Genomic DNA, 56,181 nt, shown 5'->3' with positions numbered 1-56,181 from the left:
TCTGGCAGATCGAGCGCCGCGCCTGGAAGCTGGCGCTGATCGACCGCGTCGAGCAGCGCGTCCATGCCCCGGCCCAGCCGATCCCCGCGCCGGCGGCTTGGCCCACAATCACCGCCGCAAGCGACGAATACAGGCACGTCAGTGTCCGTGGCCGCTTCCTGCATGACCGCGAGACGCTGGTTCAGGCCGTGACCGAGGAAGGCCCCGGCTATTGGGTGCTGACGCCGCTTCAGCGCGCCGATGGCATGCTGGTTCTGGTCAACCGCGGCTTCGTGCCGACCGAGCGGCGCGACGCATCCACGCGCCAGGCCGGTAATCCCGAGGGCCCGGTCGAAATCACCGGCCTGTTGCGCATCACGGAGCCGAAGGGCGGCTTTCTGCGCAACAACGTTCCCCAGCACAACCGCTGGTACTCGCGGGACGTCGCCGCGATCGCGGCGGCACGCGGCCTCCAAGAGGTCGCACCGTTTTTTGTCGATGCTGACGTCGGATCACAAAGCGCCGGCGCGCCCATCGGCGGATTGACCGTGATCCGCTTTCCCAATAACCACCTGATCTATGCGCTGACGTGGTTTGCCCTGGCTTTCATGCTGGCCGGTAAACTGTTCGTCACATTCGGCGGCGGGCTGTTCCGCCACGGGCGCTTCGTCCACGAACCGGCCGGCGGCCCTGATACCGCCGCGCGCAGGACGGGATCAGATGCTGGAACGATCGTCGAACAGGCCTGACGACGGAAAAACACAGACGCTCGCCCAAAGCGGGGGACTGGCCGTCACACTGCAATCGCAGGCGGATACGCGCAGCGAGCTGATCGGCGCTGCGCCCACCGACGACGAGACCAACCGCAAGAACATGGCGCTGCTGATCCAGCTGCGCTGGACCGCGGTGGTGGGCCAGATCGTGACCATCGGCGGCGTGCATTTCTGGCTCGGCATCCCGCTGCCGCTGGAGCGAATGGGTGCGGTGATCGGCGCGCTGGTGCTGCTCAACGTCTCGAGCCTGGTCTGGGTGCGCCATCGCGCCGCGATCTCCAGCAACGAGCTGCTGGTCGCCTTGATGCTCGACGTCGCCGCGCTGACCGCGCAGCTCTACCTCAGCGGCGGCGCAACTAACCCCTTCACCTCGCTGTTCCTGCTCCAGGTGACGCTGGCCGCCGTACTGCTCGACGCGCGATCGACCTGGTCGCTGGTGGCGCTGACCTGCGCGTGCTTCGTCTGGTTGACGCTGGCGTATCGACCGCTCGAGCTGCCGCCGAACCCGATCAGCGAGACCTACAGCCTCACCGTCACAGGCATGCTGCTCGGCTTCATGCTCAATGCCGTGCTGCTCGTCGTGTTCGTGACCCGCATCAACAGGAACCTGCGCGAGCGCGACGCGCATCTGGCGGCGCTGCGCCAGCATGCCGCCGAGCAAGATCACATCGTCCGCATGGGTCTCTTGGCCTCCGGCGCGGCCCACGAGCTCGGCACGCCGCTGGCCTCGCTCTCGGTCATCCTGAGCGACTGGCGCCGCATGCCAGATCTTGCCGCCAAGCAGGAGCTCGCCGAGGACCTCGCGGAGATGGAGACCTCGCTGCAGCGCTGCAAGTCGATCGTGACAGGCATCCTGGTATCGGCGGGCGAGGCCCGCGGCGAAGGCTCCTCGCCGACGACGGTGACGGCGTTCGTCACCGCGCTGGTCGACGAATGGCGCGACGCCCGTTCGGCGCGCACGCTCTATTTCGTCAACACGTTTGGCGAGGACGTCGCCATCGTCTCCGACGTCGCGCTGAAGCAGGTCATCTTCAACGTGCTCGACAACGCATACGAAGTCTCGCGCGACTGGGTCGAGCTTGTGGCCGAGCGCGAGGGCGACAATCTCGTGCTGTCGATCTCCGACCGCGGTCCGGGCTTTGCGCCGGAGATGCTGGCGCAGCTCGGAAAGCCCTACCACTCGAGCAAGGGCCGCGCTGGCGGCGGGCTCGGCCTGTTCCTGGTGGTGAATGTGGTGCGCAAGCTGGGCGGCAGCGTGACCGCCGAGAACCACAGGAAGCGCGGCGCCACGGTGCGCCTGACGCTGCCGCTCGCAACGCTCGCGATCGGAGGCAGCTTTGACGCCTGACCGTTCGCTCATCGTCGTCGAGGACGATTCTGGCTTTGCGCGCACGCTGAAGCGCTCGTTCGAGCGCCGCGGCTACGAGGTCGTGATCGCCGCCTCGATCGACGAGGTGCGCAAGGTGCTGGAGGAGCGCACCTTCGGCCATGCCGTTGTCGACCTCAAGCTCGGCGGTGCCTCGGGGCTCGCCTGCGTCGAGCTGCTGCACACGCATGACGAGGACATGCTGATCGTGGTGCTGACCGGTTTTGCCAGCATCTCCACCGCCGTCGAAGCGATCAAGTTGGGGGCCTGCCACTATCTCGCAAAGCCGTCGAACACCGACGACATCGAGGCCGCCTTCCACAAGGCCGAAGGCAACGCCGAGGTCGCGCTCGATGCGCGGCCGACCTCGATCAAGACCCTGGAATGGGAGCGCATCCACCAGACGCTGATCGAGACGGATTTCAACATTTCTGAAGCGGCGCGACGATTGGGGATGCATCGCAGGACGCTGGCAAGGAAGCTTGAGAAGCGACCGGTGAAGTAGGAGGGGCGAATAGCGCCCCTCCTGCTGCTCGCGTGACGCTTACTTGCCGAACCGCGCAATGACGTCGGCGGGCGCAATATGACCTGCGCAGAATCCTGCTCCCGGATAGGTATCTCCGTTCTCCAGGGCAGTCGCGTAGACGACGGCAGGGTCAGCCTCGAGGCGTTCTCGCAGCGCCGCCAGTTTTGGCCAGCGGCTCCGCTCCGCCACGGCGTGGAAGTCGAGCCAGCGCGCCACGCCTGCCAGCAGCGCATCGGCCAGCGTCGGCCTGTCGCCGAGCAGGAATGCCCCCGCTTCGACCATCCCTTCGAGCTTGTCGTGGCGCTCAATCACCTTCTTTCTGCCAAACTCGCGCAAGGCGGACTTCGTTGCCGGCTCCATCGCTTCCCCTTCCATTGCGGCCCATATCGGAGCGAAGGCGCCGGTAAAGCCGGTATTCACGAACGCCATGAGCTGATGCATTCGATCGGCTTGCGGCAACTGCGGATCGAAGCTGATGCGCCGTTCGACGTCCCTGGCTTCGAGCCAGGCGGCAATCGCCATGGTTTCGGTCAGCACCGCGCCTTCATCCGTAATGAACGCGGGCGTCTCATGTCGCGGATTGATGCGGGCATATGACGGGCTCCGCATTTCACCCAACATATCGACCCGACAGAGCCGATATGGCTTGCCCAGCCATTCGAGAGCCGCAACGAGCCCCATGGAGCTTCCCATCGGGAAGCCGTAGATTAGAATTGGGTCCATCATCCATTCTCCGTGATTTCTGACGATCACGCTGCGCAGCGATGCCGGACCTTTAGTCACTCGCTGCATCAAGTAAATTACGAACTTTTTTGTAACCGGGAGTCGCCGATGAAAGATCTCGTTTCGAGATGTCCCATCGAGGAGGTGATGCAGATTCTGAGCGGTCGCTGGCCAACGCTTTTGATCTACTATTTGAAGCAGGGCACCAAGCGCTTCAGCGACCTGCGCCGAGACAATCCCGCCATCTCGCACAGGATGCTCGCCCTCGAGCTTCGCAAGCTGGAGGATGCCGGTATCGTGACCCGCACCGAATTCGACGGATATCCGCTGCGGGTCGAGTATGACCTGACCGCGGCCGGTCACACGCTCGTGCCGTTGATCGACGCATTAGGTGACTGGTGGTCGACAGTTGAGCCATTGGCCGGCAGAGAAGGCCGGGAGCCCCCTGTCGGTTCGTCACCAAGCCCGCCCCGGATTTGATCCTCGCCGGGACAACATGCCGAACGACGACAGGTATCGCTCGCAAACAAAAAGCCCGGCCGAGCGGCCGGGCTTTTGATCTCTTGCAATCGACGGGGGCGCTTACGCAGCCTCGTCGGCGACGGTGGTGTCGTCGCCATCGGTATCGTCGGCATCGCCCTCGGCATCCGCCTCGCCCTCGGCGGCCTCAGCCTTGGCGTTGCGGCGCGGGCTCTTGGCGAGCTGGGCCTCGATCTCCTTGACCGCTTCGGTCTCGGTCGAGTGCTGCACCACCGCGATCTCGCGGGACAGACGGTCGAGCGCCGCTTCATAGAGCTGGCGTTCGCTGTAGGACTGCTCGGGCTGCGATTCCGAGCGATAGAGGTCGCGCACGACTTCCGCGATCGCGACGATGTCGCCCGAATTGATCTTCGCTTCGTACTCCTGGGCGCGGCGCGACCACATGGTGCGCTTGACGCGGGCGCGGCCCTTCAGCGTCTCCAGCGCCTTCTTGACCAGCGCGGGCTCGGACAGCTTGCGCATGCCGACGTTGGCGACCTTGGCGGTCGGAACGCGCAGCGTCATCTTGTCCTTGATGAAGTTGATGACGAACAGCTCGAGCTTCGCGCCGGCGATCTCCTGCTCCTCGATGGCCAGGATCTGGCCGACGCCGTGAGCGGGATAGACGACGAATTCGTTGGCCTTGAAGCCCTGACGCTGGGTCACGACCTTCTTTTCCTCGACCTTCGGCGCAGCAGCGGGCTTTGCGGCCGGCTTGGCAGCAACGGGAGCCTTGGCAGGAGCAGCAGCAACAGGGGCCTTCGGCGCGGGCTTGGCAGCGGGAGCCTTGGCAGCAACAGGCTTGGAAACGGTCGCTTTCGCGGCCGGCTTGGCAGTCTTGTTAGGCATTGCGCTTCTTTTGTTCTTCGAGGACTTTGCAGCCGGCGCCTTCGTCGCGGTCCGACCTTTGGATGCGCTACGGCTGGCCGCGGCGACTTTTTTGGCCTCCTTATGGGAAGCCCTCGCTGAAGTACTCTTTTTACGCGTTTTCTGTGACACAGCCTGCGCGCGGAAACTGCCACGCCCCTGTTCGACATTTGGTTTCACGGGAACCCGGCGGGGCCAACTGGGCTGACGAGGGTTCGGCTTAATGTGCCCAATATAGCACATTTCCCGCAAAAATCAATGATTTAGGGGTCTTGAGGGCTGGTTTTCGGCCGCAACGAAGGTATTAGGGTTAAGTTTGAGCCTGGATTAGTCTCCGGAGCCGGGGTTCGGAGAAAAATATTTCTCGAACTTGCCTTCCATGCCGTCGAATTCCTTCGCGTCGGCGGGTGATTCTTTCTTCTGGGTGATGTTCGGCCAGCTTTTGGCGTAGTCAGCGTTGACCTGGAGCCACTTTTCCAGGCCCGGTTCCGTGTCCGGCTTGATGGCGTCGGCGGGGCATTCCGGCTCGCACACGCCGCAATCGATACACTCATCGGGATGGATGACGAGCATGTTGTCACCCTCGTAGAAGCAATCGACCGGGCAGACCTCGACGCAGTCGGTGTACTTGCACTTGATGCAGTTTTCAGTGACGACGTAAGTCATCCAACGCTCCGAAAAGCTCTTTTAGAAGTCGCGGCTTGCGTAGCGCGGATGGCCCGGCGCCGCAAGGTCGGGAAAGGCCGATCATGACGGCTTTGTGTGTTTGATCGACCAAGAAATGAATTCGAAGCGCAATTAATTGCGTTTCGCTTCACTCAGCTCCTCGTAGAGCGCGCGCGCCGAGGCAGCATCGCCGCGGCGCTCGTTGAAGTCCGTCACCTTCAGCACGCGCACGGTGCGATCGAGTGCCACCGTGATCACGTCACCGATCTTGATCGCATGGCCGGGCGATTTCTCACGGGTGCCGTTGACGCGGACATGGCCGGACTCGACCAACTCGGCCGCGGAGGTGCGCGCTTTCACCACCCGCGCGTGCCACAGCCATTTGTCGAGGCGCTGCCGCTCGGTGGTCGTGGGCTTACTCCTTCCGACCGGACAGCTGCTCTTTCAGCGCCGCGAGCTTGGCGAAGGGCGAGTTGGGATCGATCGGGCGATCGCGCTCGCGCGGGTTCGCGCTCGAGGCGTAGGGACGCAGCGAGGGACCCGACTCGCGGTCGCGACGATCGCGGCCCTTGTCGCGGTCGCGGCCACGATTGTCGCGGCCCTTGTCGCGATCTCCGCCGAACTTCTTGTTGTCGCGGTTGCGATCGCGATCCTTATCGCGGTCCTTGCCCTGGAAGCTGCGATTGCGATCGTCGCGGCGCTCACCGCCCTCGCCGCCTTCGCGCGGCTTGCGGAAGTCCTTGCCGCCATCGCGACGATGACCGCCGCCGTGACGATGACGCTCGCCGCGCTTCTCGCCATCGGCTGATTGCGCAGCCTCGCCCTCCGCGGGCGCGCTGCCGGCTTCGGCACCGGCCTGCGGACGCGGCTGGTTGTGGTGACGCTGGTGGCGATGGCGCTCGTGGCGCGGTTTGCGATCCTCGTGACGGCCGCCGGGACGCCAGACCTCGATCAGCTCGGGCTCGGCGGGCGTCGCTGCGGCCTCAACCGGCGCGGCGGCATCGGGCGATGCGGCGGCTTCCGTGGCCACAATCTCGGCCGGAGCCGCGTCAACCGGCGCAGCGGCCTCTTCGGCCGGTGGCGCGATGCCGGGGGCATCTTCCGGCGTGACGGGCGCTTCGGGAGACGCTTCGAGCGCCGGCTCCTCATGAGCGGGCTCGTCGTGCTGCTCCATGCCGGGCGCGTCTTCGACGGTGACGGCTTCGGCGGACACAGCCGCCTCTTCCGGCAGGTCTGCAACGGCCTCCGCCGCGGTCTCGGTCGAGGTATCCGCGCTGCCCTCGGCGGGCGGCATCTCGGCGGCGACCGTCTCGGCAGCGGGCGCTGCGGGCTTCACCGGACGCGGCGGACGCTTCTCCATGCGATAGCCGAGCGCGCGCAGCACGGACGCAAAGTCTTCACCCGCGGAGCCTGTGAGCGAGGTCATCGCCTGCGTCACCACAAAGCTGCGGCCGTCGAATGCGCCGGCGGGCTTTTCACCGGCCGAGTTCTCGCGCCAGGCCAGCGCCGGGCGGATCAGGTCGGCAAGACGCTCCAGGATGTCGACGCGCACGGCGCGCTCGCCGGCCTGCTTGTAGCCGAGCACGCGATAGGCATCGCGCGGCAGGGCCTTGTCGACCGGGAACGAGGTGCGGCCCGAGGAGGCCAGATGCTGCGCGCCTGACAGCGACGACAGATCGACATTGTCCTGCTTCAGCGCCCACAGCAGCGCGGCGAGCGCACGCGCGGCGGGCTTGAGCAGGCCGGGGAAATAGATGTGATAGGCGCCGAAGCGGACGCCGTACTTGCGCAGCGTCGCGCGCGAGGGCTGATCGAGATCCTTCAGCTCGTTTGCGATTCTGGGACGCTCGAGCACGCCGAGCGCCTCGACCAGCTGATAGGCGATGCCGCGCGCGATGCCGGTGACATCCTCGGCCTTCGACAGCTCGAACATCGGCCCGAGCAGCTTCTCGATATGCGTCTTGACCCAGAGGTCGAGCCGCGCCTGCACCTTCTCGCGGGGGCCGCCGGTGAGGCGCTCGTCCGAGATGATGCGGATGCGCGGATGCAGCGCGTCCTCTGCGGCAGACAGCCGCGCCACCGCGTCGCCGGTCCAGCGGATGATGCCTTCCGAGGTCAGCACGAACTGGTCGTCCGGCGCGTTGCCCAGTTTTTCGGCGCGCGTGTTGATCTCGCCGGCGAGCACCGCTTGCGCTGCAGCCTGCAAGGCTTTCGCATCGGAGCCGGCCTCCGCCGCATCCGGTGCAAAGGTGAAGCCGTCGAGGCGGCCGATGACATGGCCTTCGACGATGACTTCGCCGGTCTTGCCGATTTCAGTATTCAAGCTCGTGTTCTCCCGCAGGCGGCGCATCAATACACTGGTCCGGCGATCAACGAAACGCTCAGTCAAGCGTTCATGGAGCGCATCCGATAATTTATTTTCGACCTCCCGCGTGACCCCCTGCCAGCGTTCGGGGTCTTTCAGCCAGTCCGGGCGGTTGGCGACGAAGGTCCAGGTGCGGATCTGCGCGATCCGGGCCGACAGCGTGTCGATGTCGCCGTCGATGCGGTCGGCCTGCTCGACCTGGGCGGCGAACCAGGCGTCGGGAATGCATCCCTTCCGCATCAGAAAGCCGTACAGCGTGGTCACCAGCTCGGCATGGGCGGCCGGCGACAGTTTCCGGTAATCGGGGACCTGGCAGGCCTCCCAGAGCCGCTCTACGGCGGCCTTGCCATGCGCGATATCGCGCACCTCGACGTCGCGGGCGGCGTGGTCGAGCACGCGCATGTCCTCGGCGATAGGCGCGCGCGTCAGCGCCTCGTGGCCGGGGGCCAGGTTCAAGGACACCTGGAGCGCGCCGAGCGAGGAGAAATCCAGCTTCGAATTGCGCCATTGCAGCATCTTCACGGCGTCGAAGGTGTGGTTCTGCAGCGCGTTGACGAGCTCGGGCTCGAACGGCGCGCAGCGGCCCGTGGTGCCGAAGGTGCCGTTGCGCGTGGCTCGTCCCGCGCGGCCGGCGATCTGCGCGAATTCGGACGGCGTCAGGCGGCGGAACTGATAGCCGTCGAACTTGCGGTCAGAGGCGAAGGCGACATGGTCGACGTCGAGATTGAGGCCCATGCCGACGGCGTCGGTGGCGACGAGATAATCGACGTCGCCGTTCTGGAACATCGCGACCTGCGCGTTGCGCGTGCGCGGCGAGAGCGAGCCCAGCACGACGGCGGCGCCGCCATGCTGACGGCGGATCAGCTCGGCGATGGCGTAGACTTCATCCGCCGAGAACGCGACAATCGCTGTGCGGCGCGGCTGGCGCGTGATCTTGCGATCGCCGGCGAATTCGAGAGTGGACAGCCGCGGGCGCGTGATCATGGACACGCCGGGCAACAGGCGCTCGATGATCGGGCGCATGGTCGCAGCGCCCAATAGCAGCGTCTCGTCGCGGCCGCGGCGGTTGAGGATGCGGTCGGTGAAGACATGGCCGCGCTCGAGGTCGGAGGCGATCTGGACCTCGTCGACGGCGAGGAAGGAGACATCGAGGTCGCGCGGCATCGCCTCGACGGTGGAGACCCAATAGCGCGGGTTCTTCGGCTTGATCTTCTCCTCGCCCGTCACCAGCGCGACCGCATCGCTGCCGACCCGCGCGGCGATCTTGTTGTAGACCTCGCGCGCGAGCAGGCGCAGCGGCAGCCCGATGACGCCTGAGGGATGCGCCAGCATCCGCTCGATGGCGAGATGGGTCTTGCCGGTGTTGGTCGGCCCGAGCACCGCAGTGACGCCCGCGCCAGGCACTCGATCGTGAAGGGCGCGCTCGGAGGCGAAGGGGGAGGGAGAGAAGGCCATGTCTGGGGGATTAGGTAGTGCCGATTTGGGCGAATGTCAGTGCTGTTTGGGGCGGTGAGGCGACTTGCGAGGTGTCAGCCATCTGTCCGAACGCGGAGCGGCCACCGAGCACTCCGCTGTCATGCCCCGGCTCGACCGGGGCATCCAGTACGCCGCGGCCTTTCCGCTCAACCACAACCGCCGCGGCGTACTGGATCGCCCGGTCAAGCCGGGCGATGACACCGTGGGTGTGGGAGCAGGCTCCCCAAACCTCGCGCAACTGTCTCACTTTGCGACGCTTTTTCCGTTCTTTTTAAGTCTCGGAACGACTCTAGAACGAATCGCGGCCGAATCGCTGACTCCCCGTTGAGTCCTGTTCCGTTCACGCCACATGTCGCGGGACTCGTCTTAGTTGCGCACTAGATGGAGTTTTGCCCTGCCGCACAAGTGACGTTTCGATGGCGGGTTCCTTAAAATTGGGGACGGCGCGGAGTCGAATCAGAATCGGGGCGGAGTCAAATGGATTCCCGAAGCGGGGGCGCCAAAACAAAAGGGCGAAAACAACCCCATGCACAGTAGGCGGAGCATTGAATTCACACGCTTTTCTTACCCTCCCCTGGAGAGGGCCGGGACGAGCGTAGCTCGCCCGTGGGTCGGCAGCCATTGAGCGCAGCGAAATGGATGTCGGGGTGGGGTGATCTCTCCTCACGGGAACTGTTCGTGCGGAGAGATCACCCCATCCCGCTCGCGCTGCGCGCGATCGACCCTCCCCCTCCAGGGGAGGGTAAGATTACTGCGTCTTCGCCACCCTTGGCGGCTGGGGCGACGTGATGAAGCTGGTCGCTTCCAGCATCGCCGGTCCCAGCGGGGTCGGCACTTTCAGCCAGAATGGAACCAGGATGCGCGTGCCTGCCACGGGAGCAAACGCGATCTCGATGCTGCGCTGGGCGGCGAGGTATTTGATCACGGGGCGATCGGGGATGTAGCCGGCGACTGGCACGAAATAGAGCGCGCAGACCACGACCGGGCCACGATATCCCTTCTCCGCCTTCACCGTCTCCATGCGCTTGAAATCGAGTTTCAGGTCGTAGCGCATGCGGCCGTCGAACACGGGCGCGGCGTTGTGGCAGGCTTCCGGCGTAACAGGATCGCCGGTGCCGGGCACGCGCAAGAGCGAGGCCGTCATCGGGTCCCAGACGCCGCGGCGATGCGCGTCGGTGACGACGATGCGGTCAGGATCGACCGGCGGCTCCGGCTCGATGCCGAACTCCTTCACATTGCCCTTGTCGAGGGTGATGTGGATGTTTTCCGTCTTCTTCGAGGTGGTGGTGGAGGCCTGGTAGCCGGTCGCAACCAGCGCGCCGTTGACGACGCGCCCCTGCGAGGCGCCGGTGCCGGACCCGCCCGCGAACGACTTCAGCAGCCCCGTGGTGCCGCCGCTGGCGGCGGCTGCGAACACGTCGTCCTGGATGTCGATGTTCCAGGCGCCCTTGCCGACGGGAATGCCCGCCAGCGTCGCCTCATACTGCGCCTCGAGCTTGCCCTGCGCGGCCACGGGCTCGGCGCCCCACGCCAGCGCCAGGCCGCACAAGGCGGCGAAAGCCAGCCGGCCGGCGCGCGGCCGGGGCAGTCGTCGGGAGGTTTTGAGCACGAAACGGTCCAATCGGGGCGCGAACGGTTGTTACTTAAGCCAAAAACCGCAGCAAACAATGTGTCCGGGCCGGAAGGCAGCGGAACTCCACCGGATATCTCGGTCGCGAATGCGCCCTTTATGTGATGGTAAGGCGCTTCAATCATTGCCGTTTTAGTGATCGGGGTGTGACGCGGGGGCGCACCTCTCCCCGCTACCTCCGCGGTCCCTTCCCCTTCTCCCCGCGTGCGGGGAGAAGGTCGGGATGAGGGGGACTTTCCCCGGGGAGGGGCAACTTGGGGCCTCCAACCGCCCCCACCCCCGCGGAGACTCCCCCTCACCCGGAATTCGCGCTATTCGCGCGCATTCCGGCCTCTCCCCGCACGCGGGGCGAGGCGAAAAGACCGCCCAAATCCTTGACTACCCGCCCCTTCCCCCTATACGTCCGCCCGCTCCCTGCAAGGACAGAGAATTTGCCCCTGTGGCGCCCCGGATGGCGGCCGCAACTCGTTTGGGGCTCGAACTAAAGGATTTGTGACATGTCTCGCCGCTGCGAACTGACGGCCAAGGGCCCCCTCGTCGGCCACAAGGTCAGCCACTCCAACATCAAGACCAAGCGCCGCTTCCTGCCGAACCTCGTCAACGTGACGTTCATCTCGGAAGCCCTGGAGCGCAACGTGCGCCTGCGCGTCTCGACCAACGCGGTCAAGAGCGTCGACCACAATGGCGGTCTCGACGCCTTCCTGCTCAAGGCCAACGCCGACGCCCTGTCGCCGCGCGCCCTCGAGCTGAAGCGCGCCATCCAGAAGAAGGTCGGCACCGCCGCACCGGCGAAGAAGGCCAGCTAAAAAGATTTACCGTTAGGGCGGGGGCTAAGTAGCGTCGCGTGGCGTAGGCTTAGCCAGTAGAGTTTTGCGTTACGGCCGGATCGGAAGATCCGGCCGTTTTTGTTTGTGGGAAGGAGGGTATGCCGAGACGATAGACTTCACTCAGTTTCAGTTTATGGTTGCAAGATTGAGAGTCGGCAGCAAGCTCTAGGATGATTTGGTAGTGGCAACGTTTTCTGTCGTGGCTAGGAGCTTCTTCCCAAATCGGGGCGAAACAGATCACGTTTTTCTAGAACGCGATAATTGGGACGACTACACATTCAAGACATTGTTTCACGCCACTTACTCAACCCAGTCGGGAGAGCTCGTTAAGCTTGGCCAAGTAAAAATTATTAAGCGGGGGATGACCACCGGGCCGGTGGGAATCCCTCAGGCCTTCGACAATCTAAGTCCAGACTACTGCTCCCTCGGACAAGACCAATCTTTTTACGAGACGATCCGCTCGCTACCTTCAGGTGCGGGGTATCGCATACTTGATCAACTTCGAGACGTTGTTTGGTCTCAAGCAATATTCGAGGAATTCTTTTCTGAGGAAGCGTTCCAAACATCCCTTCTGCGCAGCGTTAAGGAATCGACCCTCACGCGCTTTCGTCAATTGCTCCATAATGAGTACGAGCAAACAAGCTTTAATTTTCACTATCGCCTCAATCCGGATAGCGGGAGCACGACGCTCGACTTTCTGGTCGAACCACGAAGCCTTCCCCCAACTAATGTGCACGCAATTATCGGCCGCAATGGCGTAGGGAAAACAACTCTCCTCGGCCGAATGGCCGAAGCCGTATGCTTATCCTCTAATTTAAGGCAAGCTCGTCCAGAGATCGGCAAATTCCTACACGTATCCAGCGAAGATGCCTCGCCAGGCGGCTTCGCTAACGTGGTTAGCGTCAGCTTCAGTGCATTCGATGACTTTCGAATCCCGTCTGGTACAGGTGAAGAACCTCTCGACGTTCGATACGACTACATTGGCCTTCGATCTTTCGACGAGCCGCGCCTTAAGACGCTCGGTGAGCTCGTAAGCGAATTCATTTCAAGCGCTGACTTGTGTATCAGGAGTTCTCGCTTTTCATCCTGGAAACGGGCGATCAAGACCCTATCGAGCGATCCGGGCTTTGATAGCTTAGGACTTGGGGCGCTATCGGAAAATCCGGACGACTCGCTCATTGACGCCTGCAAGGACATCTACTCCAAAGCAAGTGCCGGCCACCGCCTAGTTCTGCTGACAATGGTGCGGCTCGTCGAAACAGTGGGAGAGCGTACTCTAGTCCTGTTTGACGAACCCGAAGCTCATTTGCATCCACCCCTTCTAGGGTCATTTATCCGTGCGCTATCGGAACTACTACTTGCTCGCAACGGAGTCGCCATCCTCGCGACCCATTCGCCGGTGGTTCTCCAAGAATTACCCCGCGAATGCTGTCTTTATTCTTTCGCGGAGTGGTCACTCCCTTTCAGCTTCTCGCCCTTCCATGGAGACGTTTGGCGAGTCAATTGGGCTTCTTACTCATGAGGTCTTTGGACTTGAAGTTGCGCGAAGCGGCCATCACTCGCTCATAAGCGATCTCATCAAATCGATCGGCCCTTCCGCGAGCTACGAAGAAGTCCGCGACAGATTTGGCGAACGCCTAGGCACCGAAGCTCGCTCAATAATCCTAGCTCTAATTCCAAACAACGAAAATTCGAAATGAGGCGTTTAACTCCTGCCGCCCTAGCCCCAAGGGCCGTGTTCGATGCTTGCGCTGAAAGAACGCAAAATGCTCACCTTCGGGCGCAATTGTTGGCATGCGGGCCAACTATCGAGGTTCTTGCGAACGAGTACGAGGAACTTGCGAAGAACTCCGCCCTAAACACCTTTACTGATACAGAGCTCTATCCTTTCCCTGCACCGCACAGAGAGCTCGGCGAACTCTACGCGAGAGTTTTGCGAGATGGCAGGGAACGCCCCACCTACGATTCAATCATGCAGCTGGCGCAGCAAAGCATCTGCCCTCAATGCGGGATTGGCCGAGTACGAACTCTCGACCACTATCTTCCAAAGGGTCGATTTCCTGAGCTTGCGGTTGTCCCGCTTAACCTTGTACCGACCTGCCGCGACTGCAATTTCGACAAGAACGAACATCACAGTCCAGATGAAGGCGACTATGTCTTTCATCCATATTTCGATGATTGGGATCAATACCGCCTGGTCTCAGCAACAATTGCATATCAACCATACGTCTCTATCCGGTACTCTATCGCCTCCCCAAAGAACGCCCCGCCAATAGTGGTCACACGGGCTACGACTCACTTCCGAGTCTTAAACCTCGGTCCCCTCTACTCAATGAACGCGGGCGCATCTCTGGCAGAGATCAAAATCAACTGCCTCCGCGCGAGTGCTCAGGGCGCAGCGCTGGTGAGAGACTATCTTCACGACCAAGAGGGCGCCGCGCTTCGTTCCGCGCCCAATGGATGGAGAGCAGCAATGTATTCAGCGATGGCGAAGGACGATGCGTTCTGGAACGGCGCATATAATCTGATTTGATTTTGAGAACAAAAGATATTGGGAGGGAGTTCGATGACGAAAAACAAAGGTCCCTTGGCGAATGAAGCAGCCAAGTACGCAGAACACTTGGCAGACCAATCGGGACAGGATCTGACGGCGCTGATTTCGGCGCAGGGCAATGTCGGCGACCTCATCAAGATGGACTTCTCCGAATGTGAACTTCTCATTCATGATCATCTTCGACAGAAGGTAGGAGGGTTGGCGTTAGGATGTTTCCTGCTTGCAACCCGCTTATCTCCTGGAGCGGCCGCTGCACCTCTGGACGAAGATTCCAACTTGTTACTTCTAAGAGTAACTGGACAGGCACGATTGCCCAATGCGTCCGAGACGGATCTAAACCGATTCCTGGCTGGACAACGCGTTGCCACGCAAGATGCGATGTGGGATGCGCAAGGCAAGATAGATCAATTCACACTCAATCAGCTGCGATATGCTGGAATTCGATGCCGCTTACTGGGCACATTCCGAATGAAGGAGACGAAACCATCGGAATGGAAGCTCTCTTTTGGAGCGGACGTTTCAAACTTCTACTCTGGCCGTGGACTAAAGGTGTACAAGCCCTTCGGCGCGGCCTTGGCTCAAATCGTCAACTTCCAAAAAACGAAAGGGGACGACTCGCATCCACTGAGCGGCAAGCGAGTCCCAATTGGGCGAGTTCGCTATGCTTCCTCGGAAAGATTGGTTGACCCCGCAGGCGATAGCGTACAAGTCGAACTCGATCCGACGGATCTAATTGCTCGGCGAACCGCATTGTTCGGCATGTCTCGGACGGGAAAGTCGAACACAACGAAGGTGATAGCTAGCAGCGTATTTAGGCTGCGAGAGCAGGACAAGAAGAAAGGCCTAATCGGGCAGCTAGTGTTTGACGTCAACGGCGAGTACGCAAACGAGAATACTCAGGACGGAAGCGAAGAGAACGCTGCCTGTTTGAAGAACATCGTTTTGCACACTGCCAACGCAGCGCACTCCGACGTCGCAACTTACGGACTTGCCCCGCATCCCAATGACCCAGCGCGAACGATTGTGAAGGTGAACTTCTTTGGCGGGTTCGTCTCAAAATCGTCAACCGCTGACGAATTGTCGAAGGCCCTTGAACCGCTTCTCGTAGGCAAGATGCTGATAGACGGGCGAATAGCAAGTGACAGCTCGAAGTACATCGCCAACTTCCGCAACACCTCACTAGATATCCCGGTAGTATTGGATCAGAGCAGCGCAACACGCTTTCAAAGAGCGTTACTGGCTTATCGCGCCGCACTTAGCGCTGCTGGCTTTGCCCCTCCCGACGCAGTGAAAAAGGCCCTCCTCAAAGGACTCTTCTCCAAAGAGCTCGTTCAAGCGCTTGAGCAGTCAAGTTCGTCCGACGCAAGCATGTATGTAAGAGCAGCGACGATCATCAAAAAGGAGACAGTCAGCTGGGATGAAGCGGTTGAGCTCATGAAAAGCTTGCGACGTTTTATTCAAGACACCAAGCACTCTGGCTACGACCACTTCAACTCAGATTATGCGTCCCAGCACGACGGCCGCTCTTGGCACGACGAGCGGCTCACAGGCATCCTCTCCATTTTTGAATACGCTAATGGAGTGAACGCCCTAAGAGCGTCAAAAGACGAACACGATCCGGGAAGCGTCGGTGACTACGCTCAAAGTGTGATGGACGACTTGGTAGCCGGCAAGCTTGTGATCTTCGACCAATCACTCGGTGACCCCGACATGAATCGAGCGGCGGCCGAACGTATAATGTGGGTCATTTTCAACCGGCAGAAACAAGAGTTTGTCGCGGCAAAGAAAGACAAGGATGGGAATCTGATACCACCGCCTGATATCCTTGTTTACGCAGAGGAGGCGCACAACTTGCTACCTCCCAACGCGGCCACAGACGTATCTAATATTTGGTCGCGCGTGGCGAAGGAAGGATCCAAGTACCGAATTGGCCTGGTCTACGCGACTCAGGAACCGTCCTCTATCCAGTCGAACATTATGAAGAACACGGACAACTGGTTCGTTGCGCACCTCAATAACGCCGACGAAACAAAGGAGCTTCGAAAATACTACGATTTTGACGACTTCGTGCCGTCAATCTTGCAGGTCCCCGATGCGGGATTTTTACGCATGCGGACGCTAAGCAATCCATACATCGTGCCAGTTCAAATCAACCGCTTTCTTGTAAAGGCGAAATGACCGTGACTGGGATACAACATGAGACCGGTGAAGGCCTGATTGCTCTACAAAGTAGCAAGGCCATTCACGATTTTGAAGGAACGATTGAAACTAAGGACAACTCAGCAACAAAAGACACACCGCCTGTCGTTGAAGTGGCCCGCAACGGATGGCTCCCTATCCGCGTCGTCGCCATTGATGGATCCACCCTAACGCACAAGGTCAAGAACGGATTCCCTGGGGCAGAAGCTAGCATACTTATGCTATCCGTCGTCTTTATCGACATCACGGAGTTAGCCAGCATTGTTCCTCACGAAATCCCCTCTCCTCGCGTCTTCAACGATATGGATAAGGCGACGACTCTGGATGGGGTACTACCCGGCGCCAACGTCGTTCGCGTTGGAGCTCCTGGAGACGCTCCCGTAACGTTTTTTCGGAGCACTGTTCAGGATATTCTAAGTGGGACGCTCGATCCGGCCCATGAAACGCTTCTGGAAACATTGCGCGCTATTACTGTCGGCAGGCAAGCAGACATCGCTTGCCCGATCGTTGATTGTAAAGAGAAATACAAATCGGGGACGGGAAGCTACAAGTGCGACTGCGAGCGCAAGCAGACGCTCTTCGAAACTGACGCTCTTCGTTTCCATGAAAGATTCAATGAACTTGGATCAAATGGGGAAGTGCATGGTGAAGTTAGACGAGTGACTGAAGTCCTCTCGCTGATTAACATCTTACGGTATTTCGAGAACGAAAAGCGGATCCACTATCTGAAGAACTGCGCATTTGTTCTCGACGGCCCCCTAGCAGTTTTCGGACAGCCCGCATGGATTGCGCCGTACGTACAAAGAGAGATTCAACGGATCAGCGCAAAGTCGCTCAAGCACAACGGTTGCGACTTACTGCTCTTTGGAATTGAGAAGAGTGGACAATACATGACCCACTTCTCCGATATTGACTGGACAGATGAACGAGGACCGCGCTCAAAGTTTGACAGCCAAACAGTAATCATTCCGAACGCCAAGTACATAAATCGAAATATTGTATTCCGCCCCGAGGACGCCAAGCCCTCCGGGATTGATACGTATTTTGGCCGAAAGGTTTTGTACAAGACGGCAAATGGAAGTCACGCCGTACTAAACTCAGCGATTGTGAATAGCGAAGGAACCGACTTTCACAACACGTCTCCAAGCGCTTTTCCGCGGCTTGGAGACGCTCTCAACGTGTTGGACCATCTTTCGACCTACCTTTACGAAGACGGCTTTATGCCACTCGTTAGAGCTCACGCACACGCAGCCATACCACTTAAACAAGGCGCCGAAATTCTGCGGAGCCTCTTCAATTTATCATGACAACGCGCGACAGTGCAGACGATTGGACTTTGTCCAGCCCGGAGGGACGTTGGTGCGGCCTTGGGCCCTACTATGCTATGTTTCCGATCTCTTTTGTCCGCAAGAGCATCGAACGGCACTGTCCACCTTCCGGCCGAGTGTTAGATCCGTTCTGCGGACGAGGCACAACAACATTCGTAGCCTCAGCCTCAGGCAGAGAAGCATTTGGCACAGATACCAACCCAGTGGCATGGATTTATGCTTCGGCGAAGCTGGATCCATGCAAGAATGCGGGCCTGCTCTTAAAGCGAACGAAAGAGATCGTTGCCCAGTCCAGCGGATGGGACCGACAGCCCGAGAATGAATTCCAAGCACATGCGTGGCATCCGAAGGTCCTAAGCTTTCTCAAGTCTGCCCGGAGAAACTTGGACTGGCGTGCGCGAAAGGTTGATCGCACCCTTATGGCAATCATTTTGGTGCACCTTCACGCTAAGCTTGGTGAGGGTCTGTCCAATCAAATGAGACAGTCAAAATCTATGTCTCCCGACTACGCAGTGAACTGGTGGAAGCAGCGCCGGCTAAAGCCACCAGACATAGACATAGTGAACTTCTTCGAGAAAAAGCTCGCTTGGCGATACAGAGCTGGAGTTCCTTGCACTCGCGGGCGCGGGGAAGTCGAGCTGGGAGATGCCCGCGATATTCTTCCCCGTAAAACGGAGTTTGATGCGGATCTAGTCCTAACTTCGCCGCCTTATTTTGGAGTTACAAACTACGAATACGACAATTGGATTCGTTTGTGGATGCTTGGCGGCCCCTCTTTACCGAGCTACAGAGCTGCTGCGCGGCACGCCGATCCCGAGAAGTACGAGGAACTGCTGTTGGATGTATTTGAGGAAACTAAGCGTCATTGCAAAGACACTGCGACGATCTACGTCAGGACAGACGCCAGACGATTCACCTTCGAAACGACTCTCGATATCCTGACCGAGTTGTGGCCAAAACATAACCTCTTTTTCCAAGCTGACATTGCCAAGGGCGCAACTCAGACTGCTCTATTTCAGAGGAAATGGCACAAAGCCGGCGAAGTGGACATCATCCTTACGCCGAGGAAATGAACTTCTATTTTGCAACTTTGTCCCTGCACTTCCCCTCTTCCGCTATTCTCGCCCCGGTAGCATCACCCGGAGGCGCATCCCATGGAGCACTCAGCCAGACCCGAGCCGGAAAACCCCGTCATCTGCTGTGACGGCACCGGCAACGAGATCTCGGAGAACATCTCCAACGTCCTGAAGCTCCATCACTGCCTGCGCAAGACGGACAAGACGTAGCCGCGGCAGATGGTGTTTTACGACCCCGGGGTCGGCTCGTGACGGGCACCCGTAAACACCCCCCGCGCCCGTTAACCCTCCATTAACCAACGCAGCCTAGCCTGCGGCAATCGTCCAGCCATCATTAGCTCGAAATGCCTTCCCGGTTCGCTCCAGGAGAAGCGCCGATGTGCGTTGCGTTGTTGACGTATGCCGATCTCAGTGCCCGCCTCAATATCTCGCGCGAGGCCGCGCGGTCGCTGGCGAGACGTCGCCGCCTGCCGCGCTCGCGCTCGGAGGACGGCAAGGCCCTGGTGAGCGTCGATCTCGCCGAGCTCCGGTACACCCCCCGCCCGCGACGTGCCCGCCGGGCAGACCCCATCGTCGACTCCATGGCAAGGATCGAGGCCGTCAAGACCGAGGCCTTCAAGGCGGAGATCGCGCGGCTCGAAGACGTCGCGACCGCCTACAGGGCCGTGTTCGAGCGCGAGCGCGAGCGCGCCGATCGCCTCGCCGTCGAGCTGCAGCAGGCGGCCGCCGAAACGACGGCCGCCAATGCATGGGCGGCACGACTGGAAGACGAAGTGACGGCGCTGCGGAGCGATCGCCGCCCTGGCGGGACGATCGCGGGATACGCCGCGCGTCGATTGGGACATCTGGCCGCCTCCATCGTCAAAGCAGACCGCGCGGCTAGCAGGTAGCACTCGAGACTTTCTTTAATCCCCGGCTTGCCGGACCAATCGCGAGGGAAAAATGGCAGGCAATACCGATATCCATGAAATGAAGGCCCGCATCGTCGTGTTCGGCGTCGGCGGCGCAGGCGGCAATGCCGTCAACAACATGATCACGGCCGGGCTGCAAGGGGTCGAGTTCGTGGTCGCCAACACCGACGCGCAGGCGCTGGCCATGTCGAAGGCGGCGCGCCTGATCCAGCTCGGCACAAAGGTCACCGCAGGCCTCGGCGCCGGCTCGCAGCCGGAACTGGGACGCGCCGCAGCCGAGGAGGTCATCGACACGATCCGCGAACATCTGACCGGCGCGCACATGGTGTTCGTGACGGCCGGCATGGGCGGCGGCACCGGCACCGGGGCTGCACCCATCGTCGCCAGGATCGCGCGCGAGCTCGGCATTCTCACCATCGGCGTGGTCACCAAGCCGTTCTACTTCGAGGGCCAGCGCCGCATGCGCTTTGCCGAGGCCGGCATCGAGGAGCTGCTGAAGACGGTCGACACCCTCCTGATCATCCCGAACCAGAACCTGTTCCGGGTGGCCAGCGAGAAGACCACGTTCGCCGATGCCTTCGCCCTTGCCGACCAGGTGCTTTATTCGGGCGTGGCCTGCATCAGCGACCTCATCGTCAAGGAAGGCCTGATCAATCTCGATTTTGCCGACGTCCTCTCCGTCATGAAGGAGAAGGGCAAGGCCATGATGGGACGGGGCGAGGCTTCCGGCGAGAAGCGCGTGCTCGCCGCCGCCGTGGCCGCGATCTCCAATCCGCTGATCGAGAATCCCTCGATCAAACGTGCCAGTGGCCTCATCATCTCCATCACCGGCGGCAAGGATCTGATGCTGTACGAGGTCGACGAAGCCGCGACCCGCATTCGCGACGAGGCCGACCCGGACGCCAACATCATCGTCGGCGCGTCGTTCGACGAAAGCCTCGAAGGCATCGTCCGCGTCTCGGTGGTGGCGACCGGTATCGACAATCTCGACCCGGCGCAGGCGCAACCGGTGGAAACCGCCCTCACCCAGCTCGCCGGCAGGCTGCGCAACGACGGCCGCCGCATCGCCGATCGCATCGAGCGCAGCGCACCCCTTCCGCAAGCGGGAAGCCCGCCGCTCCGCCCGCAGCCGCACCACCCCGTGGGGCCGCCGGCAAGGCCGGGTCTGGACTATGCGCCGCAGGCGGCGCTTCAGCCGCTCGATCCTTACGGCCGCGCCCCTGCGCGCAATGCGCCCGACGAGGCCGTTCTCGATATCCCGGCCTTCCTGCGCCGCGCCGCCAACTGAGCGGTGGCCCAACAATAGATCGTCATCCCGGGGCGCGACGAAGTCGCGAGCTATGATGCGCAATTGCGCATCTGAGGATCCATTTGGCCACAGTGACTGTTGAGGGATGGATTCTCAGGTGCGCAATTGCGCACCGTAGTTCGCGCCAAGAGGCGCGCCCCGGAATGACGGCGTAGAGCGTGCGCAGCGTGCCGGTGCTTCACGCCGCCGTGCTGCGCGGGCTCTCGGCGGTGTCCTTCCTGTCCGTCTCCTTGTCGCGGGACAGCCACGCCGGAAAACGAAGCAGGCGCTCGTTGGTGTCCTTTGGCAGCTCGACGGGCGGCGCTTCGATGGCCGAACTCGGCAGGTCCAGCGCTGCCTGTCCGGTTCGCACCGCATCCGCGCGCTGATCCAGTTCGCGCAAGAGGGGATCGAGCACGCTGTCGATCTCGGTCGCCACCGACACCAGGAAACTATTGAGCTCGCGCGCCTCGGGCACGACCGCCGCAGCCTGCTCGACCGCCCTGGAGAGACCATCGACGACAGGAGCAAACGCGCCGGCGGCTTGCTTGATTCGCGTCTTGATCGCTTCGACCTCGCTCAGGACGCGCTCACGCTCACGCCTTTTCTTTTCCTCCGAAAGACGGGCTTCGATTTCGGCGATCTGGGCCGTCAGGGTCGTGGCTTCGGATGCGAGCGCATCCCGTCTTCCGCGCGCGCGATCGAGATCGCGGCTGAGATTGTCCACTAAGTCGTCCTTTCCGAACATGGCTTTGCTCCGTAGGACAGGCGCTTTGCCCTGTAGGACGGCCCTGGCGCGAACCGCCAGCCTCGCCACCGACCGGATGGCCGGATCGGCCGAAACAGGCATCAAACTCGGTCGCGTCACATGGGCCGACATGGTGATCCCCCCATCGTCAACATTAGGCGACCGCATGGTTAACAAGGGGTTAATGTCAACAGACGATGTGGCCATGGGGCTGCATGCCGCTATACTCGCCCCGGTAGCATCACCCGGAGGCACAGCCCGTGGAGCACGACCACAAGCCAGAGCCGAAAAACCTCGTCATCTGCTGTGACGGGACCGGCAACGAGATCTCGGAGAACATCTCCAACGTCCTGAAGCTCTATCGCTGCCTGCGCAAGACGGACAGGACGCACCCCAGGCAGATGGTGTTCTACGATCCCGGGGTCGGCACGGTGACGGAGCCCACGACGTGGCACCGGATCAAGGCCGACGTCAATCTGGTGCTGGGGCTCGCGACCGGCTACGGGCTCGATGACAACGTGCTCTCGGCCTATTGCTTCCTGGTCGAGCATTACGCGCCGGGCGACAAGATCTATCTGTTCGGTTTTTCGCGCGGTGCCTATACCGTGCGGGTGCTGGCGGGGCTCATTCACAAGATCGGTCTGATCTCGCCGGAGCAGGTGAACCTCGCAGGCAGCGGCATGGTCGCCTACAAGCAATATTCCGGCACCGGGCGCGGCAACGACGTCGAAGACCTCAGCGACGTCACTGTGGACGACCAGGGGCCGCTGCCGAAGGACGAATTCGACCTCGCCGCCCAATTCGCGCGCATCACCTCGACCCGCTGGCCGACCATCCACTTCATCGGCGTGTGGGACACGGTGGCGAGCGTGATCGTGCCGCGGCGCGACAATTTCTTCTTCGTGTTCAGCCTGGAGGAGCTCGCATTCACGCGGCGCAATCCGAGCGTCAACATCTTCCGGCAGGCGATCGCGATCGACGAGCGGCGGCGCATGTTCCGCCTCAACAAGTACTGGGAGCCGCAGGAATACTGGAGCAACCGCTACGTGCCCGACGAGAAGAAGGTGGCGCAGGACATCCTGCAGGTGTGGTTCGCCGGCGTGCATTGCGACGTCGGCGGCGGCTATGCGGAGGCCGAAAGCGGGGAATCGAAGTATCCGCTGATCTGGATGATCGAGGAGGCCGAGAAGGCCGGGCTGAAGTTCAACCCGCGCACCGTGAACCAGCTCGCCTGGGGCGTCCAGCGCAAGAACTCGCCGTTTAGATATGTGCCGCCCGCCTACACGGGGAAGACGGGCGAATTGCACAATTCGATGAATGCGGCCTGGCGGGTGCTGGAGTATCTGCCGAAGAACGCGAAGTACCGGGAATGGCCGGAGCGGAAGGTCACTTTCGGCCTCTACATCCCCGATTGCGAGCCGCGCCTCATCCCCGAGGGCGCGCATGTGCATGAGAGCGTGCTGAAGCGGATGGCGGTGGAGCCGGGCTACCGGCCGGTGAACATGCCGAAGGACTACGTCACCGTGCCAATGCCGGTGCCGCCGGGGGTGGATGTGGCGGCGGCTGGGGTGGAGGAGGGTGTGACGGGGTGAGGAGGCCGCGGCCTCTCCGCGCGTCATTGCGAGCGCAGCGAAGCAATCCAGAGTCTTTCCGCGGTGGGATTCTGGATTGCTTCGCTGCGCTCGCAATGACGGTGGTGGGCAGGGTCGCGCAACACTTTCAGCCGTCGTCCCGGCGGAGATTGAGGCGGGGCTTTCCGCACCACGCTACCGCTGCTTTCTCCAGTCACCGCCACTTTTCATTAAAATTCTCATCCCGACCTTAGCAGGATCGCATCAACTCTTTTGCATCATCCTGCACAGAGCCCGCCGCGAGCCGCGGAGTTGGAGGAGATGTGCCAATGCATCCGCGAAAATATGCCCGCGTCAAACCCGCAGGCCTCGTGTCCCGCCAGGCCAAGATCATCACCGACCCGCGCGCGCCGGTGATTCCCTGCACGCTGATCGACTATTCGCCGGGCGGGGCCTGCGTCGATCTCGGCGGCCAGGTGCAGATCCCCGACCGCTTCGAGCTGCTGCACGTGAACACCAAGAAGCGCTGCCGGATCGCGTGGAAGCGAGGCACGCGGGTGGGCGTGGTGTTTTAGGCGATTGGTGCGCTGCCTGCTTACCCTCCCCTGGAGGGTAAGAGGGCTACTTCCGCATCCGCGCTTTTGCGCCGGCGACGATCTGCATGGCGACGCCGCCGGTCCAGCCGAGCAAGGCGAGCCAGGTCCAGGCCAGGTGCGGGTCGAGGCGGAGCACGATGACGGCGACGGAGGCGAGCGCGGTGAGCGTGGCGCAGAGCGTGCCGGCCGAGCTCAGCAATTCCGCGGCGTCGATGCTGCTGTGGGCGTCGTCGAACGGCAGCTGCGGCGTGTCGATGCCGAGATAGAAGCCGACAGCGCCGAGCAGCATCATCAGCAGCAGGAACCCCTGCGTCGTCAGCGGCGCGATCGCCGATCCGACATAGGCGCCGACGAACAGCCCGCACGCGGCCCCCGCCATCGCGAGGCCCACGCGCTCGAACACGTGGGCAGTCTTGCGAACACCAAACCGCATGGCCGGCCTCCGTGAGGCGTTGATGCCGAGAGGTTAGGCCAGTTTCGGGGTGCGTGGAAGGTTGAGGGAGTTACGGATGCGTGAGGGGTAACTCTTGCGGGGATCCGACCTAGGCGTGTAGCGCACGCCTCTCTCCCATCGTCATTGCGAGCGCAGCGAAGCAATCCAGAGTCTTTCCGCGGAGGGATTCTGGATTGCTTCGCTGCGCTCGCAATGACGGACTATGTGGCGCGCGGCGCCACATACTCCGCCAGCGCGAAACGCCTCATCTCGCCCCGAACGTGGTCTTGCCGAACAGCGCCTTTTGCGCCTGTGGCTGCGAGCGCCAGTATTGCGGCGGGGCCTCGACTTCGCCGCCGAGCTCGGCGGCGGCGTGCCAGCCCCAGCGCGGGTCGTAGAGCATGCCGCGGGCGAGCGCGACCATGTCGGCCTTGCCGGACGCGACGATCTCCTCGGCGTGCTTTGCCTCGGAGATCAGGCCGACGGCGATGGTGGTCACTCCGGTCTCGCGGCGGATGGCTTCGGCAAACTGCACCTGATAGCCGGGACCGAGCGGAATCTTCTGCAGCGGCGAGACGCCGCCGGAGGAGGCATCGATCCAGTCGATGCCGCGCGCCTTCAGCGCTTTCGCGAATTCGATGGTCTGCGCCAGATCCCAGCCGCCCTCGACCCAGTCGGTCGACGACACCCGCATGCCGACCGGCTTGTCGGCGGGGAACACGGCGCGCACGGCGTCGTAGATCTCCAGCGGGAAGCGCATGCGGTTCTCGAGCGAGCCGCCATATTCGTCGGTGCGCCGGTTCGAGATCGGCGACAGGAACTGATGCATGAGATAGCCGTGCGCGCCGTGCAGCTCGATGGCGTCGATGCCGAGCCGGTCGGCGCGCCTGGCGCAGTCGACGAAGGCGTCGCGGATGCGTTTTAAGCCCGCGCTATCCAGCGCCAGCGGGGCGGCCTCGCCCTCCTTGTGCGGCAGCGCCGACGGCGCCACCGTCTGCCAGCCGCCTGCGCTCGCCGGGATCAGCTGGCCGCCGTCCCAGGGCCGCGCGCTGGAGGCCTTGCGTCCGGCATGGGCGAGCTGCATCCCGATTGCGGTGGAGGAATGCTTGCGCACCGAGGTGAGGATCTGCTTCAGCGCGGCCTCGCAGGCATCGCTGTAGAGCCCGAGGCAGCCCGGCGTGATGCGGCCGATGGCCTCGACATGGGTCGCCTCGATGCAGAACATCGACGCGCCCGACAGGCTGAGATTGTTGATGTGGGTGAAGTGCCAGTCGGTGGCGACGCCGTCGTCGGCCGAATACTGGCACATCGGCGAAACCACGACGCGGTTCTTCAACGTCAGGCCGCGCAGCTTGATCGGGGAAAACAGGGCGCTCATGCGAGGAGTTCCGGCAGGATGAGGGATGAAAGCGATTGCATGAAGTTTAGTGGCGGAAACGCGAATTGCCAGTTGCGCGGGCAGCATAGCGGCCCGCGGCGCCATGCATTGCGCGCGTCATATGATCACGGTGGTTGTCCCGCCCTCCGCCGTCGTCCTGGCCTAGTGCACGATTGCGCACGGGAGCCAGGACGACGGCGGAGAACTACTCCACCAGCGTGAACTGCAGCAGCAGGGTGCGCTGGAGCATGGAGAAATTGTCGTCCGACACCAGCGTCAGCACGGTCTCGCCTTCCGGCGTGACGTGGGCGTCGATGCCTTCCATGTTGTCGATCTCCTGACCAAGATCGGCCTTGAACAGCGCGGGGCCGTCGACCAGCGCGTTCGGGGCGATGGATTTCAGGGGGATCGAGCGGATACGGATGTCGACGCCGGTGAACCAGGAGAATTTGCGTTCGAGGATCAGGAGCTCGCCGGAGGGCAGCAGCACCGCATCGCTGATGTCAAACTTCTCGGTGCGGCGCACGCTGAACTGGCCGGGCGTGGGGCCACCGATCAGGAACGCGACCAGGTTGCCGTCGGCGTCGAGCCCGCGCTCGGAGAACGCGATCAGGCTGCCGGCGAGGGGCTGGCCCTTCGGCACCAGGACCAGCGCCTCCAGCCCCTTGTTGTGCGGCAGCTTGCGAACGCCTGATGGCACCGGGATCGGCTCGCCGCGGGCGCGGACGCCGCCTTTGGCAAAATCGTAGCGGAGGATCTGGTTGACGCGCTCGAGCCCGACATAGACGAGATTGCCGTCGCGCGTCAGCGATTCCGAATCCCACCACATGCGCTTTTCGGTGATCGGCCGCCCCTCCGCGCCCAGCAGCGGCGCGGCCTCGACCTCGTCGAGCCCGACCATCTTGCCGCCGGAGTAACGGATGCGGCCGGTGAACCAGCCGCCCTGGTCGGAGATCGCGAGGAAGCGCTCGCCCTTGGCGTCGAGCCGGATGCCGGACAGGCCGCCGAAACCGCGAAAGGACGAGGTCAGCACCAGGCCGCTGCGGTACTCCAGCGAGCCGAAGCGCGTGCGCGAGCGGTCGCGCGGCTCGAAATTCGGGATGGGGCGTGCATTGACCTCGAGGCTGACGGGCTCAGCGACGGCGTGCTCGACCTGGAGCGGGCGCGGTGGCGGCTCCGTCGTGGCTTGCGCCTGCGCGAGGCGCGAGAGCGCGAGAGTGGAAAATCCCGCCGCCGCGTGGCCAAGAAAGCTGCGGCGGGATGATTGCGTGCTCACGAATGCAGTTTGCGTCGCGGGCGACCGGCCGGCTGGGTTGGTGCGGTGTTGGTCTCGCTGAAGAGCTCGGCGAGCTTCTCGGTGATGGCGCCGCCGAGTTCTTCGGCATCCACGATCGTCACCGCGCGGCGGTAGTAGCGCGTGACGTCATGGCCGATGCCGATCGCGATCAGCTCGACCGGCGAGCGGGTCTCGATCTCCTCGATGATGTGGCGCAGGTGCCGCTCGAGATAGTTGCCGGGATTGACCGACAGCGTGGAATCGTCGACCGGCGCGCCGTCCGAGATCATCATCAGGATCTTGCGCTGCTCGGCCCTCGCCAGCAGGCGCTTGTGCGCCCAGTCCAGCGCCTCGCCGTCGATGTTCTCCTTGAGGAGACCCTCGCGCATCATCAGGCCGAGATTCTTTCGCGCACGGCGCCAGGGGGCGTCGGCGGACTTGTAGATGATGTGACGGAGATCGTTGAGACGGCCGGGATTGGCCGGCTTGCCGGCGGCAAGCCACGCCTCACGCGATTGCCCGCCCTTCCAGGCGCGCGTGGTGAAGCCGAGGATCTCGACCTTGACGCCGCAACGCTCCAGCGTGCGGGCGAGGATGTCGGCGCAGGTCGCGGCGACCGTGATCGGGCGTCCGCGCATCGAGCCGGAATTGTCGAGCAGCAGCGTCACCACGGTGTCGCGGAACGTCGCCTCCTTCTCGTGCATGAAGGACAGCGGGTGATAGGGATCGGTGACGACGCGCGACAGGCGCGCGGGATCCAAAATGCCCTCTTCGAGATCGAACTCCCAGGCGCGGTTCTGCTGCGCCATCAGGCGGCGCTGCAGCCGGTTGGCGAGGCGGGCGACGATGCCTTGCAGATGCGCGAGCTGCTTGTCGAGATAGGCGCGCAGGCGCTCCAGCTCGTCATGGTCGCAGAGATCTTCGGCCGCGATGACCTCGTCGAACTTCGGCGCGAAGGCGTGATATTCCGGCCCGCGCGGCTCGTTCCTGCCATGCGCGTTCGGACGCGTCGCCTCGCCCGGCGTCTCGTCGTCGCCGAGCTCGCCGTCGTCGAAGGTGTCGGAGGTCGAGGCCTGCGCGCTTTCCATCGCGCTCTCGCTCATCTCTTCCGAGCTCGCCTGCGCCTGGTCGGCGCTCATTTCCTGCGCGGCATCGGAATCGGGCGAGCCTTCGGCGCCGGACTGATCGTTGTCGCCGTCCTGGTTCTCGTCGTTGTCCTCATCGTCCTCGCTGTCGGCGTTGCGCTCGTCGCCGAGCTCGAGCGCCGACAACAGATCATGCACGGCGTCGCCGAACCTGGCCTGGTCCTCGACCACGCCGTCGAGCCGGTCGAGCCGCCTGCCGATCTTGTCTTCGAGAATGGGCCGCCAGAGATCGACCATCTTCTTCGCGGCCGTCGGCGGCGCCATGCCGGTGAGGCGCTCGCGCACCAGCATCGCCAGCGCATCGGCCAGCGGCGCGTCGGCGCGGTCGGTGATCTCGTCGAACTTGCCGCGATGGAAATGGTCGTCGAGCATCGCGGTGAGGTTCTTCGCAACGCCCGCCATGCGGCGCGCGCCGATCGCCTCGACCCTCGCCTGCTCCACCGCCTCGAACACGCCGCGCGCCTGCGGATTGCCGGGCATCAGCTTGCGGTGAACCTTGGGATCGTGACAGGCGATCTTGAGCGCGATGGAATCGGCGTGGCCGCGCACGATGGCGGCGTCACGCTTGGTCATCTTGCGCGCCGGCTCGGGCAGCCGCGCCTTGCCCGGCGCAAGCCCAGGACGCTCGGCGGCAAAGGAAACGTCGAGCTCGGGCGATTTCGCGATCGCCTTGAGGCAGGATGCGACCGAGCGCTTGAACGGCTCGGTCGGCGCTTCCTTGGTGCTACGGAATTTGGAGTTTGATGATGATGTGCTCATAGCGACTTCGTAAACGAATGGCGCGTCACGCCGCCGGGATAGCCGTCGATGGTGCCGAATTCATCGTACCCGCAGGAACGATAGAAACCCGGCGCCTGGAAACTCATCGTATCGACATGAGCCCGGATCGCGCCGAGCCGTCGTGCCTCGTCCTCGATCGCCGCGATCAGCTTCGTGCCGTGACCCTTGCCGCGCTGCTTCTGGTCGATCCAGAAAAACTGGATGAACAGAACCGTGGACCAGAGGTGCCCGACGATGCCGCCGACGATCTTGCGGCCGTCCTTCAACGAAACCGCGATGCTCTTGACCTTCTGCTTCCCAAACTTCTCGTCGTTGTAAGCGCCGAGCCCGGCGAGCACAGCCTTCTTGGTAGTACCAATGGTGCGCTCGACGGTGATGTTTGGCATGGTCTAGCTGAGCGCCACGTTGACTGCCGATTCCGGCAGCTCCGCATTGAAGCAGCGCTGGTAGAACTCGGCGACCAGGGGACGCTCGAGCTCGTCGCACTTGTTGAGGAAGGTGACGCGGAAGGCGAAGCCGATATCGCCGAAGATGTCGGAGTTTTCCGCCCAGGTGATCACCGTGCGCGGGCTCATCACCGTCGACAGATCGCCATTGGCGAAGGCGTTACGGGTGAGATCGGCAAGGCGGACCATCTTGTTGACGATGTCGCGGCCTTCCTGGGTGCGATAGTGCTTGGCCTTGGCCAGCACGATCTCGACTTCCTCGTCATGGCTGAGATAGTTCAGCGTAGTGACGATCGACCAGCGGTCCATCTGGCCCTGGTTGATCTGCTGGGTGCCGTGATAGAGGCCCGAGGTATCGCCGAGACCAACCGTATTCGCCGTGGCGAACAGGCGGAAGGCCGGGTGCGGCTTGATCACCTTGTTCTGGTCGAGCAGCGTCAGGCGGCCCGAGACTTCCAGCACGCGCTGGATCACGAACATCACGTCCGGACGGCCGGCGTCGTATTCGTCGAACACCAGCGCGACGTTGTTCTGCAGCGCCCAGGGCAAAATGCCGTCGCGGAATTCGGTGACCTGCTTGCCGTCGCGGACCACGATGGAGTCCTTGCCGACGAGGTCGATACGGCTGATGTGGCTGTCGAGGTTGACGCGCACGCAGGGCCAGTTCAGCCGGGCAGCGACCTGCTCGATATGGGTGGATTTACCGGTGCCGTGATAGCCGGTCACCATCACGCGGCGGTTGCGGGCAAAGCCGGCGAGAATGGCGAGCGTGGTGGCGCGGTCGAAGCGATAGTCGGAATCGACTTCGGGCACATGAGGATCGACTTCGGAATAGGCCGGCACTTCGAGATCGCTGTCGATCCCGAACACCTGGCGGACCGACACCTTCATGTCGGGCAGACCGGAAACTTCCTCAACTTTGGACATGGCGGCGGTCGTCATCAATCCTCCGAGGCCCCGGGCGATCCCGAGACCAGTTATTGCACGTTGGCTGCGGCTGGGTGCACTTTCGAACCTATCAGAGACAACGTGCCGGCAGAAGCCCGCCCCTCAATCAAAGTTCCGTTGTCTTTTCATTTAGATAGGTGAGGAACGCAGTTTTTGGAGGGCTGCCTTGCGAATCACGCTCGAATTTCGGGCGGGGTAACGGGGCTGCCCACGCAAATGGCACTTTCGCCGCCTCGCCCTACATATGTAGGGTCCGAACCGAAAAGCCCCAGCCCGCCACAGAGACGACGTGACGTCCTTTCTCGACCCCCTCATTGCCTTCGTCTCGGCCCATGCGTGGCTGGCCTATCTGACCCTGTTCCTGGCGGCCCTTCTGGAGGCCGTGCCGGTGGTGGGATCGGTGATCCCCGGCTCGACCATCATCCTGGCGCTGAGCGCCCTTGTTCCGGGCGGCGAACTGAAGTTGCCATGGGTGCTGCTCGCGGCCGCCCTCGGCGCCATGCTCGGCGACGGCTCGGCCTATTGGATCGGGCACCGGCGGCAGCGCGAGATCCTCAACGCCTGGCCGCTGACCAACTATCCCCGCGTGGTCGCCGAGAGCGAGACCTTCTTCCACCGCTTCGGCACCTGGGCGGTGTTCTTCGCCCGCTTCGTGCCGCCGATCCGGGCCTTCGTGCCTGTTACCGCCGGCGCGCTGGGAATGGCGCCGGCGAGATTCTATGCGGTGAACATCCCGGCGATCCTGGTCTGGGCCCCCGCCCATGTGCTGCCGGGTGTGCTGGCGGTGACGGCGCTGCACGAATATGCCGGGCTGCACCACCATGGGCACGTCGGCAAGCATATCTGGATGCTGACGGTGGTGGCCGTGGCGATCGTGGGGGGCGTGGCGGTCTGGATCTATCGCCGGCGGAACGGTGGTGTCGCGGCGGCAAAGCCGCGGGGCTAGAGGCGGCGACGCTATTTGCTCTTCTGCACATTGAGTAGCACCCATAGCCGCGCGATCTTGCCGCCTTCAATTTCGGCCACATCCGCCCCCGTCACCGCGACCGGCCCGTCCTCGGGCCCTGCGTGCCAAGCTAGATGCGCCAGGCCATGATGCCCGACAGCGACGCCGTTCGGGATAAAACGGAACGTCGGCCCGAACTGCTTCAAAAGGTTTGCGGCAACGCGCGAAATTTCTGCCCGTCCCTGAACGATATCCGTCGGCTCGTACATGACGGGCTCCTCAACGAACAGTTCGGCGATGGCGGTTCGACGTTTGTCGTCGTCCCGCTCGTTGAAGACGCGCTCCAGATTTGAGCGCAGCAGATGGTCGAAATCGATATTGTCGGTCGTCATCTCGCGGCCTTTCATAATCTCATCTTATTGGGGCGGCGTCGCGGAAACAAAGCCGCGGACACAGGGGCAATCAGACCAGACGCGCACCGCCATCGACATGCAGCGTCTCGCCGTTCATGAATTCGTTGCTCATCAGGAAGACCACGGCATTCCCGGCTTCCTGCGCAGTGCCAACACGGTGCAGCGGAAGCTTTTCATTCAGCGCCGCCACGTAGCCATTACGGCCCTCGCCAAGCGTACGTGCGAGGAGCGGGGTGTCGATCGTCCCAGGCGACAGGGTATTCACGCGGCGTGGTGCCAGCTCCAGAGCAAGGCCGCGGGCGAAGGCCTCCATCGCAGCGGAGGCGGCCGCGAGCACGGACGTGCCATATGCGTTGGGTCGATCGGCCAAGGCCCCGGAAATGAACGTGACGGACCCGTCGGCAGCGAGCCGGTCGCCAAGGCTTCGCAACACATGCACGGCCGCCCAAATTCGCTCATCGAAGGCGCGGCGCAGGTAGGCGACATCTGCCTCCAACACTTTGCCTGCGACGAAGCTGCCCGCAAGCAGAACGAGATGGTCGACTTGCGGGATGTCGGCAAGGGCTGCGGCAATGGTCTCAGGCTTGGTCACATCCGCAGCCCGCCAGCCGGCGAATCCGTTCTCTGCGGCAACTCGCTCGGCTCCGACGGGGTCGTAACCAATAACGATAACCTTGGCGCCCGCCGCTTTGGCCTGCTGCGCGGCAGCCAGACCGATGCCGGATGTGCCGCCGAAGATGACGACGTTGCGATATTTGAGGGTCTGGGGAGCAGAGTCGGTCACGGGAGTCGGTCCTTTCAAGAGCGGGCGCGCAACGCGCCGCCGATGAATGGAAACCTAGGCCAATGAGTTTTACTTGAAAATTGAGCCAATCTTCGGCTTTGTTATTCCATCATGGCACAAATCGCCCTCGATCGACTGACCGGCCTCATCGCGTTTGCCCGCTCCGGCTCCCTTGGCAGCTATTCAGCCGCCGCGCGTGCACTTGGTGTCTCGCCATCTGCGATCAGCAAGAGCGTGCAACGGCTGGAGCAGCACCTCGGCCTGCGCCTGTTCAGCCGTACGACGCGCTCGCTCACTCTGACGCCGGAGGGGCGGGACCTGCACGAGCGGACGCTGCGGCTTTTGCGCGAGGCGGACGCGATCGAGCAAGCGGCGGTGGCGGCGCGTTCCGAACCTGCGGGCACACTGAGGATCGCCGCGCCGCTACCTATCGGCGTGAACATTCTCTCGCCGGCCCTGCCACGCTTTCGACAGCGCTATCCAAAGCTCATGATCGAGTTGCGGATCGGCGACCGCTACGTTGATCTGATCGAAGAGGGCATCGATGTCGCGATCCGCGTCGGCGATCTCGCGGATTCCAGACTGATCTCACGTCAACTCGCGCCGCACCGCATCTGCGCCTTCGCTTCCCCCGACTATCTGGCCCGGCGCGGCACGCCGATCCATCCCGACGAACTGGTCAACCATGACTGTGTGAACTTTCGCTTCCAGAGTTCGGGCCAGACATTTCGCTGGCCCTTCCTCATCGGCGACCGCCTGGTCGAGATCATGCCCGACGCGGCCATCATCGCCGATGTTAGCGAGGCTGTGGCCACCGTCATTGCGTCGGGCGGTGGCATCGGTGTTACGCCGACTTTCGTCGCAGCTCCTTATGTCAGACGCAACGAACTCGTACCCGTCCTGCAAGATTTCGTCGTCCCTAGAACCAGCATCACCGCGTTATGGCCGGAAAGCCGTCGAGGCAATCCAAACGTGAAGGCCTTCGTCGCGTTCCTGGGTGAGGTTTTTCCGCCGGATCCGCCGTGGGACGACGTATTTACTAAGACCCCAAGGTCGGGGACTCCGAAAGGGCCGAAGCCTTGAGGTTCGCTCGCGGACTTATGGGTGCCCCCCTTAGCCCTTCAGCGGCGTAGCGCCCGCCCTCCGCCCCGGCGCAGGTCCCACATAGCGCGCCCTTGGCCTAATCAACTTCCCGAACTGCAACTGCTCGCTGGCATGCGCAATCCAGCCGACGCTGCGGGCCATTGCGAACAGCGCAAGCTCGCTGCCTCCAGGCAGGCGTAGCGCGTGCACGAGCACCGCAAGCGCGTAGTCGATGTTGACGAGTTCGCCGGTCGCCTCCGCGATCCTTTCAGGCACTTCGCGCGTGAATTTTCGCGGTGCGCCGGCGCGAGAGAGCGCATTGAGCAGCGACTGCGCGCGCCGGTCGCCGCGCTTGTAGACGCCGTGGCCGAAGCCCGGAAAGCGTTCGCCGAGCGCGACGCGTTCGCGGACCATGGGCTCGACGTCGCGATCCACCAGTGTCTTGACGAGCTGCGATGCGAGCACGCCGGCACCGCCATGCTTCGGCCCCTTCAGTGCGGCGAGACCGGCGATGACGGAATCATAAAGATTGAGGCCGGTCGAGGCCGCGCAGCGCGCGGTGAAGGTGGACGCGTTCAATTCATGCTCCGCGAGCAGAACCAGCGCGCGGCGGATGAGATCGGGCGCATGCCTGTTGTCGGGCGCCCAGGCTCTGGCGATCTGCTGGTGCAACGGCTCGGCAGACGTCTCCGCATTGAGCATGGTCGCGACCAGGAGGCGGACAATGCGCGCACCGACCATCGCCCGTCCATCATGCGCGCGGGTGAAGGCGCGGGGATCGGCGCTAGATGCGAGCGCCAGCACAGCGATGGCGCGATCGATCGGCGCGGCGCGGCGCGCGGCTTCCGTGATCGCGCGCATCTCATCGGACATCACGGGCTGATTGTCCGGCGCGAACGGATCGACGCCTGAGACGTCCCAGAGCAGCGTCGCGGTGTGCTCCAGCGTGTCGTTCTCGGCGAGATCGACGCAGTTCACACCGCGATAGATCGCGCCGTCCTCGGTGATGGTCGAAATCTCGGTGTCCATCACCGGCAGGTCGGCATCAAAACTGCGCAGGCCGCGCGGCTCCGGCGAGGGCACCCGGCGCTCTTTCAGAGCGCGGACGTCCTCGGCGCGGTAGCGGTTTTTCCGCGAGTCCGGCGTCGGCTCGGAGCGGATCAGGCCGCGGCTGACATAGGCGTAGAGCGTGGCCGGCGAGATCGCGAGCTCGGCGGCGGCTTCCCGGGCGGAGAGGTAGAGCTCGCCAGAATTTTTCATATTGATTTATGTAATCAAGATTGATCAATCTGTCGAGAGGCCCGACCTTTCCCTGCGTGCAATGCAAAAGGGAGATTGGGCCATGAACATCCACCTCACCAAAAGCCAGATCGGGCTGGACGGCGTTCCCGCGGCCGAAACCGTGCTGAGCCATGTCGACGGCGAGCGCGGCGAACTGATCATCGCCGGCGAGCATGTCGGCCGCCTCGCCGCCAAATCGAGTTTTGAGGGCGTCACCGCCCGGCTCTGGAACGGCGCCAGCAAGACCAGCCTGAGTGAAGCCAATGTGCGGGCGAGCCTGGGCGCCGCACGCGAGCGCGCCTTCGCGCGGCTGGACGAGTTGCTACCGGCGACGCGCGGCATGGGCATCGTCGACGGATTTCGCGCGGCGGTCGCGGGCCTTCGCGCCGAGCACGGGCTCGAGCATGAGGCGACCATCGTCGGCGCGTTTCCGGTGATCGCAGGCGCGCTGGTCCGGCGCGCCAAGGGGCTCGACCCGGTCGCGCCCGATCCGAATGTGAGCCATGCCGCCGATACGCTGCGCATGCTGCATGGGCGCTCGCCCGCAGCACGCGAGGTCACCGCGCTCGATGCCTATCTCGTCACCGCCAGCGACCACGGCATGAACGCCTCGACCTTCACCGCGCGCGTGGTGGCCTCGACGCAAGCCGACCTGTTTGCCGCGGTGACCGCGGGTTATTGCGCGCTCACGGGTCCGCTGCATGGCGGCGCGCCGGAGCCGGTGCTGGAAATGCTGGACGCAATCGGCTCGCGCGAGCGCATCCAGCCCTGGGTGGATGCGGCGCTGGCGCGTGGCGAGCGCATGATGGGCTTTGGTCACCGCGTCTACCGCGTGCGCGACCCGCGCGCCGACGTGCTCAAGACCGCGGTCGAGGCGCTGGCCTCCAACGGCACCGATCTGCCGTTCGCCGGCGAGGTCGAGGCCTATATCCGCAGCGCGCTGCGCAAGAAGAATCCGGACCGGCCGCTGGAGACGAATGTCGAGTTCTTCACCGCGATCCTGCTCGATGCGCTGGCGATCCCGCGGCAGGCGTTCACGCCGATCTTCGCGGTGGCCCGCAGCGCCGGCTGGACCGCGCATGCGCGCGAGCAGCAGCGCACCGGGCGGTTGATCCGGCCGAGCTCGTCCTATGTGGGGGCGATGCCGGAGGCGTAGGGAATGCGTAGCCCGGATGGAGCGAAGCGTAATCCGGGAAAGTCGTCGTTGCGAAAAGAAAGACCCCGGATTACGCTTGGGCTCCATCCGGGCTACGGGCGGCGCTCAGCATTCAGGAATCGTAGGGTGGGCAAAGGCGCACTTGCGCCGTGCCCACCATCTCTGTCGATCGCAAAAAATACGTGGGCACGCTTCGCTTTGCCCACCCTACGATACCGAATCTGCGGGGAGAGACCCCTCATCCGGCGCTTCGCGCCACCTTCTCCCGCAAGGGGAGAAGGGAAGAAAAGAGTGCGAGGCCCTACGCCTCCCGCACCACCGTCTTCAGATAATTGTACGCCTTGATGATCTCGATCAGGCGATCCTCGGTGGAGCGGTCGCCGCCATTGGCGTCGGGGTGGTGCTGCTTGACCAGCGCCTTGTACTTGCTCTTGACGTCGGCGAGCGTGGCGTCGGGACCGAGGCCCATGACCTGGAGAGCCTTGCGCTCGGCGTTCATCACCTTGCGCGTCTCGGCCTTGGGCTGGGCGTCCGGGCCCTTGCGCCAGTTGGCGGGGCCGTTGATCTCGCTGAACATGCTGAACGGATCGGACGCCATATCGATCTCGGCTTCCGCACCCTTCTTGCCGCCATTGGCGCCCATCTTCCAGGTCGGGCGATGGCCGGTCAGCGCGTCCTTCTGGTAGCGCGCGACGGCGTCGGCATTCATGCCGGAGAAGAAATTGTAGTTCTGGTTGTACTCGCGCACATGGTCGAGGCAGAAGTGCCAGTACTCGCGCTGGTTCTCGCGGCCCTTCGGCGCGCGGTGCGCGCCCTTGTTGGCGCAGCCCGCCCACTCGCAGTTGACCACGGTGTCGCGCGGCTTCACTTCCTGCTGCTTGCCTCGCGGCTTCACGCGGATGGAGTCGAAGAACTTTGATGAATCGATCGGCATGGCTGACTTTGACTACGCAATGCAAAAACCTTCAAGTCTTGACATTGCAATTCGCTGCAAACCCGGCAAATAACGGGGCGTGATCTCTGCACCCGAATGGCACAACATGGCTATGCGCGACACTATCAGCAACAAGTTGCAGGAAGCTTTCACCCCGGAAAGCCTGCAAGTCGTCGACGAGTCACATTTGCATGAGGGTCACGCCGGCCATCGGCCGAGCGGCGAGACGCACTTTCGCGTTTATATCGTGTCTGACGCCTTCAAAGGGAAGACCCGGATCGAGCGCCATCGCATGATAAATTCGGCGCTGGCCGCGGAACTTTCCGGCAGCGTGCACGCGCTGGCGATCCACGCACAGGCGCCGGGGGAAAATTAGCTCGGTCATTCCGGGGCGGCTCGAAGAGCCGAACCCGGAATCTCGAGATTCCGGGTTCGATGCTGCGCATCGCCCCGGAATGACTGAGGAGCTAAAACGACGTTCCGGCCCTTCTCGGCCTGGGTTCTTCCATCTCCGCCTCGCGCGGCACCGGTGAAATACGGAGCGCGGTGATACGGTTGCGTTCGCGGCGAAGGACGCGGAAGCGGAAGCCGTGGAACGTAAAACTCTGGCCGCGGTCGGGGATCGAGCGCGCCTCGTGGATGACGAGGCCGGCGACCGTGGTTGCCTCCTCATCGGGCAGGTGCCAGTCCATGGCGCGGTTGAGATCGCGGATCGGCACCGAGCCGTCGACCACGACCGAGCCGTCCGGCTGGGCGCGCACGCCGGCGACCACGACGTCGTGCTCGTCGGAGATGTCGCCGACGATTTCTTCCAAAATGTCTTCCAGCGTCACGAGACCTTCAACTTCGCCGTACTCGTCGACGACGAGCGCGAAATGGGTCTTGCGGCGGCGGAACGCCTTGAGCTGCTCGGCGAGCGGCCGCATCTCCGGCACGAACCAGGGCGGCAGCGCGATGGTGGAGACGTCGATGCGCGAGGTGTCGCCGTCGGCGGCGCGGATCGCGCGCAACAGGTCCTTGGCGTGAAGCACGCCGATGATGTTTTCCGGCTTCTCGCGCCAGAGCGGAATGCGGGTGTACTCGGTCGCCAGCACCTCGCGCACCAGATCGTCAGGCGGCATGTCGGCGTTGATCATCATCATCTCGGTGCGATGGATCATGACGTCGGAGACCTGGAGCTCGCGCAGATCGAGCAGGCCGCCGAGCATGTCGCGGTCCTGCTTCTCGACCTTGCCCTCGTGGTGCAGGAGGTCGACCGCGCCGCGCAGGCGCTCGGTCGGCGACAGGATCGCCTGATGCTCGCCGGCAAGGCCGAACAGGCGCATCAGCAGGCGCACGATGACTTCGACCACCGTCAACAACGGCCCGAGCACATACATCGTCAGCCGCATCGGCCGCGCCACGGCGAGCGCGACGCGGTCGGGCGCGTTGATGGCGATGGTTTTTGGCAGGACTTCCGCGAAGATCACGACCAGCGCGGTCATCACGCCGGTCGCATAGAGCACGCCGACATCGCCGAACCAGGACGTGAAGATGCCGGTGGCGAGCGCGGACGCCCCGATATTGGCAATGTTGTTACCGAGCAGCAGCGCGCCGATCAGCCGCTCGCGCATGTCGAGCAGCTGGGAGACGACATCGGCCTCGTGATGACCTTGTTTCGACAGCCTCAGCATGCTGGCGCGCGAGGCGCCGGTCAGCGCGGTCTCGCTGGCGGCGAAGAACGCCGAGACCAGCAGGCAGAGGACGACGATGGTGAATCCGAGCCAGTCCATGCACCACTCTAGTTACTTCTGACGCGTTTTCCTGGCGCGAACCGGTATCCACTTCGCTGGAAAACGCTTTAGCGAAATAAAGCTCAGCCGCGCATCAGGCCTTTTGCGCCAGCTTCTCTTTCAGGAAGTCGCGCACCGGCGCCGGCTCGACGTCCTTCGCGATCACCGCGCGGCCGACAGCCTCGAGCAGGATGAAGGTGAGCTTGCCGCGCTTGACCTTCTTGTCCTGCGCCATCAGCGCCATCAGCGCGTCGGCGTCGGCGAGCCCTTCCTGGGCAAAGCCGGCGATGTCCTGCAAGCGCGTCGGCAGGCCCGCCTCAATGAGATGGCGCTCGACGCGCGCTGCGGCCGCCTCGCCGATCATGCCGAGCTTCGCCGAGAACTGCGCCGCGAGCGTCATGCCGATGGCGACGCCCTCGCCATGGAACAGGCGATCGGAGAAACCCGTCGCAGCTTCCAGCGCGTGACCGAAGGTGTGGCCGAGATTGAGCAGCGCGCGCTCGCCGGTCTCCCGCTCGTCACGCGAGACGACGCCCGCTTTGGCGCGGCAGGAGGTCGCGATCGCATGCTCGCGCGCCGAGCCACCCTTGAAGATGTCGGAATGGTTCTTCTCCAGCCAGGTGAAGAAGGCCTCGTCGCCGAGCACGCCGTATTTGGCGACCTCGGCATAGCCGGCGCGGAACTGGCGCGGCGACAGCGTGTCGAGCACGGCGGTGTCGGCGATCACAAGCACCGGCTGGTGGAAGGCGCCGAGCAGGTTCTTGCCCTGCGGCGAGTTGATGCCGGTCTTGCCGCCGACGCTGGAATCGACCTGCGCCAGCAGCGAGGTCGGCACCTGCACGAAATCGACGCCGCGGCGCAGGATCGCCGCGGCAAAGCCGGCGAGATCGCCGACCACGCCGCCGCCGAGCGCGATGACGAGATCGTTGCGCTCGATCTTCGCGGCGATCAGGGCCTCGCTGACCTTTTCGAGGCCGGCATAGGTTTTCGAAATCTCGCCTTCCTCGACCACGATGCGTGAGGTCGGGATGCCGCTCGCTGCGAGCGAGGCCTCAGTGGGTTCAAGCCAGTATTTCGCGACGGTGCGGTCGGTCACGATCGCCGTGCGCAAGCCCGGCCGCAAAGCCGCGATCCGTTCGCCGAGCGACGACAGCACGCCGCGGCCGATGACGATGTCATAGGCGCGATCGCCGAGCGCGACGTCGACGTTGACCGGATCGGAAAGTTTCAACGGCGCAGTCATCGTGCGGCACTCGCAACATCGGCAGGTGGAGGGGCGGACTGTTCGCCGCAGAGATGGGCGTGCAGCGTCTCGATGCACTCCTCGACGATCTTGTCGTGCGGCACGTCGCGCGAGGCGATGGTGAGGTCGGCCTTGCCGTAGATCGGCTCGCGCTCGGTGAGCAGGCGCGTCACGGTTCCCTCGGGGTCGGCGGTCTGGAGCAGCGGGCGATCGGCGCGGCGGCGGACGCGGCGCATGATGACGTCGTGGTCCGCCCTGAGCCAGATCGAGATCGCCTTGGCCGCGATACGGGTCCGCGTCTCCTCGCGCATGAAGGCGCCGCCCCCGGTCGCCAGCACCACCGGACCGCCCTCGAGGAGACGGGCAATCACGCGGGCCTCGCCATCGCGAAAGTGCTGCTCGCCGTGGCGCTCGAAAATCTCCGGTATGGTCATGCCGGCCGCCGCCTCGATCTCGGTGTCGGCGTCGACGAAGGGCAGCTTGAGCCTGATAGCCATGCGGCGGCCGATGGTGGATTTGCCCACGCCCATCATGCCGACCAGCACGATCGAGCGCGCACCCAGGGCCGACAGGATGTCGGCCTCGGGCGAAGCGGGAATCGGCAACGCGGCGTCGGACATGGATATTGCTCTGGATCTCGCTCTGGATCTCGCTCGATCTGCCGCCAAAGGCGGCATGGTTTGGCCACCTATACGACCCCGCAGGGGGCCTCGCCAGAGGACTCTTGCCACGAAACGGCGAACATGTTGGATGATTTCATTAGTTAATTTGCCTGCCAAGCCCGCTATCAAGTCCAATATCAAGTCCCCTGCAGAGACCCCAGACCGATGCCCAGCCTGTTCCGCTTCCTGACGGTCGTCGCCGTGATCGCCGGCATCGTCTATGGCGTGATCTTCGCGCTGGCGAACTTCGTCAACCCGAAGCCGCGGGACATGACGGTGACGATCCCGCCGGATAAGTTTCTCAAGAAATAGCAGCTAGGCTCCGGGGCATGCGTGCAAAGCCCTCCGATAGCAAGCTCACCGGCCTGTTCCTCGACATGCTCGCGGCGGAACAGGGCGCCGGCCCCAACACGCTCGATGCCTACCGCCGCGATCTCACCGATTTCTCGGAATTTCTAGGCCGTGTCGGCCATAGTTTCGCGGACGCGGAGACGCAAGTCCTGCGCGACTACCTTGCTGACCTCGACACCCGCGGCTTCAAATCCACCAGCGTCGCGCGCCGGCTGTCGGCGATGCGGCATCTCTATCGCTTCCTGTTGAACGAGCGCATCCGCACTGACGATCCCGCGGCGATCCTATCCGGCCCGAAGCGCGGCCGCGGCCTGCCAAAGGTGCTGTCGATCGCGGATGTCGACCGCATGCTCAGCCGCGCCAAGGAATTGAGTGAGGCGGAAGATGCCTCACCGTCGAAGCGGCTGCGGGCGTTGCGGCTCTATTGCCTGCTCGAAGTACTCTATGCCACGGGGCTGCGCGTCTCCGAGCTGGTGGCGCTGCCGCGCTCGGCGGCCAAGCGCGATGCCCGCATGATCGTGGTGCGCGGCAAGGGCAACAAGGAGCGCCTTGTGCCGCTCAACGACGCCTCGCGGCAGGCGATGGCGGATTATCTCGCGGCGACGGAGGCCGCGAAGACGGAAAAGAAGAAGGACAGCCTCGCCGCCTCGAAATGGCTGTTTCCCTCCTTCGGCGAGAGCGGGCATCTGACGCGGCAGCACTTTGCCCGCGACCTCAAGGAGCTCGCGGTTGCCTCCGGCCTGCAGGCCCGGCTGGTCTCCCCGCACGTGCTGCGCCATGCCTTCGCCAGCCACCTGCTGCACAACGGCGCCGACTTGCGCATCGTGCAGACCCTGCTCGGTCATACCGATATCTCAACCACCCAGATCTACACCCATGTGGTCGAGGAGCGGCTCAAGAGCCTGGTGCGCGACCTGCATCCGCTGGCGGAGAAGTAGTTACTGCCCCGTAGCCCGGATGGAGCGAAGCGTAATCCGGGGCCGCCCTCCTCGCGGACAGACCCTCCCGGATTGCGCTGCGCTCCATCCGGGCTACGGGCAACCGATGAAACCGCCTTGACTTCGGCCACATCTCCGCAGAAAGAGCCGGGGCCTCACGACTGATTTGGCCGACTGCCTCGATCGCACAAGCCAACTCGTTGAAGAAGCTACACTTCTTTCCGCGCCCCAACCTCGCTTCGCTTCTTTCGCCCCGTCCCCCTATACTGAGTTGATGCAAGACCAGATGCGCAGCTATCTCGACTTCGAAAAGCCCGTCGCCGAGCTCGACTCCAAGGTCGACGAATTGCGCGCGCTCGCCGCCACCGGCACCGACATCAGCGACGAGGTCGGCCGGATCGAGGATAAGGCGGCGCAGGCGCTGGCGGACCTCTATACGAACCTGACGCCGTGGCAGAAGACGCTGGTCGCACGGCATCCGCAGCGGCCGCATTTCAACGATTTCATCAAGGGCCTGATCACCGAATTCACTCCGCTCGCCGGCGACCGCAAGTTCGGCGAGGACGAGGCGCTTGTCGCCGGCTTCGGCCGTTTCCGCGGCGAGCCGATCTGCGTGATGGGCCAGGAAAAGGGCGATTCCACCGAGAGCCGGATCCGGCACAATTTCGGCATGGCGCGGCCCGAGGGCTATCGCAAATGCGTGCGGCTGATGGAGATGGCCGAGCGGTTCGGCCTGCCGGTGCTGTCGCTCGCCGATTCGGCCGGCGCCTATCCCGGCATCGGCGCCGAGGAGCGCGGCCAGGCCGAAGCCATCGCGCGCTCGACCGATGCCTGCATGGCGCTGACCGTGCCGAACGTCGCCATCATCACCGGCGAGGGCATGTCGGGCGGCGCCATCGCCATCACCACCGCCAACAAGGTGCTGATGCTGGAGCACGCCATCTACAGCGTGATCTCGCCGGAGGCGGCCTCTTCCATCCTCTGGCGCGACGGCACCAAGGCGCAGGAAGCCGCCAACAACATGAAGATCACCGCCCAGGACATGCTCCGCTTCGGCGTGATCGACAGCATCCTGAAGGAGCCGGTCGGCGGCGCCCACCGCGACCCCGCCGCCATGATCGCCACCACCGGCGATGCCATCGCCAAGGCCTTCGACGAGCTCCGGGGCCTCGACGGCGACGCCATCCGCAAGCAGCGGCGGCAGAAATTCCTCGATATCGGCCGGAAATTGGGCTGATTCGCCTCGATTTCGGTCTCGTAGGGCGAGCAAAGCGAAGCGTGCCCACCATTCCGAGCGGTGCAGGTGGCTAGACGGTGGGCACGGCGCTTCGCGCCTTTGCCCACCCTACGAGACCTTTCGAGCCCCCGGTAACCCCGCGTTAACCCTTTTTTTGCCCAAATCGGCGATCTCAGTGGCGGTTTGGCCGCAAGGCCCAAGTTCCGGCCCAGTTCCAGGTTACGTCCCGGTTTAAGTCTCTGTTGACCACACCTTTGGGCCAACGCCCTCGTGATCCCTGCCCGGGTTGCGACCACATGACCCAGAGGTTAGAATTTTAATCAATGGCTTCAGGGCATAAGCGCTGGAGCGTGGTCTGAACGAGCCCGTCACGGCGGGCGGTTTTCCGGTCGGATCATGCTTCAAAAGAATTGGGGTTCGCGCTCCTTGCCCGGCACGGTGTGGGGTCCATCTTGATTTCTCGTTCGCTTGCTCGCGCGCTCTTGGCTTCGGTTGCGCTGATGACGGCCGGCGTCCTGCTGTCCGGCTGCGACACCGACCAGGTCTCGCTCGCGACCAACGCCAAGGCCAACCAGCCGGTGCCGCCAAAGCTTCTCGCCGCGATGGTCGAGAAGGACATGGATCTGCAATCGCCGATCCTGGTGCGCCTGTTCAAGCAGGAGGCCGAGCTCGAGGTCTGGAAGCAGGCTCGCAACGGCCAGTTCGCGCTGCTCAAGACCTATCCGATTTGCCGCTGGTCCGGTGACCTCGGCCCCAAGGTGCGCGAAGGCGACCGCCAGGCGCCGGAAGGATTCTACTCGATCAATCCGGGCCAGATGAATCCGCAGTCGGCCTATTACCTCTCCTTCAACACCGGCTACCCGAACGCGTTCGACAAGGCGCTGGGCCGCACCGGCTCGCAGCTGATGGTGCACGGCGACTGCTCCTCGCGCGGCTGCTACGCGATGACCGACGAGCAGATCGCCGAGATCTATTCGCTCGGCCGCGAGTCCTTCTTCGGCGGCCAGAAGGCGTTCCAGCTGCAGGCCTATCCGTTCAAGATGACGCCGGTGAACATGGCCAAGCACCGGAACAATCCGAACATGGCCTTCTGGAAGATGATCAAGGAAGGCTATGATCATTTCGAGGTGACGCGGCAGGAGCCGAGGGTCGATTTCTGCGAGAAGAAGTATGTCTTCGACGCGACGAAGCCGGCCGACGCCAAGCGCGATCCGGTGTTCGACGCTTCCGCGAAATGCCCGGCCTATGTGATCCCCGAGGACGTCGCCAGCGCCGTGCGTGAGAAGCAGTCGCGCGACGAGGCCGAATACGCCAAGCTGGTCGCCAAGGGCACGCCGGTGGCGCGCATGAACACCGGCATCGACGGCGGCATGAACAAGATCTTCGCCGCCAAGATTCCGGAAGGCTCGACCGGCCTGTCGGAAGGCGCCGAAGGCACCACGTTGCAGATGCTGGCGATGGCGAAGGCGCCGGGCACGATCCCCGGACACGTCAATCCGCCCAAGCCGAATCTCGAGGCGGCCGCGGCCGCGCCTGCGCCGCGGGAAGAGCCGGTTGTCGCCGTCAGCGCGCCCGCCGCGGGCACCCGCGTCGCCGCGACTCAGCCTGCCGAAAAATCCGGCGGCTTCTTCTCCAACCTCGGCCGCAAGATGGGCATGGGCACCGCCGACACGACGGCGACCACGCCTCCGCCGCAAGCGACCGCATCGGTTGCTCCGGCCACGACCTCCACGACGCCGCCGACCGCGGCGTCGAGACTGAAGGCTGCCGTCACGAGGTTCGTACCTGGCCGCGACACGTCGAAGGACGCGCCGAAGCCGGCGGTCGCTACCGCCAAGCCGGCAGAACCGCCGAAGCCGCAGCCCGACACGCGCCTCGCCCAGACCCGCCCCGCGCTGAAGCCGTCGGTCTCGGACGGCGCGGCTGACAGCGGCCAGATGGCGGGTGCGGCACCGGTGGTGTCGTCGAACTCGTTCGACAGCCGCTTCGGGGCGGTGAAGTAGCGGGCGCTCTAATCGCTCATGACGAAAGCGGTTCTTCCTGCATTTTAGGCGCCGCCGTTGCACGCGGCACGTTCGCTGATAGTCTCTAAGTCCAAGAGGCTGAAACTTGGACCGGGAGAATACTGAGGATATCGCTGGAACACCTTGGACGGAGGTCGAGATCTCCGCCGTGGTCGATAGCTATTTTCGGATGCTGGCTTCTGAGAGAGCAGGAGCCGCCTACAGCAAGGCCCAGAATCGACGTCAGCTCATGACGATCGTGCGTCGATCTGAAGGCTCGATCGAACGCAAACTTCAAAATATTTCCGCTGTTCTCGATATGCTCGGCGCGCAGTGGATTAACGGCTACAAGCCGTTGGCGCACTATCAGGACGCCTTGGTCGCTGCCGTCGAGCGCAACGTCGGACAGGCACCGGACTTTCTCTATCCTGCAAGCATCGACACCCAACCGCTGGCGCTCAACGACGATGCCGTCTTTATTGCTCCGCCATCCGTCGCAGATTTCGAGAAGACACTGACGCCCGCCGTTCGCCGCCTGGTCGGAAAGTTCGACCCCGCCGAGCGTGATGCCAGGAACCGTCAATTGGGGGAAGCCGGCGAGAAATTTGTCCTGGAGTTCGAGCGCGACCGCTTAAGACGCGCTGGGCGCAGTGACCTCGCAGATGACGTCCGCTGGGTTTCCCATCTGGATGGAGACGGATACGGCTACGACGTCCGCTCCTTTGAAGCTGATGGCGAAGAGCGGCTTCTGGAAATTAAAACGACGTGCGGGCACGAACGCACCGCGTTTTGGCTAACACGTCGGGAAGTCGATGTTGCTACAGAGCAAAGCGATAGATACCGAATCCGGCGCGTCTTCCACTTCCGTAACCGCCCGCAGATGTTCGATATAGCACCGCCGCTCGAGCATGCGCTCCTGATGACGCCGACCACCTATTCCGCCGAACCTAGATAACCCCGTCCCAATCTCGCGAGCTGTGACGCTGGCCATGACGGCGAAGATCCCTTTCGCAAACAGCTTGACTATTAGGATATCCTTATGATGATATACATTCTCTACTAGGATATCACGGAGGCTGCGATGCAAGTTTCCAAATGGGGCAACAGCCTTGCTGTCCGCTTGCCCAAGGCGCTTGTGGAGGAGCTGGGCCTCAAAGAAGGCGATGAACTCGAGGTGGTCGCGGCCCGAAAAGGCGCGATAGAGGTCGAGACCAAGGAAGAACGGCGCCGCCGAGCGATAGAGAATATGCGCGCACGCAACTGGCCGCCCTTGCCTGCTGATTACAAGTTCGATCGCGACGAGGCGAACGAGCGGTGACCGCGTTTCTGGATACGAACATTCTCGTCTACGCCCAGCAGAGGGGCACCAAGGCGAAGATCTCGCAAGACCTGATCGACGAGGGCGGCACCATCAGTGTGCAAGTCCTGAACGAACTCGCAAACGTCTTGAGCAAGAAGCAGGGCCGAAGCTGGCGCGACATCGAGCTTGTGTTCGATGACATCGACAATGCGCTCGATCCGGTGTTGCCGCTGACGGCAACGACCAGTCGTGCGGCCCTTGCGCTCGCGCGAGATGATGGCTTCGCCTTCTATGATGCGCTGATCGTTGCCGCCGCGATCGAAGCCGGCTGCGATATCCTTTACAGCGAAGACATGCAGCATGGCCGCAGCATCGGCGGGCTCACCATCGTCAATCCGTTTCTTGGCAGTGCTTCACCGTCACCCTGAGGTGGCCGCTTCTTCAGCGGCCCTCGAAGGGCGACGGCCCGGCTGGCAGTTTGGCCGTTCATCCTTCGAGGCTCGCGGCACGATGCTGCGCATCGCGCCACTCGCGCCTCAGCGACTGTGTTCTTCGTCAAGCGGGTTGCCATTGTTTTTGGTCCCTGAGCATGGCGTTGAGGATGGTGAGGACTTTGCGAGCGACGGCGATGAGGGCCACCATCTTCGGCTTCCCGGCGATCAGCAGGCGTTGATAGAAGAGCTTGAGCTGCGGATGGTGTCGGCTGGCCGAGAGAGCGGCCATGTAGAGCCCGGCGCGCAGTGCGGCTCGCCCGCCGCCGATCATGCTCTTGCCCTTCCAGCGGCCGGATTGGCGGGTGAACGGAGCAAGGCCGGCGAGGCTTGCGATCTGGCGCCGATTGAGGGTGCCGAGCTCGGGCACCTCGGCCAGGAAGGTGCGGGCGAGCGTGTTGCTTACACCCGGAAAGCTCACCAGCAACTCCTCCTTGGCGCGCCAGACCGGCGAACCGCGCACCAGCGTGTCGATGTCGTTGTCGATCTCCAGCAGCTCCTTCTCGAGGACCTTGATGTGGCGGGCAAGGCTCTTGCGAACGCGGACATTCTCGGCCCGCTTCTCGCGCTGGCGCTCGGCAACGATCATCTCGATGATCTGCCGTCGGCGGCTGACCAGTTCGGCCAGCAGCCGGGCTTCCTGATCTGGCATGGCACGCGGCGTCGGCTTCACCGCCTCGACAAACCGCGCGATGACTGCCGCATCGATCGGATCGGTCTTGGCGCGCTGGCCAACGGCCTGCGCGAAGTGCCGGATCTGGGCCGGATTGACCACCACCAGCGGCAGTTGGGCGCCGGCCAGCGCCGCCGCGACAATGGTCTCGAAGCCGCCCGTCGCTTCCACTGCAATCAGCGTTGGCGAACAGGCCTGCAGACGGGCAACAAGGTCTTCCAAGCCTTTGCCGTCACGCGCCACGGCAAAGGCTTCCCCGCTCGGACGCAAATGCACGTCCAGCCGGTCCTTCGATACATCAATGCCAATATAGATCGCGTCCATCTGCACCCATCCTTGCGCAATCGGGCTCGCCAGGCGGCCCTCGCGACTGTTCGGGTTCAATGGAACAACGGACGGGGCGCCGCGCTGAGGCTCGGGCTTCAAAGCCCTGGGATGAGGCGGTCTCCCGTCCGCTACCGCACCGGACACTCTATCCGATCCAGTGAGTCGAAACTTACAAGGATGACGGGACCGGTAATTTGAAGGTGACCGCTCGGCCACCCCTACGGCGCCAGATACCGCATCAGCTCCGGATTGCCCCTCACCTCGCCGGCCGCGCCTTGCAGTGCGACTCTTCCGCGGTCCAGCACATAGGCGTAGTCGGCGACGCGCAAGGCGAGGTCGAGATGCTGTTCGACGATGATCACCGCGATGTCTTTCGCGAGCTCGATCAGGCGCTCGGTGATCTCCTCGATCACGCCGATCCAGACGCCTTCGGTCGGCTCGTCGAGCAGCAATAGCTTTGGATCCCCGAGCATGGCTCGGCCGATGGCGAGCATCTTGCGTTCGCCGCCGGAGAGCGTGCCGGCGGGCTGGTCGAGGCGCTGGCCGAGCTTTGGGAAGATGGTGAGCACGCGGTCGACCGCGGCGGTCGAATCCTTGTTGGCGAGCGAGCCGACCGCGAGATTGTCGCGCACCGACAGCCGCGCGAACACCGAATGCTCCTGCGGCACGTAGCCGATGCCGGCGCGGACGCGCTCCTGGGTGGCGCGGCGGCTGATGTCGCGGCCGTCGAAGGCGACCTCGCCCTTCCACGCCGGCAACTCGCCGACGATGGTCTTCATCAGCGTGGTCTTGCCGGCGCCGTTGCGCCCGAGCACGGCAACGCCACCGCGCCAGGGAATGCCGAGCGTGACGTCGAACAGGACCTGGCTGCGGCCATAGCCGGCGTCGAGATGCTTGATGTCCAAAAATTCAGGCACGGCGCAGATAGATCTCCTGGACGGATTTGTTGGCCTGGATCTCCGACACCGTGCCCGATGCCAGCACCTTTCCTTGGTCGAGCACGGTGAGGCGATCGCAGATGTCGCGGATGAAATCGAGGTCGTGCTCGACGATGACGAGCGAGCAGTGCTTTTTGATCGGCTGCAGCAGTTCGCCGGTGACGCGGCGCTCCTCGAGGCTCATGCCGCCCGTGGGCTCGTCGAGCAGCAGGAGCTTTGGCTTGCCGGCGAGCGCCATGGCGATCTCCAGCCATTGCTGCTGGCCGTGCGACAGCGCCGCCGCCGCATCGAAGGCACGGTCGGCGAGACGAAACTGCGTCAGCATGGTCATGACCTGATCGTGCAGCGCGCCGCGGGTGCGCGAGAACACGAGGTCGAACAGCGAGGACTGCGCCTGCAGCGCAAGCAGGATGTTGTCGTAGAGCGTCAGCGTCGGCAGCACGCTGGTGATCTGGAATTTCAGGCTCATGCCGGCGCGCGCCCGCTCGGTCGGCGTGAACGCGGTGATGTCGGTGTTGACGAAGCTCACCTTGCCCTGCGTCGGCACCTCGGCGCCGGCGATGCACTTCATCAGCGTGCTCTTGCCGGAGCCGTTCGGGCCGATCAGGCCGTGAAACTCGTTTTCGCCGACGGTCAGCGCGGCGCCGTCCAGCGCGGTCAGCTTGCCGAAGACTTTTTTGATGCCGACCGCTTCAAGGAGCATTGCGCTTCTCCTTAGCGGCAGCGCCGAAGCTGCCGACCCGCTCGCGCTCGCCCAAGACAAAACTGATCAGGCCGAGCGGCCGGAACAGGATCACGAGCAGCAGCAGCAATCCCAAAATGATCGGCCAGATGTCGCGGTAATTGTCCGACAGCCAGAAGCTGACGCCCTCGACGATCACCGTGCCGATGACCGCGCCGATCAGCGTGCCGGAGCCGCCGAACAGGACGTAGAGCACGACCTGGGTCGAGACGACGACGCCGACCATGTTGGGCCAGACGAAGCCTTCGTGGAACGCATAGAGGCTGCCGGCGAGTCCGGCGATGGCGCCGCCGATCGCAAAGATGATGGCTTTCAGATGCTGCGCCTTGTAGCCGAAGAAGGCGATGCGCTGCTCGTTCTCGCGCAAGCCCGCCAGCGCGAGGCCGAACTGCGAGCGCACCAGGAAGCGGCATAGCAGGTAGACGACGACGAGGATGCCGAGCACGAGATAGTAGAAGGCCGGCCCTTCCGAGAACTCGTGACCAGCGAGCGACATCGGTGCGATCGAGGGGATGCCGTTCTGGCCGCCGAGATAGTACCAGCCGCGCGCGAGGCGATCGGCAGCGTAGGAGCCGGTGAGCGTGCCGAGCGAGACGAAGATCACGCTGGAGGGATGCCGGCCCAGCAACAGGAAGCCGCCGAGCAGGAGCGCGAAGGTGAGGCCGATCAACGTGCCCGCGGGCAGCACCAGGAAGATGTTGGTGATGTCGAGGTCACGCGCGAGCAGCGCGACACCATAGCCGGCCGAGCCGAAGAACAGGGCCTGGCCGAAGCTCATGATGCCGGCATAGCCCCAGACCAGGTCGAACGACAGCGCGAACAGCGCGAGGATGATCACGCGCGTCGCGAACACCGTGAGATAATCCTGCAGCACCAGCGGCGCGAGCAGCGCCGCGACCAGCACGACGCCCTCCACGATCGGCAGGACTTTTCGTCCCGCGGCCGCCTTGGCCGCCGTTCCGCTGCTACCCACCGCCGCGTCCATATCCCCGCCGATCTCGGCGGGGATCGTCTGCTTCACTGCGCCCATCGCTTTCGGCATTCTACGTCAGCATTCCTTGGGATCGACGAGGCCGCTGCTGCGCGCGACGATCTCGTAATTCCCGCCCTTGGCAACTGCCGTGTACATCTTCATCTTGCAGTGCCGCTTGCCCGGCACCATCTCGGCTGGGCCACCCGGACCTTCGGCGATCTTGGCATGGTCCAGCGCGGCGGCGACCGAGTCGCGGTCGATCTTGCCGGCTTCCTTGACGGCGGCTTCCCACAGCTTCAGGCCGCGATAGGTGCCGGTGGCGGCGCTGCCGGCGGCGAACAGGAAGTTGCCCGGAAAATCCTTCTCGTAGGCCGCCTGGATCTTTGCGTCGAACGGGTTCTCCTTGGTCAGCACCTTGAAATAGTCGAGGCAGCTCGCAAGGCCCTCGATCTCGCTGGCCTGGTTGATGTTGAGCGTGTTCTCGTCATAGTAGACGCAGGCCAGACGCCCGCCGTTCTTGAGGAAACCGGCTTCATAGAGCTGCTTGAAGAACGGGCCGACACCGGGCGGAATGACCGTGTTGAAGACGACGTCGACCTTGTTGGAGATGATGCGGTTGACCGTCGCGGAGAAATCGACCTGGTCGAGCGGGTAGTACTCCTCGAACACGACCTCACCGCCATTGGATTCGATCACCTTGCGGGCATAGACGTTGAGCGTATGCGGCCAGACGTAGTTGGCGCTCGGCAGCGCGAACTTCTTGCCGCCGTTCTTGATCAGCCAGGGAATGAACTCGTCGCACTGCTGCGCCGGTGTCGGGCCGGTGCAGAACAGGTAGGGCGTGCACTCCTTGCCCTCATAGAGCTGCGGATAGATGTAGAGCGTCTTGCCGCGCGCGACGATCGGGTCCTTGATCGCGTTGCGCATCGACGAGGTGATGCCGCCCAGCACCATGTCGACCTTGTCGCGCTGGATCAGTTTTCGCACGTTGCCGACCGCGACGGATTCGTTCGACGCAGTATCCTCGATGTAGAGCTCGAGCGGACGGCCGAGCAGGCCGCCGGAATTGTTGATCTCCTTGATCACCATCTTGGCGACATTGGCATCGGCATTGCCGGCATAGGCGATCGGACCGGTGAGGTCGGTGGCGATGCCGACCTTGATCGGACCTTCGGCCGCGTTGGCCCAATCGGCCGGGATCACCCAGCTGCCGACGCCGGTCGCGACGGCGCCAGTGGTGAAGGCGAAATTGGAGAGGAAACGGCGGCGTGTGAGCTGAGTGCGATTGAACATGTGACTAAACCCCTTTTCCAGCGATGAGGCCCTGCGGGCGGAATTTGATAAAGACAATGGCGAGCACGAAGACGAGGACGTCGGCGACGACGGGCGCCATCACCCATGGCAATGCGGCACTCAGCGTGCCGATGACGCCGGCGCCCGCGACCGGCCCGATGAAGGAGCCGACGCCGCCGACCATGACCGCGACAAAGCCCTGGATCAGGAAGCGCAGGCCGAGATCGGCGAACAGGCTGAACACCGGCACGATCAGCGCGCCGGCAAGGCCGGCGAGCGCGGCACCGAACGCAAAAGTGGCGCCGTAGATCAGCGGCGTGGAGATGCCGGAGGCGCGCGCCAGCGACGGGTTCTCCAGCGTGGCACGGACGCGCAGACCAAAGCTCGTGCGCGAGAGCAGCAGGTAGCAGCCGCCCATGACCAGCAGCGTGATGACGATGATGGTGAAGCGCCAGGCAGAGATGTGCATGGCGCCGATGTCGATCGAGCCGCCGATCGGTTCGGGCACGGTGAGATAGAAGCCGCCGATCAACCCGCGCACGGATTCGCGGATGATGAGGCCGAGCGCATAGGTGCCGAGCATGGCGACGATCGGCGCAGCATAGAAGCGGCGGATGATCACCGCCTCCAGCACGAAGCCGAGCGCGCCGACCAGAAAGGGCGCAGCGACCATGCCGGCCCAGATCGGCAGGCCCTTGGCATAGGCGAGATAGGTGATGTAGGCCCCGAGCAGGACGAACTCTCCCTGCGCGAAGTTGAAGATGCCCATCATGCTGGCGATGATCCCGAGCCCCAGCACGATCAGGACGATGATCGCGCCGAAGCTCAGGATCTCGAACGCCGCGACGAACGCGTTAGCCATGCGGGAGATTCTTGTTTTGACGCGTTTTCTTCACGCGAACCGGTATCCACTTCGCTCGAAGACGCTCTGGTCCGTCCGTCTGCATTAAGTCGCTTCTCACATCTTCTTCCAGTCGCCGATCTGCTCGAAAGCATGGGCGGCGCGGTAGATGGTGGACTCCTCGAACATGCGGCCGACCAGCATCAAGCCGACCGGCAGGCCGTCGGCCATGCCGCAGGGCAGCGACATCGCCGGGTGATGGGTGATGTCGAACGGCGCGGTGTTCGAGATCATCTCGAGCGCACGCGCGACGTACTCCTCGCGGCTGGCATTGGGCTCCGGCAGTTTGGTTGCCTTCATCGGCGTGGTCGGCATCAGCAGCAGATCGTAATCGCCGAACGCCTTGTCATAGGCCGCGGTCAGCCGACGGGAGATGTTGAGCGCCTTGCCGTAGAAGCGCGGACCGAAATTGTTGTTGATGTAGGTGCCGAGCATCATGAACAGCTTCGTGGTCTCGGACAGCGAGTCGGCCTGCCGGCGCCAGCCACGATGAAAATCCATCAGCGAGGTCGAATAGAGATCGCCGCGGCTGAGGCCGTAGCCGTCGCCGAACATCATGGTCTGCGTCAGGCCCTCGGTGCCGATCGGGGTCCAGATCGCGCCGCCCAGGAGATGCATCGGGATCGAGACGGTCTCTACGGTGGCGCCGAGATCCTTGAAACGTTTTGCCGCCTCGCGCACGCTTTCATTCACCGCAGCCTCTGCGACCGGCTGCTCAAAGCCTTCCTTGAGGATGCCGATCTTCATGCCCTTGACGCCCTGGCCGAGCGCCTTGGTGTATTCCTCGACCTTCGGCGCCTTGATGCGCGGATCGTAGCCGTCATCGCCGGCGAGCACTTCGAGCAGCAGCGCGTTGTCGGCGACCGTCGCCGTCATCGGACCGGTATGATCGACGTAGATCTCGATCGGCATGATCCCGGTATAGGGCACGAGTCCCCAGGTCGGCTTCATGCCGTAGATGCCGCAGAACGAGGACGGCATGCGGATCGAGCCGCCCTGATCGCCGCCGATCGCCATGTCGACCTCGCCGAGCGCGACCACGACGCCCGAGCCCGACGACGAGCCGCCGGCCGAGTAACCCATCTTGTGTGGATTATGCACCGGCCCGTAGGAGCCGGTGTGGCTGCCGCCGGACAGGCAGAAATGCTCGCAATGCACCTTGCCCTTGATCTCGGCGCCGGCATCCAGCATGCGCGTGACGATGGTGGCGTCGAAATCGGGCACATAGCCTTCCAGCGTCGACGAGCCGTTGGTCATGGGCACGCCGGCCAGCATGATGTTGTCTTTCAGCGCAACGGTCTTGCCCTTGAGCTTGCCGCTGGCAGCACCCTTCACGGTCGACTTGCGATACCAGGCGTTGCGCGGGTTCTCCTCGGGCGAAGGCCGATAGCCCGGCGTGCGCGGATATTTCACCTCCGGCAATTCGTCCGGCATCGCGGCAACGAGATTGTAGGCTTCGATCGAGCCCTGCATCAGGCCGCGGAACGAGGCGACGTCGTCATCGGTGAGCGAAAGGCCGCATTGCTCGGCGACACTGCGAAGTTGGGCGGGCGTGGGAAGGACAACTGTCACGGCGCTCTCCTCTGAGGCTTCTTGATCCCTGGCGTTGGACGGAAGCCGCTCGCTCGCGCCTGCACGGCGCGGGCCAATCGGCTTCGCGGCGATATTACAGACGGAAATATTTTCCTTTTCAAGTATTATTTCGCAAGTCCGCTGCGGCGTATCAGCGACCGTCTCTTAAAGCGTCTTGATGATCCTGAAGTCGAGACCGTCGGCTTCAGCGAGGTACATCGGCATCTCGGCGCGACCATCGCGTAGCGTCACGGGGCCGCGGCCCGCCGTATAGACGGTGTTGCGCGCGGCCTTGAGCAGCGGACGAAAGGCCAGCGAGCCGGCGCGGTTGGCGACGGATTCCAGGAAGCGCAGCCCCTCATAGTTCGACTGACCGACGGAGCCGACCGGCGGCGCGTTGGCACCGAACATGGAATGATAGGCACTGAGGAACTCGTCATTGGCGCGCGAGGCCATGCCGTTGAAATAGCCGGAGGCGCAGAACAAATTCTCGGTGTTGTCGGCGCCGATACCGAGCAGCACGGTCTCGTCCATCGCACCGGCAAGCCGCAGCGTCGAGGTGGCGAGGCCCGCCTCGGCGAAGGCGCGGTTGAAGGTGATGCTGTCGGTGCCGATCAGCGAGATCAGCACCACGTCCGGCTTGGCGGCGCGGATGCGCGCCAGATGCGGCTCGTGATTGTCCTCGCCGACGGGCACGAACTCCTCGCCGACCACCTTTCCGCCAGCTTCCTTGATGTAGCGCTTCACCGATCGATGCGACTGCCACGGCCAGACGTAATCGCTGCCGATCAGGTACCAGCGCGTGCCCTTCTTGACGTCCGCCAGCCAGTGGATCGCCGGCCGGCTCTGCCAGCGCGGCGTCTCACCGATCGCCATCACGCCCGGCGTGCGCTCGCCGCCTTCATAGACCGGGGTGTAGATGTAGGGGATGCGGTTGCCGGTGACCTTGCGCAGCGCGACGCGGACCGCGCTGATATGCGAGCCCATGATGAGGTCGACCTCGTCGAAGGCGATCGCCTGCTCGGCGCGGCGCACCACCTCGTCGATCGGTCCGCCGGAATCGTAGATCGACAGCTCGAGCTCGCGGCCGAGAATGCCGCCGCGCTTGTTGATCTCGGCGACCGCGAGCATCGCGCTGTTGGTGGAGGTGGGGCCCCAGATCCCGGGCGAGCCGGTGAAGGTGAGGAAATTGCCGATGCGCAGCTTGTTGCGCGCGCCGCGGCGCTTCATGAAATGCGCGTCGACCGGAGACAGGTCGAAGTCAGCCGCCGACGACGACAGATTCCTGAACAGCAGGGACGGCGGCAACGCCGGACCGCCGTGAGCCGGGAAGTTTACCGTCGCGCGCACGCCAACTCCTGTCTGGCACCAGACCTGAAAGCACATTGAGCAGGCGGCCGCGGCTTCCGCCCTTTTGTTGGGCAATGATCCTATTTTGAAAATATTGAATATTCAAGAATTGAAGTGCATATAGATGCAGCATTGATTGCAAGACATTCACTCATTTGGGTCAAGACGAAGTCTTAGCCGTGGCAAAACCGTCGAAAGAAAACTCCCCGATCACAGAACATCTCGCTTACCTGCTCGCGCAAGCCAACCGGGAGATCAACCGGCAGCTGGAACTGCGCTTGAGCAAGGAAGGCGTTCCCGTCGAGCAATGGCGCATCCTGAAAGTGCTGTCGGATGGCAACGGCCATTCGATGGGCGAGCTTGCGGACGCGGTGCTGCTCAACCATCCGACGCTGACCAAGATGATCGACCGCATGGTCTCCGA

The 56,181-nt window shown here is 63.3% G+C and carries 56 protein-coding genes (2 of these 56 cut by a window edge); 27 read left to right on the top strand and 29 right to left on the bottom strand.

Features of this window, described 5'->3' with window-relative positions; all coding sequences use genetic code 11:
- The 3 genes in view from QA649_RS03665 to QA649_RS03655 are tightly spaced (each overlapping or abutting the next) and all read left to right on the top strand, a layout consistent with a single transcriptional unit that may run on beyond the window.
- A protein-coding gene (locus tag QA649_RS03665) for an SURF1 family protein (protein WP_283026245.1) crosses the window boundary here: on the top strand, positions 1-728 show its 3' portion. Its footprint begins 121 nt before the window's first position; 728 of the gene's 849 nt are visible here — the last part of the coding sequence; the start codon falls outside the window, past its left edge; it ends in the stop codon at positions 726-728.
- Complete coding sequence (locus QA649_RS03660) at positions 700-2,100, top strand: ATP-binding protein (protein ID WP_283023009.1); 1,401 nt, start codon at positions 700-702, stop codon at positions 2,098-2,100. Before QA649_RS03665 ends, QA649_RS03660 begins: the two co-directional genes overlap by 29 nt.
- The gene (locus QA649_RS03655; protein WP_283023008.1) at positions 2,090-2,623 is read left to right on the top strand and encodes a response regulator transcription factor; all 534 of its coding nucleotides are present in this window, start codon (positions 2,090-2,092) and stop codon (positions 2,621-2,623) included. The genes QA649_RS03660 and QA649_RS03655 overlap by 11 nt, the downstream gene beginning before the upstream one ends.
- A 39-nt stretch (positions 2,624-2,662) precedes the next feature.
- Here the strand turns inward: QA649_RS03655 and QA649_RS03650 are convergent, their stop codons facing one another.
- Positions 2,663-3,367 carry a glutathione S-transferase family protein gene (locus tag QA649_RS03650; RefSeq protein ID WP_283026244.1) on the bottom strand — a complete coding sequence of 235 codons (705 nt, stop codon included), beginning with the start codon at positions 3,365-3,367 and terminating at the stop codon, positions 2,663-2,665.
- Positions 3,368-3,475: 108 nt separating this feature from the next.
- Here QA649_RS03650 and QA649_RS03645 point away from each other — a divergent pair, with 108 nt between their 5' ends.
- The gene (locus tag QA649_RS03645; RefSeq protein WP_283023007.1) at positions 3,476-3,847 is read left to right on the top strand and encodes a helix-turn-helix domain-containing protein; all 372 of its coding nucleotides are present in this window, start codon (positions 3,476-3,478) and stop codon (positions 3,845-3,847) included.
- Between the two features lie 102 nt (positions 3,848-3,949).
- On the opposite strand, the gene QA649_RS03640 is transcribed toward QA649_RS03645, so the two are convergent.
- From QA649_RS03640 to QA649_RS03625, 4 genes are all read right to left on the bottom strand, one after another.
- Positions 3,950-4,735: a CarD family transcriptional regulator gene (locus tag QA649_RS03640; protein WP_080648072.1), complete on the bottom strand. Its 786-nt coding sequence runs from the start codon at positions 4,733-4,735 to the stop codon at positions 3,950-3,952.
- 345 nt (positions 4,736-5,080) lie between these two features.
- Complete coding sequence (fdxA, locus tag QA649_RS03635) at positions 5,081-5,419, bottom strand: ferredoxin FdxA (RefSeq protein WP_018643465.1); 339 nt, start codon at positions 5,417-5,419, stop codon at positions 5,081-5,083.
- Positions 5,420-5,551: 132 nt separating this feature from the next.
- Positions 5,552-5,782 (bottom strand): S4 domain-containing protein, encoded by a 231-nt coding sequence (locus tag QA649_RS03630; protein ID WP_283023006.1) that lies wholly within the window; start codon positions 5,780-5,782, stop codon positions 5,552-5,554.
- 52 nt (positions 5,783-5,834) lie between these two features.
- Positions 5,835-9,239, bottom strand: coding sequence for a helicase-related protein (locus QA649_RS03625; RefSeq protein ID WP_283023005.1), 3,405 nt, complete (start codon positions 9,237-9,239; stop codon positions 5,835-5,837).
- Positions 9,240-9,360: 121 nt separating this feature from the next.
- Between QA649_RS03625 and QA649_RS03620 the strand changes: the two genes are divergently transcribed.
- Positions 9,361-9,588, top strand: a complete 228-nt coding sequence (locus tag QA649_RS03620; protein WP_283023004.1) for a hypothetical protein — start codon at positions 9,361-9,363, stop codon at positions 9,586-9,588.
- Between the two features lie 420 nt (positions 9,589-10,008).
- On the opposite strand, the gene QA649_RS03615 is transcribed toward QA649_RS03620, so the two are convergent.
- The gene (locus tag QA649_RS03615) at positions 10,009-10,869 is read right to left on the bottom strand and encodes a DUF3108 domain-containing protein (RefSeq protein ID WP_283023003.1); all 861 of its coding nucleotides are present in this window, start codon (positions 10,867-10,869) and stop codon (positions 10,009-10,011) included.
- Positions 10,870-11,387: 518 nt separating this feature from the next.
- Here QA649_RS03615 and rpmB point away from each other — a divergent pair.
- Both rpmB and QA649_RS03605 read left to right on the top strand, forming a co-directional pair.
- The gene (rpmB, locus tag QA649_RS03610) at positions 11,388-11,696 is read left to right on the top strand and encodes a 50S ribosomal protein L28 (RefSeq protein ID WP_283023002.1); all 309 of its coding nucleotides are present in this window, start codon (positions 11,388-11,390) and stop codon (positions 11,694-11,696) included.
- Between the two features lie 202 nt (positions 11,697-11,898).
- Positions 11,899-13,239 (top strand): AAA family ATPase, encoded by a 1,341-nt coding sequence (locus tag QA649_RS03605; protein ID WP_283023001.1) that lies wholly within the window; start codon positions 11,899-11,901, stop codon positions 13,237-13,239.
- A gap of 444 nt (positions 13,240-13,683) precedes the next feature.
- Here the strand turns inward: QA649_RS03605 and QA649_RS03600 are convergent, their stop codons facing one another.
- On the bottom strand, positions 13,684-13,881 hold the full coding sequence (locus QA649_RS03600; RefSeq protein ID WP_283023000.1) for a hypothetical protein: 198 nt from the start codon (positions 13,879-13,881) through the stop codon (positions 13,684-13,686).
- A 402-nt stretch (positions 13,882-14,283) separates the two neighbouring features.
- Between QA649_RS03600 and QA649_RS03595 the strand changes: the two genes are divergently transcribed.
- The 6 genes from QA649_RS03595 to ftsZ all read left to right on the top strand — a co-directional run bounded on the left by QA649_RS03595 (position 14,284) and on the right by ftsZ (position 21,073).
- A complete protein-coding gene (locus QA649_RS03595; RefSeq protein ID WP_283022999.1) occupies positions 14,284-16,449 on the top strand; it encodes a DUF87 domain-containing protein in 2,166 nt (721 codons plus the stop codon).
- Positions 16,446-17,777 carry a DNA double-strand break repair nuclease NurA gene (locus QA649_RS03590; RefSeq protein WP_283022998.1) on the top strand — a complete coding sequence of 444 codons (1,332 nt, stop codon included), beginning with the start codon at positions 16,446-16,448 and terminating at the stop codon, positions 17,775-17,777. Before QA649_RS03595 ends, QA649_RS03590 begins: the two co-directional genes overlap by 4 nt.
- A gap of 224 nt (positions 17,778-18,001) precedes the next feature.
- Positions 18,002-18,871 carry a DNA modification methylase gene (locus tag QA649_RS03585; RefSeq protein ID WP_283022997.1) on the top strand — a complete coding sequence of 290 codons (870 nt, stop codon included), beginning with the start codon at positions 18,002-18,004 and terminating at the stop codon, positions 18,869-18,871.
- Positions 18,872-18,952: 81 nt separating this feature from the next.
- Positions 18,953-19,084: a hypothetical protein gene (locus QA649_RS03580; RefSeq protein ID WP_349254095.1), complete on the top strand. Its 132-nt coding sequence runs from the start codon at positions 18,953-18,955 to the stop codon at positions 19,082-19,084.
- 167 nt (positions 19,085-19,251) lie between these two features.
- Positions 19,252-19,764: a hypothetical protein gene (locus QA649_RS03575; RefSeq protein WP_283022996.1), complete on the top strand. Its 513-nt coding sequence runs from the start codon at positions 19,252-19,254 to the stop codon at positions 19,762-19,764.
- Positions 19,765-19,816: 52 nt separating this feature from the next.
- A complete protein-coding gene (gene ftsZ / locus QA649_RS03570) occupies positions 19,817-21,073 on the top strand; it encodes a cell division protein FtsZ (protein ID WP_283022995.1) in 1,257 nt (418 codons plus the stop codon).
- A gap of 199 nt (positions 21,074-21,272) precedes the next feature.
- Here the strand turns inward: ftsZ and QA649_RS03565 are convergent, their stop codons facing one another.
- On the bottom strand, positions 21,273-21,953 hold the full coding sequence (locus QA649_RS03565) for a hypothetical protein (protein ID WP_283022994.1): 681 nt from the start codon (positions 21,951-21,953) through the stop codon (positions 21,273-21,275).
- A 128-nt stretch (positions 21,954-22,081) separates the two neighbouring features.
- Here QA649_RS03565 and QA649_RS03560 point away from each other — a divergent pair, with 128 nt between their 5' ends.
- Together QA649_RS03560 and QA649_RS03555 are read left to right on the top strand one after the other, a co-directional pair.
- Complete coding sequence (locus tag QA649_RS03560) at positions 22,082-23,413, top strand: DUF2235 domain-containing protein (RefSeq protein WP_283022993.1); 1,332 nt, start codon at positions 22,082-22,084, stop codon at positions 23,411-23,413.
- Between the two features lie 308 nt (positions 23,414-23,721).
- Positions 23,722-23,967, top strand: a complete 246-nt coding sequence (locus tag QA649_RS03555) for a PilZ domain-containing protein (protein WP_026312067.1) — start codon at positions 23,722-23,724, stop codon at positions 23,965-23,967.
- A gap of 46 nt (positions 23,968-24,013) precedes the next feature.
- On the opposite strand, the gene QA649_RS03550 is transcribed toward QA649_RS03555, so the two are convergent.
- The 6 genes from QA649_RS03550 to cobS all read right to left on the bottom strand — a co-directional run bounded on the left by QA649_RS03550 (position 24,014) and on the right by cobS (position 30,388).
- Entirely contained in the window at positions 24,014-24,421 is a 408-nt protein-coding gene (locus QA649_RS03550) for a hypothetical protein (RefSeq protein ID WP_283022992.1), read from the bottom strand.
- A gap of 265 nt (positions 24,422-24,686) precedes the next feature.
- The gene (locus QA649_RS03545; RefSeq protein ID WP_283022991.1) at positions 24,687-25,799 is read right to left on the bottom strand and encodes an NADH:flavin oxidoreductase/NADH oxidase; all 1,113 of its coding nucleotides are present in this window, start codon (positions 25,797-25,799) and stop codon (positions 24,687-24,689) included.
- Positions 25,800-26,004: 205 nt separating this feature from the next.
- Positions 26,005-27,075, bottom strand: coding sequence for an esterase-like activity of phytase family protein (locus tag QA649_RS03540; protein ID WP_283022990.1), 1,071 nt, complete (start codon positions 27,073-27,075; stop codon positions 26,005-26,007).
- Complete coding sequence (cobT, locus tag QA649_RS03535; RefSeq protein ID WP_283022989.1) at positions 27,072-28,979, bottom strand: cobaltochelatase subunit CobT; 1,908 nt, start codon at positions 28,977-28,979, stop codon at positions 27,072-27,074. Before cobT ends, QA649_RS03540 begins: the two co-directional genes overlap by 4 nt.
- On the bottom strand, positions 28,976-29,386 hold the full coding sequence (locus QA649_RS03530) for a GNAT family N-acetyltransferase (RefSeq protein ID WP_283022988.1): 411 nt from the start codon (positions 29,384-29,386) through the stop codon (positions 28,976-28,978). Before QA649_RS03530 ends, cobT begins: the two co-directional genes overlap by 4 nt.
- A gap of 3 nt (positions 29,387-29,389) precedes the next feature.
- Entirely contained in the window at positions 29,390-30,388 is a 999-nt protein-coding gene (gene cobS / locus QA649_RS03525) for a cobaltochelatase subunit CobS (protein WP_018643488.1), read from the bottom strand.
- 295 nt (positions 30,389-30,683) lie between these two features.
- On the opposite strand from cobS, the gene QA649_RS03520 reads away from it, so the two are divergent.
- Complete coding sequence (locus tag QA649_RS03520; RefSeq protein WP_283022987.1) at positions 30,684-31,340, top strand: DedA family protein; 657 nt, start codon at positions 30,684-30,686, stop codon at positions 31,338-31,340.
- A gap of 11 nt (positions 31,341-31,351) precedes the next feature.
- Here QA649_RS03520 and QA649_RS03515 read toward each other — a convergent pair whose 3' ends face one another.
- Positions 31,352-31,747, bottom strand: coding sequence for a nuclear transport factor 2 family protein (locus QA649_RS03515; protein WP_283022986.1), 396 nt, complete (start codon positions 31,745-31,747; stop codon positions 31,352-31,354).
- A 55-nt stretch (positions 31,748-31,802) separates the two neighbouring features.
- The gene (locus QA649_RS03510; RefSeq protein WP_283022985.1) at positions 31,803-32,537 is read right to left on the bottom strand and encodes an SDR family oxidoreductase; all 735 of its coding nucleotides are present in this window, start codon (positions 32,535-32,537) and stop codon (positions 31,803-31,805) included.
- Positions 32,538-32,648: 111 nt separating this feature from the next.
- Here QA649_RS03510 and QA649_RS03505 point away from each other — a divergent pair, with 111 nt between their 5' ends.
- Entirely contained in the window at positions 32,649-33,620 is a 972-nt protein-coding gene (locus QA649_RS03505; protein WP_283022984.1) for a LysR family transcriptional regulator, read from the top strand.
- A gap of 30 nt (positions 33,621-33,650) precedes the next feature.
- Here the strand turns inward: QA649_RS03505 and QA649_RS03500 are convergent, their stop codons facing one another.
- Positions 33,651-34,880 (bottom strand): citrate synthase family protein, encoded by a 1,230-nt coding sequence (locus QA649_RS03500; protein ID WP_283022983.1) that lies wholly within the window; start codon positions 34,878-34,880, stop codon positions 33,651-33,653.
- An 82-nt stretch (positions 34,881-34,962) separates the two neighbouring features.
- Here QA649_RS03500 and QA649_RS03495 point away from each other — a divergent pair, with 82 nt between their 5' ends.
- Entirely contained in the window at positions 34,963-36,057 is a 1,095-nt protein-coding gene (locus QA649_RS03495) for a citrate synthase/methylcitrate synthase (RefSeq protein ID WP_283022982.1), read from the top strand.
- 301 nt (positions 36,058-36,358) lie between these two features.
- Here the strand turns inward: QA649_RS03495 and QA649_RS03490 are convergent, their stop codons facing one another.
- Entirely contained in the window at positions 36,359-36,991 is a 633-nt protein-coding gene (locus tag QA649_RS03490) for a DnaJ domain-containing protein (RefSeq protein WP_283022981.1), read from the bottom strand.
- A 106-nt stretch (positions 36,992-37,097) separates the two neighbouring features.
- Between QA649_RS03490 and QA649_RS03485 the strand changes: the two genes are divergently transcribed.
- On the top strand, positions 37,098-37,367 hold the full coding sequence (locus tag QA649_RS03485; RefSeq protein WP_283022980.1) for a BolA family protein: 270 nt from the start codon (positions 37,098-37,100) through the stop codon (positions 37,365-37,367).
- Positions 37,368-37,458: 91 nt separating this feature from the next.
- On the opposite strand, the gene QA649_RS03480 is transcribed toward QA649_RS03485, so the two are convergent.
- The 3 genes from QA649_RS03480 to QA649_RS03470 all read right to left on the bottom strand — a co-directional run bounded on the left by QA649_RS03480 (position 37,459) and on the right by QA649_RS03470 (position 40,626).
- Entirely contained in the window at positions 37,459-38,763 is a 1,305-nt protein-coding gene (locus tag QA649_RS03480; RefSeq protein ID WP_283022979.1) for an HlyC/CorC family transporter, read from the bottom strand.
- A 94-nt stretch (positions 38,764-38,857) separates the two neighbouring features.
- Positions 38,858-40,006, bottom strand: coding sequence for a 3-dehydroquinate synthase (gene aroB, locus QA649_RS03475; RefSeq protein ID WP_283022978.1), 1,149 nt, complete (start codon positions 40,004-40,006; stop codon positions 38,858-38,860).
- Positions 40,003-40,626: a shikimate kinase gene (locus QA649_RS03470; RefSeq protein WP_283022977.1), complete on the bottom strand. Its 624-nt coding sequence runs from the start codon at positions 40,624-40,626 to the stop codon at positions 40,003-40,005. Before QA649_RS03470 ends, aroB begins: the two co-directional genes overlap by 4 nt.
- Before the next feature lie 207 nt (positions 40,627-40,833).
- Between QA649_RS03470 and QA649_RS03465 the strand changes: the two genes are divergently transcribed.
- The 7 genes from QA649_RS03465 (at position 40,834) to QA649_RS03435 (ending at position 46,925) form a co-directional block, all read left to right on the top strand.
- Positions 40,834-40,980 carry a histidine kinase gene (locus QA649_RS03465; RefSeq protein WP_283022976.1) on the top strand — a complete coding sequence of 49 codons (147 nt, stop codon included), beginning with the start codon at positions 40,834-40,836 and terminating at the stop codon, positions 40,978-40,980.
- A 17-nt stretch (positions 40,981-40,997) separates the two neighbouring features.
- Positions 40,998-41,957 (top strand): site-specific tyrosine recombinase XerD, encoded by a 960-nt coding sequence (xerD, locus tag QA649_RS03460; RefSeq protein ID WP_283022975.1) that lies wholly within the window; start codon positions 40,998-41,000, stop codon positions 41,955-41,957.
- A 274-nt stretch (positions 41,958-42,231) separates the two neighbouring features.
- Positions 42,232-43,194 carry an acetyl-CoA carboxylase carboxyltransferase subunit alpha gene (locus QA649_RS03455; protein WP_283022974.1) on the top strand — a complete coding sequence of 321 codons (963 nt, stop codon included), beginning with the start codon at positions 42,232-42,234 and terminating at the stop codon, positions 43,192-43,194.
- A 500-nt stretch (positions 43,195-43,694) separates the two neighbouring features.
- A complete protein-coding gene (locus QA649_RS03450; RefSeq protein WP_283022973.1) occupies positions 43,695-45,197 on the top strand; it encodes a murein L,D-transpeptidase family protein in 1,503 nt (500 codons plus the stop codon).
- 106 nt (positions 45,198-45,303) lie between these two features.
- Positions 45,304-46,152, top strand: coding sequence for a DUF3883 domain-containing protein (locus QA649_RS03445; protein ID WP_283022972.1), 849 nt, complete (start codon positions 45,304-45,306; stop codon positions 46,150-46,152).
- Positions 46,153-46,278: 126 nt separating this feature from the next.
- Positions 46,279-46,515, top strand: coding sequence for an AbrB/MazE/SpoVT family DNA-binding domain-containing protein (locus QA649_RS03440; protein ID WP_283022971.1), 237 nt, complete (start codon positions 46,279-46,281; stop codon positions 46,513-46,515).
- Positions 46,512-46,925: a PIN domain-containing protein gene (locus QA649_RS03435; RefSeq protein WP_283022970.1), complete on the top strand. Its 414-nt coding sequence runs from the start codon at positions 46,512-46,514 to the stop codon at positions 46,923-46,925. The genes QA649_RS03440 and QA649_RS03435 overlap by 4 nt, the downstream gene beginning before the upstream one ends.
- A gap of 127 nt (positions 46,926-47,052) precedes the next feature.
- On the opposite strand, the gene QA649_RS03430 is transcribed toward QA649_RS03435, so the two are convergent.
- The 8 genes from QA649_RS03430 to QA649_RS03395 form a co-directional block, all read right to left on the bottom strand.
- Positions 47,053-47,985 carry a transposase gene (locus QA649_RS03430; protein WP_283026035.1) on the bottom strand — a complete coding sequence of 311 codons (933 nt, stop codon included), beginning with the start codon at positions 47,983-47,985 and terminating at the stop codon, positions 47,053-47,055.
- 221 nt (positions 47,986-48,206) lie between these two features.
- Positions 48,207-48,905 (bottom strand): ABC transporter ATP-binding protein, encoded by a 699-nt coding sequence (locus QA649_RS03425; protein WP_283022969.1) that lies wholly within the window; start codon positions 48,903-48,905, stop codon positions 48,207-48,209.
- Positions 48,898-49,629, bottom strand: a complete 732-nt coding sequence (locus QA649_RS03420; protein WP_283022968.1) for an ABC transporter ATP-binding protein — start codon at positions 49,627-49,629, stop codon at positions 48,898-48,900. Before QA649_RS03420 ends, QA649_RS03425 begins: the two co-directional genes overlap by 8 nt.
- Positions 49,619-50,710: a branched-chain amino acid ABC transporter permease gene (locus QA649_RS03415; protein ID WP_283022967.1), complete on the bottom strand. Its 1,092-nt coding sequence runs from the start codon at positions 50,708-50,710 to the stop codon at positions 49,619-49,621. Before QA649_RS03415 ends, QA649_RS03420 begins: the two co-directional genes overlap by 11 nt.
- A 6-nt stretch (positions 50,711-50,716) precedes the next feature.
- Positions 50,717-51,934: a substrate-binding protein gene (locus QA649_RS03410; protein WP_283022966.1), complete on the bottom strand. Its 1,218-nt coding sequence runs from the start codon at positions 51,932-51,934 to the stop codon at positions 50,717-50,719.
- 4 nt (positions 51,935-51,938) lie between these two features.
- The gene (locus QA649_RS03405; protein WP_283022965.1) at positions 51,939-52,796 is read right to left on the bottom strand and encodes a branched-chain amino acid ABC transporter permease; all 858 of its coding nucleotides are present in this window, start codon (positions 52,794-52,796) and stop codon (positions 51,939-51,941) included.
- 96 nt (positions 52,797-52,892) lie between these two features.
- Positions 52,893-54,407: an amidase gene (locus QA649_RS03400; RefSeq protein ID WP_283022964.1), complete on the bottom strand. Its 1,515-nt coding sequence runs from the start codon at positions 54,405-54,407 to the stop codon at positions 52,893-52,895.
- A 165-nt stretch (positions 54,408-54,572) separates the two neighbouring features.
- On the bottom strand, positions 54,573-55,757 hold the full coding sequence (locus QA649_RS03395) for a substrate-binding domain-containing protein (protein WP_283022963.1): 1,185 nt from the start codon (positions 55,755-55,757) through the stop codon (positions 54,573-54,575).
- 179 nt (positions 55,758-55,936) lie between these two features.
- Here QA649_RS03395 and QA649_RS03390 point away from each other — a divergent pair, with 179 nt between their 5' ends.
- On the top strand, positions 55,937-56,181 hold the 5' portion of the coding sequence (locus QA649_RS03390; RefSeq protein ID WP_025576502.1) for a MarR family transcriptional regulator. The gene runs 199 nt beyond the window's last position; 245 of the gene's 444 nt are visible here — the first part of the coding sequence; it begins with the start codon at positions 55,937-55,939; its stop codon lies beyond the right edge, outside the window.

Origin of the sequence: Bradyrhizobium sp. CB1717, from assembly GCF_029714325.1 — a bacterium.
Taxonomy (GTDB): Bacteria; Pseudomonadota; Alphaproteobacteria; order Rhizobiales; family Xanthobacteraceae; genus Bradyrhizobium.
Note: the sequence above shows the minus strand (reverse complement) of the source record. Positions and strands in the feature narration are given on the sequence as shown.

What these genes read in the sequence shown, in the direction of transcription:
- QA649_RS03660 (WP_283023009.1), top strand. Translation starts at nt 700, where the DNA reads ATGCTGGAACGATCGTCGAACAGGCCTGACGACGGAAAAACACAGACG.
- QA649_RS03650 (WP_283026244.1), bottom strand. Translation starts at nt 3,367, where the DNA reads ATGGACCCAATTCTAATCTACGGCTTCCCGATGGGAAGCTCCATGGGG.
- QA649_RS03645 (WP_283023007.1), top strand. Translation starts at nt 3,476, where the DNA reads ATGAAAGATCTCGTTTCGAGATGTCCCATCGAGGAGGTGATGCAGATT.
- QA649_RS03640 (WP_080648072.1), bottom strand. Translation starts at nt 4,735, where the DNA reads ATGCCTAACAAGACTGCCAAGCCGGCCGCGAAAGCGACCGTTTCCAAG.
- fdxA (WP_018643465.1), bottom strand. Translation starts at nt 5,419, where the DNA reads ATGACTTACGTCGTCACTGAAAACTGCATCAAGTGCAAGTACACCGAC.
- QA649_RS03625 (WP_283023005.1), bottom strand. Translation starts at nt 9,239, where the DNA reads ATGGCCTTCTCTCCCTCCCCCTTCGCCTCCGAGCGCGCCCTTCACGAT.
- QA649_RS03620 (WP_283023004.1), top strand. Translation starts at nt 9,361, where the DNA reads ATGCCCCGGCTCGACCGGGGCATCCAGTACGCCGCGGCCTTTCCGCTC.
- rpmB (WP_283023002.1), top strand. Translation starts at nt 11,388, where the DNA reads ATGTCTCGCCGCTGCGAACTGACGGCCAAGGGCCCCCTCGTCGGCCAC.
- QA649_RS03600 (WP_283023000.1), bottom strand. Translation starts at nt 13,881, where the DNA reads ATGAAAGACATAGTCGCCTTCATCTGGACTGTGATGTTCGTTCTTGTC.
- QA649_RS03595 (WP_283022999.1), top strand. Translation starts at nt 14,284, where the DNA reads ATGACGAAAAACAAAGGTCCCTTGGCGAATGAAGCAGCCAAGTACGCA.
- QA649_RS03590 (WP_283022998.1), top strand. Translation starts at nt 16,446, where the DNA reads ATGACCGTGACTGGGATACAACATGAGACCGGTGAAGGCCTGATTGCT.
- QA649_RS03580 (WP_349254095.1), top strand. Translation starts at nt 18,953, where the DNA reads ATGGAGCACTCAGCCAGACCCGAGCCGGAAAACCCCGTCATCTGCTGT.
- QA649_RS03575 (WP_283022996.1), top strand. Translation starts at nt 19,252, where the DNA reads ATGTGCGTTGCGTTGTTGACGTATGCCGATCTCAGTGCCCGCCTCAAT.
- ftsZ (WP_283022995.1), top strand. Translation starts at nt 19,817, where the DNA reads ATGGCAGGCAATACCGATATCCATGAAATGAAGGCCCGCATCGTCGTG.
- QA649_RS03565 (WP_283022994.1), bottom strand. Translation starts at nt 21,953, where the DNA reads ATGTCGGCCCATGTGACGCGACCGAGTTTGATGCCTGTTTCGGCCGAT.
- QA649_RS03555 (WP_026312067.1), top strand. Translation starts at nt 23,722, where the DNA reads ATGCATCCGCGAAAATATGCCCGCGTCAAACCCGCAGGCCTCGTGTCC.
- QA649_RS03550 (WP_283022992.1), bottom strand. Translation starts at nt 24,421, where the DNA reads ATGCGGTTTGGTGTTCGCAAGACTGCCCACGTGTTCGAGCGCGTGGGC.
- QA649_RS03545 (WP_283022991.1), bottom strand. Translation starts at nt 25,799, where the DNA reads ATGAGCGCCCTGTTTTCCCCGATCAAGCTGCGCGGCCTGACGTTGAAG.
- cobT (WP_283022989.1), bottom strand. Translation starts at nt 28,979, where the DNA reads ATGAGCACATCATCATCAAACTCCAAATTCCGTAGCACCAAGGAAGCG.
- QA649_RS03530 (WP_283022988.1), bottom strand. Translation starts at nt 29,386, where the DNA reads ATGCCAAACATCACCGTCGAGCGCACCATTGGTACTACCAAGAAGGCT.
- cobS (WP_018643488.1), bottom strand. Translation starts at nt 30,388, where the DNA reads ATGACGACCGCCGCCATGTCCAAAGTTGAGGAAGTTTCCGGTCTGCCC.
- QA649_RS03515 (WP_283022986.1), bottom strand. Translation starts at nt 31,747, where the DNA reads ATGAAAGGCCGCGAGATGACGACCGACAATATCGATTTCGACCATCTG.
- QA649_RS03505 (WP_283022984.1), top strand. Translation starts at nt 32,649, where the DNA reads ATGGCACAAATCGCCCTCGATCGACTGACCGGCCTCATCGCGTTTGCC.
- QA649_RS03500 (WP_283022983.1), bottom strand. Translation starts at nt 34,880, where the DNA reads ATGAAAAATTCTGGCGAGCTCTACCTCTCCGCCCGGGAAGCCGCCGCC.
- QA649_RS03495 (WP_283022982.1), top strand. Translation starts at nt 34,963, where the DNA reads ATGAACATCCACCTCACCAAAAGCCAGATCGGGCTGGACGGCGTTCCC.
- QA649_RS03490 (WP_283022981.1), bottom strand. Translation starts at nt 36,991, where the DNA reads ATGCCGATCGATTCATCAAAGTTCTTCGACTCCATCCGCGTGAAGCCG.
- QA649_RS03485 (WP_283022980.1), top strand. Translation starts at nt 37,098, where the DNA reads ATGGCTATGCGCGACACTATCAGCAACAAGTTGCAGGAAGCTTTCACC.
- QA649_RS03480 (WP_283022979.1), bottom strand. Translation starts at nt 38,763, where the DNA reads ATGGACTGGCTCGGATTCACCATCGTCGTCCTCTGCCTGCTGGTCTCG.
- aroB (WP_283022978.1), bottom strand. Translation starts at nt 40,006, where the DNA reads ATGACTGCGCCGTTGAAACTTTCCGATCCGGTCAACGTCGACGTCGCG.
- QA649_RS03470 (WP_283022977.1), bottom strand. Translation starts at nt 40,626, where the DNA reads ATGTCCGACGCCGCGTTGCCGATTCCCGCTTCGCCCGAGGCCGACATC.
- QA649_RS03465 (WP_283022976.1), top strand. Translation starts at nt 40,834, where the DNA reads ATGCCCAGCCTGTTCCGCTTCCTGACGGTCGTCGCCGTGATCGCCGGC.
- xerD (WP_283022975.1), top strand. Translation starts at nt 40,998, where the DNA reads ATGCGTGCAAAGCCCTCCGATAGCAAGCTCACCGGCCTGTTCCTCGAC.
- QA649_RS03455 (WP_283022974.1), top strand. Translation starts at nt 42,232, where the DNA reads ATGCAAGACCAGATGCGCAGCTATCTCGACTTCGAAAAGCCCGTCGCC.
- QA649_RS03450 (WP_283022973.1), top strand. Translation starts at nt 43,695, where the DNA reads ATGACGGCCGGCGTCCTGCTGTCCGGCTGCGACACCGACCAGGTCTCG.
- QA649_RS03440 (WP_283022971.1), top strand. Translation starts at nt 46,279, where the DNA reads ATGCAAGTTTCCAAATGGGGCAACAGCCTTGCTGTCCGCTTGCCCAAG.
- QA649_RS03430 (WP_283026035.1), bottom strand. Translation starts at nt 47,985, where the DNA reads ATGGACGCGATCTATATTGGCATTGATGTATCGAAGGACCGGCTGGAC.
- QA649_RS03420 (WP_283022968.1), bottom strand. Translation starts at nt 49,629, where the DNA reads ATGCTCCTTGAAGCGGTCGGCATCAAAAAAGTCTTCGGCAAGCTGACC.
- QA649_RS03415 (WP_283022967.1), bottom strand. Translation starts at nt 50,710, where the DNA reads ATGCCGAAAGCGATGGGCGCAGTGAAGCAGACGATCCCCGCCGAGATC.
- QA649_RS03410 (WP_283022966.1), bottom strand. Translation starts at nt 51,934, where the DNA reads ATGTTCAATCGCACTCAGCTCACACGCCGCCGTTTCCTCTCCAATTTC.
- QA649_RS03405 (WP_283022965.1), bottom strand. Translation starts at nt 52,796, where the DNA reads ATGGCTAACGCGTTCGTCGCGGCGTTCGAGATCCTGAGCTTCGGCGCG.